Annotated in this window: 50 protein-coding genes, 1 tRNA gene and 2 pseudogenes (1 of these 53 running past the window's edge); 13 read left to right on the forward strand and 40 right to left on the reverse strand. The window is 69.9% G+C overall.

Annotated elements, in window-relative coordinates; translation table 11 throughout:
• The 3 genes and pseudogenes from ASC56_RS34270 to ASC56_RS43315 form a co-directional block, all read right to left on the reverse strand.
• A pseudogene (locus tag ASC56_RS34270) lies at positions 1 to 183 on the reverse strand (IS630 family transposase); the annotation flags it as partial.
• 382 nt (positions 184 to 565) lie between these two features.
• A complete protein-coding gene (locus ASC56_RS42915) occupies positions 566 to 697 on the reverse strand; it encodes a hypothetical protein (RefSeq protein ID WP_267887657.1) in 132 nt (43 codons plus the stop codon).
• Between the two features lie 177 nt (positions 698 to 874).
• Positions 875 to 1,045: pseudogene (locus ASC56_RS43315) on the reverse strand (nucleotidyltransferase family protein); the annotation flags it as partial.
• Between the two features lie 141 nt (positions 1,046 to 1,186).
• Between ASC56_RS43315 and ASC56_RS34280 the strand changes: the two are divergent.
• Entirely contained in the window at positions 1,187 to 1,753 is a 567-nt protein-coding gene (locus tag ASC56_RS34280) for a hypothetical protein (RefSeq protein ID WP_055495518.1), read from the forward strand.
• A gap of 593 nt (positions 1,754 to 2,346) precedes the next feature.
• Entirely contained in the window at positions 2,347 to 2,913 is a 567-nt protein-coding gene (locus ASC56_RS34285; protein WP_055495570.1) for a dihydrofolate reductase family protein, read from the forward strand.
• Between the two features lie 398 nt (positions 2,914 to 3,311).
• Here the strand turns inward: ASC56_RS34285 and ASC56_RS34290 are convergent, their stop codons facing one another.
• Positions 3,312 to 3,758, reverse strand: a complete 447-nt coding sequence (locus ASC56_RS34290) for a DUF1772 domain-containing protein (protein ID WP_055495519.1) — start codon at positions 3,756 to 3,758, stop codon at positions 3,312 to 3,314.
• A gap of 91 nt (positions 3,759 to 3,849) precedes the next feature.
• On the opposite strand from ASC56_RS34290, the gene ASC56_RS34295 reads away from it, so the two are divergent.
• A complete protein-coding gene (locus ASC56_RS34295; protein WP_055495520.1) occupies positions 3,850 to 4,428 on the forward strand; it encodes a TetR/AcrR family transcriptional regulator in 579 nt (192 codons plus the stop codon).
• 163 nt (positions 4,429 to 4,591) lie between these two features.
• Here the strand turns inward: ASC56_RS34295 and ASC56_RS34300 are convergent, their stop codons facing one another.
• Together ASC56_RS34300 and ASC56_RS34305 are read right to left on the reverse strand one after the other, a co-directional pair.
• The gene (locus ASC56_RS34300; protein WP_199836150.1) at positions 4,592 to 5,512 is read right to left on the reverse strand and encodes an IS3 family transposase; all 921 of its coding nucleotides are present in this window, start codon (positions 5,510 to 5,512) and stop codon (positions 4,592 to 4,594) included.
• Positions 5,500 to 5,829 carry a transposase gene (locus ASC56_RS34305; protein ID WP_055495522.1) on the reverse strand — a complete coding sequence of 110 codons (330 nt, stop codon included), beginning with the start codon at positions 5,827 to 5,829 and terminating at the stop codon, positions 5,500 to 5,502. The genes ASC56_RS34300 and ASC56_RS34305 overlap by 13 nt, the downstream gene beginning before the upstream one ends.
• Here ASC56_RS34305 and ASC56_RS34310 point away from each other — a divergent pair.
• Positions 5,828 to 6,313, forward strand: coding sequence for a RidA family protein (locus ASC56_RS34310; RefSeq protein ID WP_159039776.1), 486 nt, complete (start codon positions 5,828 to 5,830; stop codon positions 6,311 to 6,313). The genes ASC56_RS34305 and ASC56_RS34310 overlap by 2 nt on opposite strands.
• Positions 6,314 to 6,329: 16 nt before the next feature.
• Here ASC56_RS34310 and ASC56_RS38910 read toward each other — a convergent pair whose 3' ends face one another.
• The 3 genes from ASC56_RS38910 to ASC56_RS34325 all read right to left on the reverse strand — a co-directional run bounded on the left by ASC56_RS38910 (position 6,330) and on the right by ASC56_RS34325 (position 10,448).
• Positions 6,330 to 6,854 carry an IS5 family transposase gene (locus ASC56_RS38910; RefSeq protein ID WP_371330439.1) on the reverse strand — a complete coding sequence of 175 codons (525 nt, stop codon included), beginning with the start codon at positions 6,852 to 6,854 and terminating at the stop codon, positions 6,330 to 6,332.
• The gene (locus tag ASC56_RS43320; protein ID WP_371330411.1) at positions 6,779 to 7,051 is read right to left on the reverse strand and encodes a transposase; all 273 of its coding nucleotides are present in this window, start codon (positions 7,049 to 7,051) and stop codon (positions 6,779 to 6,781) included. Before ASC56_RS43320 ends, ASC56_RS38910 begins: the two co-directional genes overlap by 76 nt.
• Positions 7,052 to 7,265: 214 nt before the next feature.
• Positions 7,266 to 10,448 (reverse strand): NACHT domain-containing NTPase, encoded by a 3,183-nt coding sequence (locus tag ASC56_RS34325; protein ID WP_234377195.1) that lies wholly within the window; start codon positions 10,446 to 10,448, stop codon positions 7,266 to 7,268.
• Positions 10,449 to 11,115: 667 nt separating this feature from the next.
• Between ASC56_RS34325 and ASC56_RS34330 the strand changes: the two genes are divergently transcribed.
• A tRNA-Met gene (locus ASC56_RS34330) sits at positions 11,116 to 11,190 on the forward strand.
• A 234-nt stretch (positions 11,191 to 11,424) separates the two neighbouring features.
• On the opposite strand, the gene ASC56_RS34335 is transcribed toward ASC56_RS34330, so the two are convergent.
• Positions 11,425 to 14,109 carry a DEAD/DEAH box helicase gene (locus tag ASC56_RS34335; RefSeq protein WP_079102902.1) on the reverse strand — a complete coding sequence of 895 codons (2,685 nt, stop codon included), beginning with the start codon at positions 14,107 to 14,109 and terminating at the stop codon, positions 11,425 to 11,427.
• Between the two features lie 634 nt (positions 14,110 to 14,743).
• Between ASC56_RS34335 and ASC56_RS42465 the strand changes: the two genes are divergently transcribed.
• Positions 14,744 to 16,642, forward strand: coding sequence for a DUF2637 domain-containing protein (locus ASC56_RS42465; protein WP_234377196.1), 1,899 nt, complete (start codon positions 14,744 to 14,746; stop codon positions 16,640 to 16,642).
• A gap of 269 nt (positions 16,643 to 16,911) precedes the next feature.
• Here ASC56_RS42465 and ASC56_RS34345 read toward each other — a convergent pair whose 3' ends face one another.
• The 24 genes from ASC56_RS34345 to ASC56_RS34460 all read right to left on the reverse strand — a co-directional run bounded on the left by ASC56_RS34345 (position 16,912) and on the right by ASC56_RS34460 (position 45,663).
• The gene (locus ASC56_RS34345; RefSeq protein ID WP_055495526.1) at positions 16,912 to 19,572 is read right to left on the reverse strand and encodes a DEAD/DEAH box helicase family protein; all 2,661 of its coding nucleotides are present in this window, start codon (positions 19,570 to 19,572) and stop codon (positions 16,912 to 16,914) included.
• Between the two features lie 342 nt (positions 19,573 to 19,914).
• The gene (locus ASC56_RS34350; RefSeq protein WP_055495527.1) at positions 19,915 to 20,508 is read right to left on the reverse strand and encodes a hypothetical protein; all 594 of its coding nucleotides are present in this window, start codon (positions 20,506 to 20,508) and stop codon (positions 19,915 to 19,917) included.
• 144 nt (positions 20,509 to 20,652) lie between these two features.
• Positions 20,653 to 24,150, reverse strand: coding sequence for a LysM peptidoglycan-binding domain-containing protein (locus ASC56_RS34355; protein ID WP_055495528.1), 3,498 nt, complete (start codon positions 24,148 to 24,150; stop codon positions 20,653 to 20,655).
• On the reverse strand, positions 24,150 to 24,596 hold the full coding sequence (locus ASC56_RS34360) for a pilus assembly protein TadG-related protein (RefSeq protein ID WP_055495529.1): 447 nt from the start codon (positions 24,594 to 24,596) through the stop codon (positions 24,150 to 24,152). Before ASC56_RS34360 ends, ASC56_RS34355 begins: the two co-directional genes overlap by 1 nt.
• The gene (locus tag ASC56_RS34365) at positions 24,596 to 25,048 is read right to left on the reverse strand and encodes a TadE family protein (RefSeq protein WP_199836151.1); all 453 of its coding nucleotides are present in this window, start codon (positions 25,046 to 25,048) and stop codon (positions 24,596 to 24,598) included. The genes ASC56_RS34360 and ASC56_RS34365 overlap by 1 nt, the downstream gene beginning before the upstream one ends.
• Positions 25,049 to 25,053: 5 nt before the next feature.
• A complete protein-coding gene (locus ASC56_RS34370) occupies positions 25,054 to 25,479 on the reverse strand; it encodes a TadE/TadG family type IV pilus assembly protein (RefSeq protein ID WP_199836152.1) in 426 nt (141 codons plus the stop codon).
• A complete protein-coding gene (locus ASC56_RS34375; protein ID WP_055495530.1) occupies positions 25,479 to 25,694 on the reverse strand; it encodes a hypothetical protein in 216 nt (71 codons plus the stop codon). The genes ASC56_RS34370 and ASC56_RS34375 overlap by 1 nt, the downstream gene beginning before the upstream one ends.
• A 41-nt stretch (positions 25,695 to 25,735) precedes the next feature.
• Positions 25,736 to 26,620, reverse strand: a complete 885-nt coding sequence (locus ASC56_RS34380) for a type II secretion system F family protein (protein ID WP_055495531.1) — start codon at positions 26,618 to 26,620, stop codon at positions 25,736 to 25,738.
• On the reverse strand, positions 26,617 to 27,570 hold the full coding sequence (locus ASC56_RS34385; protein ID WP_055495532.1) for a type II secretion system F family protein: 954 nt from the start codon (positions 27,568 to 27,570) through the stop codon (positions 26,617 to 26,619). Before ASC56_RS34385 ends, ASC56_RS34380 begins: the two co-directional genes overlap by 4 nt.
• Positions 27,567 to 28,943, reverse strand: coding sequence for a CpaF family protein (locus ASC56_RS34390; protein WP_055495533.1), 1,377 nt, complete (start codon positions 28,941 to 28,943; stop codon positions 27,567 to 27,569). Before ASC56_RS34390 ends, ASC56_RS34385 begins: the two co-directional genes overlap by 4 nt.
• Positions 28,944 to 29,043: 100 nt before the next feature.
• Complete coding sequence (locus ASC56_RS34395) at positions 29,044 to 29,871, reverse strand: hypothetical protein (protein WP_055495534.1); 828 nt, start codon at positions 29,869 to 29,871, stop codon at positions 29,044 to 29,046.
• The gene (locus ASC56_RS34400; protein ID WP_055495535.1) at positions 29,871 to 30,515 is read right to left on the reverse strand and encodes an SAF domain-containing protein; all 645 of its coding nucleotides are present in this window, start codon (positions 30,513 to 30,515) and stop codon (positions 29,871 to 29,873) included. The genes ASC56_RS34395 and ASC56_RS34400 overlap by 1 nt, the downstream gene beginning before the upstream one ends.
• 81 nt (positions 30,516 to 30,596) lie before the next feature.
• Positions 30,597 to 31,499, reverse strand: a complete 903-nt coding sequence (locus tag ASC56_RS42470; protein WP_234377197.1) for an ATP/GTP-binding protein — start codon at positions 31,497 to 31,499, stop codon at positions 30,597 to 30,599.
• Positions 31,493 to 32,266, reverse strand: coding sequence for a hypothetical protein (locus tag ASC56_RS40895; protein ID WP_159039777.1), 774 nt, complete (start codon positions 32,264 to 32,266; stop codon positions 31,493 to 31,495). The genes ASC56_RS42470 and ASC56_RS40895 overlap by 7 nt, the downstream gene beginning before the upstream one ends.
• A 438-nt stretch (positions 32,267 to 32,704) precedes the next feature.
• Positions 32,705 to 33,625 carry a replication-relaxation family protein gene (locus ASC56_RS34415; protein ID WP_107309435.1) on the reverse strand — a complete coding sequence of 307 codons (921 nt, stop codon included), beginning with the start codon at positions 33,623 to 33,625 and terminating at the stop codon, positions 32,705 to 32,707.
• Positions 33,622 to 36,246 carry a hypothetical protein gene (locus ASC56_RS34420; RefSeq protein WP_055495538.1) on the reverse strand — a complete coding sequence of 875 codons (2,625 nt, stop codon included), beginning with the start codon at positions 36,244 to 36,246 and terminating at the stop codon, positions 33,622 to 33,624. Before ASC56_RS34420 ends, ASC56_RS34415 begins: the two co-directional genes overlap by 4 nt.
• Positions 36,222 to 36,866: a hypothetical protein gene (locus tag ASC56_RS34425; protein ID WP_055495539.1), complete on the reverse strand. Its 645-nt coding sequence runs from the start codon at positions 36,864 to 36,866 to the stop codon at positions 36,222 to 36,224. The genes ASC56_RS34420 and ASC56_RS34425 overlap by 25 nt, the downstream gene beginning before the upstream one ends.
• The gene (locus ASC56_RS34430; RefSeq protein ID WP_234377198.1) at positions 36,863 to 37,972 is read right to left on the reverse strand and encodes a C40 family peptidase; all 1,110 of its coding nucleotides are present in this window, start codon (positions 37,970 to 37,972) and stop codon (positions 36,863 to 36,865) included. The genes ASC56_RS34425 and ASC56_RS34430 overlap by 4 nt, the downstream gene beginning before the upstream one ends.
• Positions 37,973 to 38,007: 35 nt before the next feature.
• A complete protein-coding gene (locus ASC56_RS34435; RefSeq protein WP_055495540.1) occupies positions 38,008 to 40,782 on the reverse strand; it encodes a hypothetical protein in 2,775 nt (924 codons plus the stop codon).
• 1 nt (position 40,783) lies between these two features.
• Positions 40,784 to 41,137: a hypothetical protein gene (locus ASC56_RS34440; protein WP_055495541.1), complete on the reverse strand. Its 354-nt coding sequence runs from the start codon at positions 41,135 to 41,137 to the stop codon at positions 40,784 to 40,786.
• The gene (locus ASC56_RS34445; protein WP_055495542.1) at positions 41,134 to 43,821 is read right to left on the reverse strand and encodes an ATP-binding protein; all 2,688 of its coding nucleotides are present in this window, start codon (positions 43,819 to 43,821) and stop codon (positions 41,134 to 41,136) included. Before ASC56_RS34445 ends, ASC56_RS34440 begins: the two co-directional genes overlap by 4 nt.
• Positions 43,818 to 44,396: a hypothetical protein gene (locus tag ASC56_RS34450; protein ID WP_055495543.1), complete on the reverse strand. Its 579-nt coding sequence runs from the start codon at positions 44,394 to 44,396 to the stop codon at positions 43,818 to 43,820. The genes ASC56_RS34445 and ASC56_RS34450 overlap by 4 nt, the downstream gene beginning before the upstream one ends.
• The gene (locus tag ASC56_RS34455; protein WP_055495544.1) at positions 44,393 to 44,734 is read right to left on the reverse strand and encodes a hypothetical protein; all 342 of its coding nucleotides are present in this window, start codon (positions 44,732 to 44,734) and stop codon (positions 44,393 to 44,395) included. Before ASC56_RS34455 ends, ASC56_RS34450 begins: the two co-directional genes overlap by 4 nt.
• Positions 44,731 to 45,663 carry a conjugal transfer protein gene (locus tag ASC56_RS34460; protein ID WP_055495545.1) on the reverse strand — a complete coding sequence of 311 codons (933 nt, stop codon included), beginning with the start codon at positions 45,661 to 45,663 and terminating at the stop codon, positions 44,731 to 44,733. Before ASC56_RS34460 ends, ASC56_RS34455 begins: the two co-directional genes overlap by 4 nt.
• Positions 45,664 to 46,363: 700 nt before the next feature.
• Here ASC56_RS34460 and ASC56_RS34465 point away from each other — a divergent pair.
• From ASC56_RS34465 to ASC56_RS34470, 3 genes are all read left to right on the forward strand, one after another.
• The gene (locus ASC56_RS34465) at positions 46,364 to 46,705 is read left to right on the forward strand and encodes a hypothetical protein (protein ID WP_063785050.1); all 342 of its coding nucleotides are present in this window, start codon (positions 46,364 to 46,366) and stop codon (positions 46,703 to 46,705) included.
• Positions 46,702 to 46,857, forward strand: coding sequence for a hypothetical protein (locus ASC56_RS40900; RefSeq protein ID WP_159039778.1), 156 nt, complete (start codon positions 46,702 to 46,704; stop codon positions 46,855 to 46,857). Before ASC56_RS34465 ends, ASC56_RS40900 begins: the two co-directional genes overlap by 4 nt.
• A 960-nt stretch (positions 46,858 to 47,817) precedes the next feature.
• The gene (locus ASC56_RS34470) at positions 47,818 to 49,269 is read left to right on the forward strand and encodes a hypothetical protein (RefSeq protein WP_055495546.1); all 1,452 of its coding nucleotides are present in this window, start codon (positions 47,818 to 47,820) and stop codon (positions 49,267 to 49,269) included.
• A gap of 657 nt (positions 49,270 to 49,926) precedes the next feature.
• Here ASC56_RS34470 and ASC56_RS42920 read toward each other — a convergent pair.
• Positions 49,927 to 51,321, reverse strand: a complete 1,395-nt coding sequence (locus ASC56_RS42920) for a DUF11 domain-containing protein (RefSeq protein ID WP_159039779.1) — start codon at positions 51,319 to 51,321, stop codon at positions 49,927 to 49,929.
• Between the two features lie 490 nt (positions 51,322 to 51,811).
• On the opposite strand from ASC56_RS42920, the gene ASC56_RS42485 reads away from it, so the two are divergent.
• The 3 genes from ASC56_RS42485 to ASC56_RS34500 all read left to right on the forward strand — a co-directional run bounded on the left by ASC56_RS42485 (position 51,812) and on the right by ASC56_RS34500 (position 53,649).
• Entirely contained in the window at positions 51,812 to 52,489 is a 678-nt protein-coding gene (locus ASC56_RS42485; protein WP_234377200.1) for a hypothetical protein, read from the forward strand.
• Positions 52,490 to 52,612: 123 nt separating this feature from the next.
• Positions 52,613 to 53,293 carry a hypothetical protein gene (locus tag ASC56_RS42490; RefSeq protein ID WP_234377201.1) on the forward strand — a complete coding sequence of 227 codons (681 nt, stop codon included), beginning with the start codon at positions 52,613 to 52,615 and terminating at the stop codon, positions 53,291 to 53,293.
• Positions 53,284 to 53,649, forward strand: a complete 366-nt coding sequence (locus ASC56_RS34500; RefSeq protein WP_159039780.1) for a hypothetical protein — start codon at positions 53,284 to 53,286, stop codon at positions 53,647 to 53,649. Before ASC56_RS42490 ends, ASC56_RS34500 begins: the two co-directional genes overlap by 10 nt.
• 90 nt (positions 53,650 to 53,739) lie before the next feature.
• On the opposite strand, the gene ASC56_RS34505 is transcribed toward ASC56_RS34500, so the two are convergent.
• Together ASC56_RS34505 and ASC56_RS42925 are read right to left on the reverse strand one after the other, a co-directional pair.
• Positions 53,740 to 54,003 (reverse strand): DUF397 domain-containing protein, encoded by a 264-nt coding sequence (locus ASC56_RS34505; RefSeq protein WP_199836153.1) that lies wholly within the window; start codon positions 54,001 to 54,003, stop codon positions 53,740 to 53,742.
• A complete protein-coding gene (locus ASC56_RS42925; protein WP_267887658.1) occupies positions 54,004 to 54,276 on the reverse strand; it encodes a Scr1 family TA system antitoxin-like transcriptional regulator in 273 nt (90 codons plus the stop codon).
• Between the two features lie 77 nt (positions 54,277 to 54,353).
• On the opposite strand from ASC56_RS42925, the gene ASC56_RS40905 reads away from it, so the two are divergent.
• Positions 54,354 to 54,578: a hypothetical protein gene (locus ASC56_RS40905; protein WP_159039781.1), complete on the forward strand. Its 225-nt coding sequence runs from the start codon at positions 54,354 to 54,356 to the stop codon at positions 54,576 to 54,578.
• A 554-nt stretch (positions 54,579 to 55,132) separates the two neighbouring features.
• On the opposite strand, the gene ASC56_RS34510 is transcribed toward ASC56_RS40905, so the two are convergent.
• From ASC56_RS34510 to ASC56_RS34520, 3 genes are all read right to left on the reverse strand, one after another.
• A complete protein-coding gene (locus ASC56_RS34510; protein WP_055495550.1) occupies positions 55,133 to 55,420 on the reverse strand; it encodes a recombinase family protein in 288 nt (95 codons plus the stop codon).
• Positions 55,421 to 55,718: 298 nt separating this feature from the next.
• Positions 55,719 to 56,546: an ADP-ribosylglycohydrolase family protein gene (locus ASC56_RS34515; RefSeq protein ID WP_079102903.1), complete on the reverse strand. Its 828-nt coding sequence runs from the start codon at positions 56,544 to 56,546 to the stop codon at positions 55,719 to 55,721.
• A gap of 623 nt (positions 56,547 to 57,169) precedes the next feature.
• Positions 57,170 to 57,671, reverse strand: the 3' portion of a protein-coding gene (locus ASC56_RS34520; protein ID WP_055495552.1) for a hypothetical protein. Its footprint extends 191 nt past the window's final position; the window shows 502 of its 693 coding nt (coding positions 192–693); its start codon lies beyond the right edge, outside the window; it ends in the stop codon at positions 57,170 to 57,172.

The following is a 57,671-nucleotide window of genomic DNA, read 5'->3' on the forward strand; positions in this document are numbered from 1 at the left end:
AACCCGGTCCGGGCTGGTGAACGTCACCTCGGCGATCTTCGCCACGGGCATGCCCTGCGCGGATAACAGCACCATCTGGGCCCGCCGCCAGGTCACCACCGAACCGGTGCCCCTACGGACGATCCGCAGCAACCGCCTGCCCTCGTCGTCATCGATCTCCCGGACCTGCACACGTTCAGCCACGCGATCATTCTGGCCGTCCGGCGCCGCCCAGGACAGCAACAGAGCGGCGCCTCATCGCAGGGCGAACGTTGCTTGATGCGGCACTAGCTTCCCCAGCCGGCACCCGCCGCCTCGCAGCGGCCGGCCCCTGTTCTCCCGCTGCCACATCCCATCGGCGGAAGTCTGGATGACGAGGCATCAACGAGGGTTCATGTTCTTCACCCGTCCGGTCTTCCCCAGCCTGTAATCCACGGATGGAACGCGGATCCTTGGGCCTGTTCCCCGGGCTTCGCACACCGCAGTTACCCGCAGCGCACGCCGAGGCGGGGACGGTCCTTGCGCACGGGACCGGGCACTACACCTTCGACATCGGTCGAACCTCCTCCGATGAGTCCCACTCAACTCAAGCGACTTCGTGTCGCACGGCGAGCGTCCAGCAGTTGCGGGTGTCCAGCTCCATCAGCATCGCCTCGCACATCTCCCGTGCCAGCAGGCGGGGTTCACGCCGAGTGAAGCAGTCCGCCACCGCGGCCATCGCCGCCCCTATGACGTCCGTCCACGCACGCTCGGCTATCGCGGCTCCGCGGCCACCTGGTCCTTGATCGTCGTCACAATATTCATGATCACGGTGGCCGTTCCCCTGCCCGCGGCGCCCCGGCAGCCGCCCTGACCAGCACGGACAGGCCGACGATCAAGAACTACAGCTGCCGTGTCTGTCCGTGGCCACGTTCCACACGGTCTGGAACAGGCATCCCGCGGTCACATACCACCCAGGCAGACCCAACGTCGCGGTCCGCGCCAGCACCTCCGTCAACACGTCGTTACGCGATAGCACCGCACGCAGGGACTCGAGTTGCTCGTCGAGAGAGAGTCGGCTGATCACCATCCCTGCCTACCACAACTCGCCCAGGACCACGGCCGATCCACTTCGCGAAGCACCTCCTGGCCGTTTCGACGACTTCGGGAGGCCGATCTACCGAAAAACTCAGGCCACGCGAGCAGAACCAGCTGGGAAGCTGTCTTCATGATGGACAAGGCCGGCGGGGTTCAAGGTCAGACGGTTCACCCGGGAAAGTACGCGCGCATCGAGCGGGAACGGCGGTTCTTGCTGGCTGAAGCGCCGGCACCGTCAGCAGCGACGGTCACCCGGATGATCACCGACCGCTATCTGGTGGGAACGCGTCTGCGTCTGCGACGCGCCGAACGGTCAGACGGCGGCTGCGAACTCAAGCTCACCCAGAAGGTGCCGATCGCTCGGTCAGGCGCGATTCAGGGGCTGATCACGAATACGTACTTGTCGCCGGCCGAGTACGACCTGCTCGCCTCACTACCGGCTGCAGTGCTGACCAAGACGCGTTTCAGCGTGCCTCCCTTGGGCGTCGACGTCTTCGACGGCCCTCTGCAGGGTCTGGTGCTGGCGGAGGGCGAGTTCACCACTGACGAGGAGGCCCAGTCCTTTACGCCCCCACCAGGGTGCGTCGCAGAGGTGACCGACGACGCCCGCTTCACCGGAGGCCGCCTCGTCGAGACCTCTCGCCAAGACCTGCTCCAGTGGCTGGCCGAGTACGGAGTTCATCCAGTGACTTCCTAGCAGACGAAGCTTTGCGGGCCCAGGCATTCAGACAGTTCCAATACCCGACTCCACCGTTATCCCGCAGCCGCGACGGCATCCACGACCTGCTCGACATCGAAACCGCCAGAGCAACCGCCGACACCCTCGCGACCCTCGCCGCAGACCGGGCCGCCGGCGGTGGGATCTCCGGACCGGCCGCACGGCGGGCCATCCTGGCCGCCAGCCAGGCCCCCGCCTTCGAGGGCGTCGTCTTCACCGCCAGGCAGGCCCGCAAGCTCCTGACGAACCCCACTCTGGCCGTTCACGACAACCCGAACGCCTTCCTGGCCTGTGTCTATAACCCTGACAAGGCGCTCTGCCGACTCCGGGCGAGCCAGGAAACCCCCAGTCTTGAGCGTTGCGTGTCGACCTGCGCGAACATCGCCCGCACCGACCAGCACGCGGCCCAACTCGTCCTCAAGGCCGACGAACTCGACAGCAGGCCACCGGCAAACTCGTCCCCGACCCCCTGGCCGAACGGCTTCGGGACCATGCCGCGGGCCTGCGCGACCTCGCGGACAAGCACTACCGCGAACGGATCACCCCCTCGGAGGCACCCGGAAGGCTGGGCCATGCGGAAACTGATCTACGGCATGAACCTGACCCTGGACGGCTACATCGCCGCGGCCGGCGACGACATCGGCTGGAGCGGACCGCCGAGCCACGAGCTGTTCCAGTGGTGGCTCGACCACGAGCAGGCAAGTGGCCTGTCGCTGTACGGGCGCAAGCTGTGGGAGACGGTGAGCTCCTACTGGCCTACCGGCGACCAGCAGCCCAACGCCACCCCGGCGGAGATCGAGTTCGCGCGGAACTGGCGGGACACGCCGAAGGTGGTGTTCTCCTCGACGATCGACAAGGTTGACTGGAACACCCGCCTGGTCACCGGCGACGCGATCGCCGAGATCACCCGGCTCAAGGCCGAGGACGGCGGCCCAATGAACATCGGCGGCGCAACGCTCGCCGGGGCGGCCATGCGCGCCGGGCTGATCGACGAGTACGTGATCGCCGCCCATCCGGTCCTGGTGGGCGGCGGCACGCCGTTCTTCACCGCGCTGGACAGCTGGGTGAACCTGAACCTGGTGGAGACGCGGACGTTTCCCGGCGGCGTGGCCCTGACCAGGTACGAGACGAGGCGCTGAGCAGCTTCGCGCTGTCTCACGGCTTGGATGGGTGTTTCCTCTCACCGTCGCGGCGATCTCCCCCACCGCACACCCCCAAGCCCACGAGCAATGCCCCGTGAGTCCACGGTGTCAGCGGGCTCCTACCAGGGCACCAGCATCAGAGCCCAATTGTCCTGTCGCAGCGCATCTGTCGGATAGCGACCCGTTGACCTGCTGGGATGCCAGGTCGTTCGAGAAGGCGGAGGCCCGGGGTTCTCGAACGACCTGGCATTCGCGGAAGTCGCGATCTCGATGGAGGAAGAACCTACGGTAGAGGGGTCCTGGGTTCCGGGGGCGGTGTGGATCCGTGCGAATCGTCGGCTACCGCCCGCGGAGTGGAGGAGTGCGCGGCGCCTGAGCGGTCTCGGCCCGCGGGTTCAGGCGAGGGCGGCGGCCAGCAGGGCGAAGGCGACGATGATGACCGCGATGCGGATGTAGTGGAAGCGGTCCCAGCGGTTCATCTGCTCCTTCCAGTCCTCGGGCAGGTTCTCGGGGGTCCACGTCTTGCTCCGGTTGTTGATCGGTACGAGCAGCAGGATCGACATGATCACGCTCGAGATCAGCAACGCGGCGGCGGTGACGACGAGGCCGGCGCCGTGGCGGTGCCATCCGGCGATGGCCCAAACGGCGCTCAGGATGAGCGAGCCGATGTACCAGAACGGCATCACGGCGCCGAGCATCCGGGCCCCGTGGGTGCGGCCGCGCAGGCCGTTGTCGCCGGGGAGTCCGTTGAGGATCGGGTTGATGACAAAGGCGACGGAGAACTCCACCCCCACCATCACTCCGACGACCACGGTGGTGACGACCTTGAGTGCGTCGAGCATGATGACCCCTCCTGGGATCTAGCGCTGCTAGATGATGGGGCAACGCTAGTGCTGCTGCCGCTCGCTTGTCTAGCGGTGCTAGAGTCGAACCATGTCGGTACAGGAACGCAAGCAGCGCGAACGGGCGGACCGCGAGCGCCTCATCGTGGCTACGGCCCGCAAACTCGCCGAGCAGCAGGGCTGGGACGCCGTCACCACCCGCCAGCTCGCCGAGCGCATCGAATACAGCCAGCCCGTCCTCTACAGCCATTTCCGCGGCAAGCGCGAGATCATCGGCGCCGTCGCCCTCGAGGGTGCCGTCGAGATGGCCGCGGCGCTGCGGGCCGCGACCTCTGCCGCGGACGGCCCTCGCACCCGGGTCACCGCCCTCGCCCGCGCCTACCTCGACTTCGCCGAGCGCAACCCGGCGGTCTACGACGCCATGTTCCAGCTCGACGGCGGCCTGGCGTTCGCGCACGAGGACACCCCGGAGCCGCTGAAGGACGCCTTCGCCGCCCTGTTGGAAAGCCTCGGCGAGGTCGCCGGGGACGGCGTCCACCCGGCACTTTTCACCGAGGTGTTCTGGGCGGCCCTACACGGGCTGGCGACCCTGACCCGGGCGGGACGGCTGCCTGCAAGGGACGCCGACCGGAGGGTGGAGCTGCTGGTGGACCGGCTCGCCATGCTCTGACACACCGTCCGGGCGGACGGGCAGCCGAGGTCTTCCGGCCCGGCTGTCGGCCTACGGCGCCGGCGGCCAGCGCGGCCCTGCTCACCTCGACCGTCACGGCACCTGCGTAGCCGCGGCCGCGGAGATTGACAGGTTGTCAATCCCCTCGATGTGTGGAGATCTTCTAAGCGGCCAGCTCCAGGGCGGAGTTGGCCCGGTGGTCGTGTTCGTAGTCGATCGGGCTGCGGTACCCGCATACGCTGTGTAGTCGGCGGGTGTTGTAGAAACCGGTGATCCACGTGGCGATCTTCAGCCGAGCCTCGGTGCGGGTGGCGAAGGTGTGCCGGTGGGCGTATTCGACCTTGAGGATGCTGTTGAACGCCTCGCTGACGGCGTTGTCGAAACACGAGCCGACGCGTTCCATGGACTGGGTCAGGCCGAGGCGGCGGCAGGCCCGCGTGAACCGGCGGGAGACGTACTCGCTGCCCCTGTCGCTGTGAAAGATCACGCCCTTGACGTCGCCGCCGCGGGTCGCAGCGGCCATGTGCAGCGAGGCCACGACGAGTTCGGCATCATGGCGCTCGCCCATCGCGTAGCCGAGCAGGCGGCGCGAGAACAGATCAATCACCGTGGCCAAGTACAGCTTGCCCTCGCTCGTGACGATCTCGGTCATATCTCCAGCCCATACCTGGTCCGGAGCGTCGGCGCTGAAGTCCCGGCGCACGAAGTCCGCGGCCGCGGCCCGCCTGCCCGGGCGGGTGAGCCCGCGGCGTCGCCGGATCTTCCGTCCGGCCAGGCCGAGCTCGGCCATGGTCTTGGCGACGGTGTTCACCAAGACGCGCCATCCCTCCCTGACAAGCGTGATCCACACTTTCGGGGAGCCGTAGGTGCCGCCGAGGCGTCGAAGACCCGCCTGATGGCTTCGACCAGCTGTCCGCGCCGCACCTTGCGGGCGGTGACGGGCTTGTCCTTCCACCTTGTAGAACCACGACTCGCTCACGCCCAGCACGCGGCAGGACACGGTATGCGGAATGTTCTGCTCGGCCTTGCAGTCGCTGATCACCCCGGCCAGCTGGGCCGGGTCCGCCGCGGCTACTTCACCCACAAAGCCATGCAGCGTTTGAAGACATCACGTTCCATCTCCAGCTCGCGGATGCGCTTGTTCTTCTCGCTCATCTCCCGGCGCAGCCGATCCAGCTCAGCGCGTTCGCCCTCTCGTAGCCGGCCGCCCGAGCCAGCGGGCGCGGGCCGGTCGCAAGAGGCCGAGCCGTTCCTCCTCCAGCGTGAGACCCAGCTGTGCAGCGTCCCCGGATGCACACCGAGGTCCTCGGCGACTTCCGGGATCGGCTTGCCCGTCTCGATCACGATGCGTACAGCACCCTCACGGAACTCAGCGTCGTACCTCTGTGGCTTGGACCCCATGAACCTCAACTTCCCCTGGTATCACGGACTCCACGTTACGAGGGGATTTTCAGCGTGTATCGAAAGTGCCGTGATCTGGGAGCATGGTTCGATGGATCTCGTTCGGCAGATGGTCAGTTCTGGCTCACCACTTGAACCCCAAATCGGATTTTCCCGGGCAATTCGCAAAGGAGCACACGTCGCGGTTGCCGGCACTGCTCCCATCGGGGACGACGGGACGACCGTGGGGCAAGGCGACGTCTATGCCCAAACCGTGAGGTGCCTGGACATCGCAGAGGCCGCGCTGAAGGCAGCGGGGGCGTCGCCGGGAGACGTCGTGCGGACCCGCATCATGCTCAGGGACGTGAGTCGCTGGAAGGAAGCCGCGCGAGCGCACGGGGAGCGATTCGCGTCTGTCCGGCCGGCCTGCACCTTCGTTGAGGTCTCACGCTTCATCGATCCCGACTGGCTTGTCGAAGTGGAGCTTGACGCCATACTCGACTGACGTCCGGCGGTGCTGGTCACAGCCACTCATTGATGGCCGCGACCAGCACCGTCGCCTCGTAGCGGGCGGCGAGCTTGTCGTACCTCGTGGCCACCGCGCGGTGGCGCTTGAGGCGATTGATACCGCACTCCACCGCGTGGCGCTCTTTGTAATCCACGGCGTCGAACTTCGGCGGCCGACCACCGTGGGAACCGCGCTTCTTGCGGTTGGCGATCTGGTCGCGCTTCTCCGGGATCGTGCAGCCGATACCGCGCTTGCGCAGGTAGGCGCGGTTCGCGCGGGAGCCGTACGCCTTGTCGGCACGAACCCTGTCCGGCCGGGTGCGCGGACGGCCCAACCCGAGCCTGGGCACCCGGATCCGGCCCAGGACCACCTGGAACTGCGGAGAGTCACCGCGCTGCCCGGGCGTGATCAACAGCGACATCGGCTTCTGGGCATGCTCGACCGCCAGGTGGAGCTTGGTGGTCAGCCCACCCCGGGAGCGTCCGAGCCCGTGGTCGTCGGGCTCGGTGAAGACACCACCGGGCGGCTCGATCTGCAGATCCCCCTTTTACGGGCACCTGCCGCATGCTGGTGGGCGCGGGCGATGGTCGAGTCCACCGAGACGTCCCCGGTGATCAGCCCCTCGGCGTCGGCCCGGGCCTGCAGCTGCTCGAAGATGTGGTGCCAGGTGCCGTCCTGCTGCCAGCGCCGGAACAGTCCGTACACCGTCTCCCACGGACCGTACCGCTCGGGCACGTCCCGCCAGGGAGCACCAGCGCGGGTGCGCCAGTGTCCGGCATGCGTCTTTCTGATCAGGCGGGGGTGAGTGGGGCTGGGCTGATCAGTTTGTGGCTGGTTGTACTGCGGGGGAGTGGGCCGGCGTGCGGGCTGGTAGTGGGAGGGGCACCGTGTCGGGTTAGTGCTGTGAGCTCCGGCTTTATCAGGTAGTGGGCGGGTTGATCGCCTTCTTTCATGTGCACTGAGTGTTGGTCAGCTGTTGCAGGTCGGTATGTGGTTGGTGCGGCGCTTGGGGCATGGCGGCCGCCTTGGGCGGGGGCGGGCTGGTCACTCTTGGGGGTTGAGTCGTTCGGGTGGGAGGTGTTCGCGGCCTGTGGCGTCGGTGTTGTCGTTGATGTGGAGGGTGAGGTTGTCCAGGTCCGCGAGCGGGGCCAGGTCGATGGGTCCTTTGCAGTCCCACAGATGCAGGCGGGTCAGGTGGGGGAGCTGTTTGAGGGGGGGCAAGGCTGGTGCGTATCGTGCAGTCGCGCAGAGCCAGGCTGGTCAGTTGGTGGTGACGCTGCACGGTGGTGAGGTCGAGGCCTGACTGCTTTTCGATGTTGAGGGTCGCGAGGTGGAGGGGATGGCGCAGGCGGCTTAGCTGTGCGCCCTGGGCGTCGCCCACGATGATGAGCCAGCTGAGCGAGGGCCATCGCTCCAGCCCGTCGAGGGTGATGTCCTGGCTGTTCTCGGTGAACCCCAGGCTGGTGAGGCCGGGGCCGGCGGGGATGTCTCCAGCGCGGTTGACATCAGGGGAAAAGCCCAGGGTCAGATGGTCCAGGGCGGGTATGTCGGCGAGGGGTGTGAGTGACATGCCGCGTGCGAGGTCGTGGAGGTACAGCTGGTGCAGGGGCAGGCCGCGTAGGGGCTCGAGATCCTGCACCTGCGGGCAGCGGAAGATGGTGAAGATCCTGAGGCTGGGCAGTTGCACTAAGGGCGACAGGTCGCGCAGTGAACGGTCTCCGTCGAGGCACAGGTATTCCAGCCCGTCATGCTCCAGTATCTCGGGTGGGAGTCCCTGGAATCCCTTCAACCAGATGTTCGTGAACTGCGGCAGTCGTGGCAGCTCGGCAAGCTGCGCGGCGGTGCTCACCTTGAGATATGCCTTGGGCGTGATGGCGGACAGCACGTGGTCCGTGTACTGCCTGGCATCGAAGGAGGCCCAGGCGGCTGCCAGTTCCTGGGTCACCGCAAGCCGAGTGTCCGCCCGGAACTGTGCGATCAGCCTGAGCGCGGCGTCGCCTCCGATCAGCGCCGCTGTCCTCACCACCGCGCCCGCGCTGCGGCTGTCCAGTCCCTCGGGGCCGGGGAGCAGTTCCAGCACCAGCTCACCTGCCTTGGCGAGCTGTTCGGCTTCCGCAGTGGTCCGTGGTGGGACCAGTTCGGCGGCCCGGTCCTGCACTTCCTGCCGCACCGCGGGGTCGAGTTCGGGCGCATGTTCGAGGCTTGCCGCGGCGAGCAGCACCAGCCGTTGCCGGTAGCGCGGTGTTCTGTCCGCTCGGCGCAGCAATTGCCGCAGCAGCCGGCCTCTCTCCTCTACCCGTGCGTGCCCGACCGCCATGCGTACGACGTCGTCCCACTGGTCGTCGTGGGCGTTGCGGACCAGGACGCCGAAGTCGCGGGCCTCTACCGCCGCTTTCGCGCCGAGGTAGTCCTGGAAGGTTCGGTGGACGAAGTCGACGTAGCCGGGGACGGGTTCGCGCAGCAGGCCGCTGCGGATCAGCAGGTGGGAGAAGACCTGGCCGGCGTCGCCCTGTTCCCGTGCCTGCGGCATGGCGGCCAGCCACTCGTCCAGCATCGTGACGACCTCGTCCCGGGCCGCCTCGACCTGGCCGTTGCGGATGAGCCAGTACGCCAGTCGCTGGAGCAGCACCGTCTGCTCGTCCCGGGAGAGGGAGACTCCCTCCACGGAGGTGATCTCCCGTTCCGTGTCGCGGCGGACCAGCAGCATGTCCAGGGCGGCGTCGTACAACTCCTTGCGGGCCCGGGGGAGGTGCATGCGGCGGTCGTGGTTGAGCGCGCACAGCAGGGCGCACATCAGCGGGTTGGCCGCCAGCCGGCCAAGGTCGCGGCGCGTCGCCACCGCCTGGTTCAGGCTCTCCTCGTAGCGGTCCAGCGACTCGGGCTCGGCGCCCGGGGGGCACTCCCGGCGGACCGCGTCGTGCCAGTGCCGGATGAACGCCCGGATGTCGTCGCCCTCCATCGGCAGCAGCGTGTGCACGGTGAAACCCTGCGCTGCAAGCCAGTCCTGCGGCACCGCGGACGGGCGCGTGGTCACCACGTACCGTGCCCGCGGAAACGCGGCGATCAGCGATTTCAGCCAGTGCTCCGTGCGGCTGCGCAGCCGAGGTGGCACCTCGTCGACGCCGTCCACGAGCACCAGTGCCCGGCCGGTGCTGAGGAGTTCCTCGGTCCAGTCCTCAGGTGCGCGCAATGGTACGCCCGACGCGGTCAGGAAGTCCTCCGGCAGGGGCAGTCCCTCGGGGGTGTTGAAGGACCTCAGCCGCAGCACGAAGGGCACGCAGCGGTTCCAGTCGGCCAGCTCCGGGCCGAAGCTCTGCCGGGCCGCGTTCAGCGCCAGCCACTGCACCAGCGTCGACTTTCCCGACCCGGCCGATCCCCGCAGCACCAGACGGTCACAGCCGGCGAGCGCCTGCTCCGCCTTCACCGAGGTCCGCGTGGCTCCCGGGACACCGAGCCCTTCGCGGTGCGGCTCATAGGCACGCTCGTCGTCCACCGCAAGGCTGATATACGCGGTATCCAGCGGCCATTCGGCACGGTGCCGGCCGCCCAGGGTTACCCCGAACAGCTCCAGGCGGGAGTGTGTCCCGGCGACGAAGTCCGCATACCGCTGCTCGAAACCGAGCGCGCTCTCCCCGGCCGGTCCCGTCACGGGCCGTTCCCGTAACAGCGCCCCGGTCCGCCGCGTGTGCTCCACCGCCGCCCGCGCCGCGAACGTCGGATGAGCAGTGAGCTGCTCCACCAGGTGCGCACAACACAGCTGAAGCAACTCGCCATACAGGTCTCGGGCTTGTTCCGCCAGGTCGGCTACGGAGCGGCGAAGCTCGTCGGCCAGACGCCCGGGGTCGAGGTCCGCGGCGAACATCCGGTCCGCGTCGATCGGGCCCGCCGCAGCGAACGTGTCCTGGACCGCCGCCACCGCCGCCAGCCTCTCGTGCTCCGGAAGCGAGGCATACGCGGACGCGATGCGTTCCCCAAGGACACGCGCCAGTTTCTCTGGACCTGCCGGCTTCGGCAGCGGTCGTACCGGATCCGCCACCAGACCCGCCCCCGGCTTCGGCGTCAGCACCGATTTCGCCACCGTCTGGGCCACCGTCGACGCCAACCGGACGACCACCGCTTCGAGCCCGTGCATTGCCCGACCTCCCGTTGTCCCGCGGACGGCATCGTAGGCAGATGACCGGCCGCCGATGGGCGAGATCGCCAGAAGACGGGGATCGCCCTGCCGGCCGGCCGCCAGGCGCCATGGCAGTACGCTCGCGGCGCCGCAAAGACCGTCGAACGGCGGCCAGTCAGCCCCCTAGCCAGGCGGGGGCGGGAGATAGACGGTCTCTTCGCCCCTGGGAGTGAAGGAGGGCCCCTGCCCTCGATCAGCCGCCCCACGAGGTCTCGCCCTGCACCCGCGGTATCGAAGGCCACTCTTGCGTGCTGCTGAGCGTGCGTTCGGCTGCGTGTCTTCGTAGGGTTTTGAGTGCCCGGCTCGGACAGGACGGCAGGGCTTGGCGGTCCCGTGCCCGGTCGCACGTTGCATGGGACCGCCCCCGAGGAGTAACTGGCCGCGGCAGGGCAGGGTTGGATGCTCCTGTCGTCCCTTCCCGATGGCCCCGCGGCGGTCAGGCGAGCTGCTGGCGGTCAGTCCCCCGGGCCGCGCCCTGCTGCCTTTCGTCGTGAATCCCGACGCACGGCGGCCACCATCGCGCCTCCCAAGCGCTGCGCGCTGTCGCGTGCAGCGGTCGGATGGTGCGAGCGGCCCGGTAAATCCCTGCAGCTGGCGCGCGTGTGGCGTACGGTGGTGTCACCGACGCGGGGTGGAGCAGCTCGGTAGCTCGCTGGGCTCATAACCCAGAGGTCGCGTGGTTCAAATCCCGCCCCCGCTACGAGCGAAGGGTCCGGCAGCAGCCGGGCCCTTCCCGTTCAACCCACTGCGCGAGGTTGGCGCGACGCCCGACAGCATCCTGCATGACGCGCTGACTGCCCGCGCCCGAAGGGCCGGCGCCTGAGGACAGCCGAGGTGCGGAGAGGGTCCGTGTCGTCTGCGTTCGGTACGGACCCTCGCAACAACCCTCTCACGCGCCCCACGCCACCGCCCACTCCACCCTCACCGCCGTCTTCTACGCCCACTCCATGCCGAGCTCTTGCAGCGCGTTCAGTTGCTCCGCGCTGAGCTTGTCGCGGCGGGTCTTGGTGTTGGATACCCATACGCCCAGCTTGACGGTCACCGGCTCCGTCTCGCCGTGGACGGCGATCTCCTCACTGTGGCCCCTGGGTACGGGCCGGTGGGCGCCTTCTCGTTCCACCCACTGGGTGAGGGCCGCAAGTCCGCGCTGGAATGCCTGCTGCGCCTTGCTCGGGCCCTTGCCCTTGGTGGCACGCTTTGCTGTCGGGGCACCAGATGGCGCCTCAAGCGGCTTGATGCCCAGCTTGGACAGCCGTTCCTGTTGCTCGGTCGACAGCTGCGCCCAGGTGGTCGGCTGCTTTTGCCGTTGGAGCCATCGTCCGATGTCGTCGCCTTCGAACTGCACGCCGGGTGCGATGTGGGGGAGGCGGCCGTGGGGTTCGTCGGCGGCGAGGTCGGCGAGGATGCGGTAGTGGCGTTGCCAGTCGAGCGGCCAGGGGCAGTTCCAGTCCTCATCGACGGCGGTGAGCTGCGCGGACCGCACCGCGGCGCGCTCGGGGTCTTTGCCGAGGCCGCCTTTGCGGCGAAGGTTGGCCATGTGCTGGCCGACGGCCACGGTTCCGTCGCCAGCGGGATCGTCCCATACGGTGTCCTGGCGGGGGGCGAGGTGTCCGGTGGCTCGCCGGTAGGAGCGCAGCGCGGCGAGCTTGGCCTCCCAGGCTTCTTCGCCCGGCTCCCACACCATCCCGGCTTCTGGTGCGTCCAGCAGCTCCTTGCGGTGGGGATCGAGCTCCCCGGCCCGGAGTGCTTTGCGCTGTTGGTGGACCCATCGCCCAAGTGGAAAGGATTTCGTGGCGCCTACTTCGACCTCGGTGTCGTAGGGCACGGCGTGCAGGCCGGTGATCTCGTTCTCTGCTCGCCAGTGGAGCAGGGCCTGGTAGCCCTCCAACCAGACGAGGCTTTCGGGCCGGTAGACGCGGGTGCGGAGGAAGGCCGCGATGGTGGCTGCGTCCCGGGGGGAGGAGAAGTGGAGCAGGGCCGACTCGGTAGCGGCGTCGGTGCCGTCGTCCTGCTCCTGGTCCTCGCCCACCTCGCCGCCGGCGGTCCCGACGATCCGCCCGTCTTCGTCGCGCCGGAGGTGGACCTTGCGTTTCCCGCTGGTGAGGACACGGTTGGCGAGTTGCTCCACGAGGCGCTCCGAGTGGGAGCGCAGGCCTTGGAGCACGGCTACAACGGGTGCGAACGAGGCGGAGGCGATCATGTCGCGCGGGTCCTCGCCGGGCTGGAGGAAGACCGGCACAATGATCCGCGCCGTTTTCGCGGTCCCGTCCGGGTTCGGGCGGAGCGCGCGGCCGATGTTCTGGACGATCTCGACTTGGGAGGTGCGGGTGTCGGCGAAGCAGACGCCTTCCACTCCGCGGGTGCCGACGATGTCGACGCCTTCCCCGAGGACGCGGCAGCTGGAGAGGAACGCCCGGTGCACGCGGCGGCCTGCGGCGTCGATGCCGCCTGCGAACTGCCGTAGCGTCTCGCGTCGTTCGGTGACGAGGTGGTCGCCGCACAGCCATGCCGACCAGACGCGGTCCGGCGGGAGGTGGCGGCCGGCTTCCAGCTGGTAGAAGGCCGCGTCGATCGATGACTTCGGCAGCTTCTCCGCTTTCGCCAGGTCGGCGTGGGAGGCGTCGTTGACGTACAACCGCGCGGCCGTCTCTGGGAGCTTCTCCGCGAACGCGGCGGCTTCCTCCACCTTTTGGTGGAAGGTCATGACGGTGCGCAGGTTGTGGGCGGCGGCGTGTTCAAGGAGCGCGGTCTGCAGCAGGGCGAGGCGCCGGCCCCGCTGCGCCTCCTCGGATTCCCCGAGGACGGGGGAGGGGTCGCGGATCTCCAGGACGTCGATCTCGAATGCGGCGAGGATGCCCCGCTCGATCGCCGCGCTCAGCCCGAGCTCGGCCAGCCACGGCCCGTAGGTTTCCGAGTCCTGGCCCATCGACGCGATCTCCAGCTCCTGGCGGTTCGCGCCCTTCTGCGGCCGGGGTGGGGCGAGGATGCGTGGGGTGGCGGTGAGGTAGAGCCGGAAGTCGGCCGGGATGCGGGTGTTGTCGTGGATCGCCGCCCATGGCCGCCCGAGATCGCCTGCAGTTGAGTGGGCTTCGTCGACGATGGCGAGGTCGAAGCCGTCCATCCGCTGTCCGTACAGGCGCTCGCCGCCCGCCAGAGCGGCCTCCAGCGGCCCACGAACCTTCCCCTGGCCCATCGGGTCCTCGAAGTCCTCACGGTCCACGAGAGAGGCGTACGTCGCGAACACGATGACCGGCCCGTGCCCGGCCCACAAGGCGAGTTGGATCGGGTTGGTGGTGGTGCGCACCCCCAGCTCGATCAGCACGGGGTCGTTCTCCAGCGAGCACACCGCGACCATGGGGGAGTGGTGCCCTACCGCCCGCCACGCCTGGGCGGTCTGCACGAGCAGGTCCAGGGTCGGCACGATGACGAGGATCCGGCCGTCCGGGAAGCACTCCAGCGCGCACGCGGCGGCGGTGATCGTCTTGCCCGATCCGGTCGCTGACACGATCGTGCCACGGGCACCCTGAGGGGGCACAGATGACCTTGCAGGGAATCCAACCCACTTCCGGAAACTCGCCTTCTGGGCCATCTGATGTTCCCGAAGCTGAATACCCGGCATTTCCCTGATCCTTTCCTGAACCTTGTTCCGCCCGCTTCGGGAAATGACCGGGACGGCCTGGACGGCGGCACGGACACCATACTGTCGTCGTTCACCACGACTGGCTCGGCAGGCTGCGCCAGAGCCTGCGAGGCCGCAGCCCAGCCCGATCCGCTGCCGCCCGGATCAGCCGGCCGGACGCGCGGACAGCCATAGCTCCGCCTGCAGCTCATCCGCTTGCGCACATGTCCCTGCCGCCCCACAGCCATCAGATCCCTGACGTGCTGCCACTTCGCGTGCGTCACCGCCCAGATCCCCAGCCGGCCGCTTCCGGCCCACCTGGAACCAGGACGCATCCAGGGGTACTGCCGGGGCCGGGGCAGGTGGAGTGTGGGGCGCCGGGCGGATCGCGTGAGGCGGGCGGGAACGTGGATGCGGGAGCGCGTGATCATGCTGGTGGGGCCGGTCCGGTGCTTTGCGCGATGGCGTGCAAGTACATGGCGCCCGAGGAAGGCCTGCCAAATGAGACCCGGATGATCCCTTTCCGGTGGGGATTTGCATGTTGCTCCTGCAGCGCGCAACACCGGGCAGATCATGGGAGTGTGAAGACGGCTCAGTTGCGGAGTACGGGATAGAGGTTTGGGGGAGTGGGACAGTGGCTGCGGGGAACGGCAAGGCACCCCTGCTGACCGGGGTGCATCGGGTCCTCATCGGCGTCGTCGTGACAGGCGCGGTGATCATCGCCGGTATCGGCTTCGCGGGCTCGTACGCGGCGGTCCGCGAGTTGGCCGTCAAGAAGGGCTTCGGGAACTTCTCCTACGTCTTCCCGATCGGCATCGACGCCGGCATCTGCGTCCTGTTGGCCTTGGACCTCCTCCTTACCTGGATCCGCATCCCCTTCCCGCTCCTGCGCCAGTCGGCCTGGCTGTTGACGGCAGCCACCATCGCGTTCAACGGCGCGGCGGCTTGGCCGGATCCGCTGGGCGTGGGCATGCACGCGGTCATCCCGGTCCTGTTCGTGGTCGCGGTCGAGGCCGCCCGCCACGCGATCGGCCGCATCGCCGACATCACGGCCGACCAGCACATGGAGGGCGTACGCCTCACCCGCTGGCTGCTCTCGCCGCTGCCCACGTTCCTTCTGTGGCGCCGCATGAAGCTGTGGGAGCTGCGCTCCTACGACCAGGTCATCAAGCTGGAGCAGGAACGCCTCGTCTACCGGGCCAGTCTCCGTTCCCGCTTCGGCCGCGCCTGGCGTCGTAAGGCCCCGGTGGAGTCGCTGATGCCGCTGCGCCTGGCCCGCTACGGCGTCCCCCTGGCCGAGACGGCCCTGGCTGGCCTGGCCGCGGCCGGCATTGAGGAGCCGCCCATCCAGTTCACCGTTAAGCGGGCCCCTGTGCCGGGACAGCGCCAGAGTCCCGCACTCGAGGCCGTCGTCGAGCAGGAGACGGAACCTGCGCAGCTGAGGGGCGCCGAGCCTCAACCGATGAAGCAGGCGGCCTCCGCAGGTCCCGGCCGGTTGCCTGAACACGGTGTGGGAGACGAAGGCAACGGCCGGCATCTCGCCGACGCCTACCAGGCATGGCTCGCCGCCTTCGGAGCAGAGCCCACGAGCGCGCAGTTCGCTCTCTGGTTGCAGGACCGATACGGCATCGCCACCGCAGCCGGCGGGCCACTGTCTGACCATCAGCTGGAGCCCCTTGTGCAGGTCCTCAAGCAGCGCAACGCGCCGTCGGCCGGATCCGAAGACGAGCGCGGGCCTGAAGACGCGCAACGCGCGGACGACGGACTGACGTGGGGCGACTACTTCTACAACGCCTGGCATAGCTACGCCCAGGAGCACGGCTCCTATCCCGATGCTGCCGCCCTGGCCGAGCACGTGTATCAGCGCGACGGCATCACGGGCGCCACCGGTCAGCCTGTCACCGCGGCCGAGGTGCAGGCCTACGTCGCTGAATTCCATTCCCGCGAGTACGGCATCGGCGGCCCAGCCTTCGCCCCGCCTGCCGAGGACGAGGCTAAGGCTGATCCTAGCGAGCAGTCGGAGGGCGAGCCCCTGCCGGGGCCGGAGAGCGAACGGCAGACCGCGGCCGCCGGCGCCCAGGCTGCCAACAAGGAGCGCGGCCGCAGAATCGACGCCAAGGTCGACGAGCAGTCCCCGCCTCAGGACCCTGCCGAGGGAGGTGGCCTTACCGTCGTCGACCGCTACTACCTCCAGTGGATGGAGTATCAGGCTCAGTACGGCGGCGAACCTGCCCCTGACGAGCTGTCCGCCTTCCTCGCGGAAAAGGGCATGCTGGGCCGGGGAGGCAAGCCCGTCAGCCCGTCCACGCTGCGCCGCTACCCGCTCGCCTTCCGCACCTACAACGTCTGGGCGGAGCACCGCGTGCGCACCGAGGCGCCTTCTGCCGATGCCGTTGCGCAGGACTGCGCAGCCCGCGGGATCACCGCTCAGTACAACAAACCGATCACCCCGGCGCAGATCACTGAGCAGACCGCAGACTTCGAGCGGCGCTGGCATGCTCTGACCCGGTATCACGCCGAGGCTCAGCAGTAGCAAGCCTCAGGCCGAGCCTACGCCGCACGTGACGTCACGCCCGCCAGTAGCCGACCGCGGCACCTGCCCCTTAAAGTGCGTTGCGTTGTAGGGTCCGCGACTTCGTTGGCACTGGGTCCTGCGGGAAGGCCGGGATCCGGGGGTGGTGAGCAGTGAGGGGTCTTGGTGGTTGGTGAGTAATCGGTGGCTCCTCCTGGGTCGAGTCGGTGATAGCGAGTGAGGTGTCCATCGTCTTGATGATCGCCGGTTTGCCGACCGGAGTTCACCGGCTATGTGGTGAGGCGGGTGTTCTGCCCGCTCGTGGCCGGGTGGGTGGCGTGCCAGGCGTCCCAGATCTCTGCGCGGAGTCTGCCGCGCGGTGGTACGTCCATGCCTTGGTCGCGGGCCCAGGCCCGTACCTCGGCTACGTTCGGCGCCGGAGCCAGGGACCGGGGCCGCCGGGCGGTGGTGACAGGCGGGCGGGGCGGCGTGGGTGGCAGGTTCTCTGGAGTGGTGGGGGTGAAGCCGCGGCGTTCGAGGATGCGGCGGCGTTTGTGGTGCATGCGCTCCAGGAGGGGGACGTCGGCGTCGAGGTAGTCATGGGCCTCGACGTGGGATTTCCTGGCTTCGGTGTTGCGCATGATTCGGCCGACCTGCTGGATGACGCGTCCCTTGAACGAGATGGGGCTGGTCAGGAAGAGCGTGTTGAGGCGCGGTGCGTCGAAGCCCTCGCCGGCGAGCTTGTCGATCGCCAGGAGCACCAGCGGCTCATCGTGCTCCTCGGACAGGGCAGAACGGACCCGGGCGCGTTCGGCCGGCGGCATGCCGCCGTGCAGGATCAGAGGGGTGACGCCGTGCGGTTGGAGGGCTTCGGCGAGCTGGTGGAGGTGTTCGACGCGGTTGGTCAGGGCCAGGCTGCAACGTCCGCGCCTGGCGGCGTCGGCGATGTCTGTCGCGATCAGCTGATTGCGGCCCGTGGTGTTAGCGAGTTCGTTGTAGATGGCTTGGATGGACGCGCCGTCGGTGCCCGGCTCATCGGTCGTGAAGCTCGTGGGGTGCACGACGAGGTGCTTGGCGAAGTTGCTGGTGTCTTCGATCTCGTGGCGGATCGGCCCGCACTGCATGGTGATCACTGGGTCCATCTGGTCCGCGCGGTAGGGGGTCGCCGACAGACCGACCCACCGCGGCGCTTTCGCTCTGCGGATCGCGGCTTCGGCGCCTGGCGCCCCCACGGCGTGACACTCGTCCACGATGACCAGTCCGTAGCCGTCGAGTAGGTCGTCGGGGGCGTCGCGGTGGGACAGCGTCTGCAGCATGATCAGGTCGACGATGTGGCCGCGGCGGTCCTTGCCCCCGCCGAGTGAGCCGAGCTGCCCGTCGCCGAGGTCCAGGAAGCGTGCCAGGCGTTCCTGCCACTGGGCCAGCAGCTCGGCCCGGTTCACGATCACTGCGGTCGGGGTGCGGTGGTGGGCGATCAGGGCGCAGGCCATGACGGTTTTGCCGGAGCCGGGCGGCGCGACCAGGGTGCCCGCCGGGTGCTCGGTCATCGCCTCCACGGCCGCCTGCTGGGTGGCGGTCAGCTTGCCGGTGAAGTGGGCGGTGATCGGCGGGTGTTGGGGCAGGTCGCTGGCGATGGTGAGGGTGCCGCCGGCGGTGGCGATGAGCTGGGCGGCCTCGTCTGCCAGGCCACGGGGCAGCCCCAGCCAGTCGGGATCGGAGGCGTTGAAGCAGCAGACGAGGCGCGGGGTGTTGAATGTGGAGAAGCGCTGGTTCTGCTTGCGGTAGAACTCCGGGTTGTGGAACGACGCCGCGTGCTTGAGCGCGGCCAGCAGTTGCGGCGGCAGCCCGGTCGTGGAGATCGCCAGCATCGCCGAGAGCTGGGCCTGAACGCTCGCGGGCGCCTTGCCGAGGGCCTTGCGGCGGGGCCGGGCACCCAGCTGAGGGGTGGTCGGGGATGGGCCGGCCTTGACGGGCCCGAGTTTGTCGACGAGCGAGGCAACGTCGGCCGGAGACAGGCGCTCGGTGTGCGAGAGGTGGGCGAACTGGTCCGGGTACGGCTCCCAGGTGTCGGGGTCCACGAAGACGGTGGTGCCCCTGGCTCGGGAGACCCCGTGCAGCGGCAGCGCGATCAGGTTGCCGAACCGGAAGCTGGCCTTCGCCTGGGTTGGCAGGAAGTCCTGCGCAGGGAAGAGCCGGTCATAGCTGGACAGTGCCATTTGCCCGCGGGCGTCGATTGCACGGCGCAGCAGCGCCATGCCCAGCGCGCGGGCGGTGGCCGCAGCGATGGGAGCGGCGAAGAACGTCCAGGCGTGCGCCCCCTTTCCGGAGCGTGAGATCTCGAGCAGGGCGGGGACGCCCGCCTCCTGGCAGGCTGCGATGTAGGCGGTGGCGTCGGCGCGCCAGTCGCTGCCGTCCTTGCCGTCGAAGTCGCACGCCAGGAGACGGCAGGTGTCGTTGGCCAGCAGCGGATACAGCCCGATGTGCAGCTCGTTGCGCCCTTGCCGGGCCGGGTCGAGATGGAGGTAGACGGTTTCGTCGGTCAGCGGCCAGAAGACCCGGTCCTCGTCGGCCTTGTTCTTGTCGAACGGGTTGTCCTCGGCCGGGCTCCAGCCGGTCCGGCCGGACTTGGCGCTGACCCACCGCTTGGCGTAGACGTCCTCGCGGCCTGCGAACAGGGCCCTGAAGAGGGCGATCTTCGCCTCGGCGCTGGAGGAGGCATCCGCATACGGCAGGCCACCGGCCCCGGCTGGTGGCGGTGCCGGGGCGGGCTTGGGAACAGGCGGCATGCCGGCAGGTACGGTCTGGATGTCTTGGCCAAGGAGGCTGCACAGCCGGGCGTTGTCGGCTCTCAGCCGGGCGATTTCCTCGTGTAGCTCTGCGTTCTCCTCCAGCGCCACGTCGAGACGGATGCGCAACTCGTCGGGATCGAAGCAGTCGGACCAGTCCTCCACGCTCCCATGATCCAGACTGCGCGTGCGTCACGCAGCGAAAGCAGGCAGGTTTCCCTCTCCCGGCGTCTCCGGTCCAGGGTTTACTGGGATTTCGGGCGGGTCTTGTCGGCGATGTGGAGGATCTCGGTGGCCTCGCGGAGGAAGGCGTATCCGCGTGGGGTGCGGGCGAGGGGGTGGCGGAGCGGTCGATGATCTGGAATCCAGCAATCTTTTCGATCTTTGTGATGCGTTTGAGGGCGCCGTCGCGTCCGTCGTAGATGGCCCGCGCCGCGGCGGCGAGGCTGGGGTGGCCCGGGACCTGGACGATGGTTCGCAGCCGATGGAGTGCGGTTGGAGAGGAGGTCACGGCCTGGTTGGCGGGGCAGGGGGTCCAGGGCAGGTCGAGATATCCGATTCGTTGTAGCGGCGTTCGGTGCTGCGGATCGGCAGCTCCCATCCTCTGGCCAGGGTGGTCAGGTGGTAGTGGCTGACGCGTCGTTCGCGGGAGAGTTCGGCCATGGTGCGCCGCTTTTCGATGTACTCGCGGTGGAGCCATGCGCGGGTGATGTCGGGACGCGGGGGCAGGCGGTCGGGCTGCGGGCGGAGTGGGATGTTGTCGTGGATCAGCAGCGCGCGGATGGTGTCGGGGTTGCAGGATGCCATCTGGGCGATGTGCGTGAGTTCCCGTTGTTGGTTTTCGTGGAGGTCGCGGAGCTGTTCCGGGGCCAGAATGCCCTGGCGGACCTCGGCAGCCTCGGGCGTGAGCTTGTTTGAGAGGTTGCCGATCGCGCCACTGGGGGTGGTGGTGCTGATGTCCGTGAGGTCGCAGTAGAGGCGGATGTGCTCGGCGGTCAGGCCGAGGGCGTCGCCGGCTTCGTGGACAAAGGTGACCGTGCTCAGAAGGTCACGGACATCGCTGGGGGCAAGGCTTGTTGGGCTGGTGCCGGGCCATGTCACACCGGTCGCCCAGGAGTTGGGGAGTTCCCAGGCGAGGGGTTCGTTGATGCCGTGGCGGGCGAGGTTGTCTTCGGCCTGCTGGCGGAGGAACGAGCGGAGTGCTCGGGGTCTGGCTATCGACCCACCGACCCCACCCTGAAATCCTCAGTGACGAAGTCGCGGATCCTGCACGCGTACCGCCGCGCCCGAGCCGCCCAGGAGTTCGTTGATGAGCTGCTCGGTCTCCGTCTCCAGCGAGCAGTCCAACGCCCGGTTGATCTGCTGCACGCGAGTGACGGCGGCGTGCAGCCCCGAGCGGTTCCCGGCGGCGTGTTCGATGCGCATCCAGTCGCGGTAGAGGAGTTCTGCTGTGTCGTCGGCGTCGAGTCCGGTCGCGACGGCCTGGCGCGCGGCGCTGAGGTCGTGGTGGGGGCCTTGGGGGGTGCGGTAGGTGGCCACGGTGTGGGCGATGTCGATGATCCGCGTGGTCATTTCCTGCTGGTGGGGCTCGGCCCAGGGCAGCGGCCGGCCGCCGAACGGCCTTCCCCGCACCAAAGTCAGCGCCTTCTCCAGGTCGGTGAGGCCTGAGGGGCCCAGGGGCAGTGCGCGTTCGACGAGTTGGAGGAAGCGGGTCCAGTCGCAGCGCACGGTGGGGGCGAGCCGGTAGGGGTCCTCGGCCGCCTTGCGGCGCGGCACGTAGGGGTTGCCGACTGGGTCGCTGCCGAGACAGCTGCGCAGGCCTTGCATCCGGGCGTTGAGGGTGCTCGTTGACCAGGGGCTGATGGGATTCATGTCGGCGCACAGGACGTCCGCGCTGCGGCCGGGCCGGAAGTACAGCAGGGCGGCCAACTGCGCCATCCGCGGGCCGTGGCCGGTGTTGTCCACGCCCGTCACCTCAACCGGCCCCAGCACGCGGATCTCTGGGGCGTGCAGGTCGTGCGCCTCGTACTCTTCCGCCTCCGGCGCCGTGGGTTCCTCGACGGCGGCTTCCGGGTCGTCGTCTTCCGCGGGCGCTGCCGTGCCGGTGGATTCCGCAGCGGCCGGGGATGCCGGGGCTGAGCGCATCGCTGCTTTGGTGCCCGGGCCGGTTTCGGCGTCGAGGCGGGTCGACGGTGCGGCGGGGGAGGGAAGGCGGAGCCCAGAGGGATCTGTGCCGGCGGCGAGCAGGGCCGGGAAGACCTCGCCGCTGACATCCGTTGCCGCTGCGGGCGACGGGATCGAGGCCGCGGCGGAGGGCGCGGTGGACTCCTCCGGCGATGCCTGCTCGGGCTGTTGCATGCTGTCGAGCTCGTCCGGGACGTCCCGCCATGGGCCCTCGGCCGGATGGGACGGCTGGCCGGACAGCTTCAACGCGGTGGTGATCTGGAGGTAGGCGGAGTGGTCCAGGCGCTGCACTGTGATGTCGGTGCCGGCGTAGTCGAGGTGCTGGAGTTCGCTGAGGGAGGCGTTGAGGATCTGAGCGTCGGGGAAGTGCGCGGCAGCCGTGCTCGCCGGGGCGATCAGGGTGACGGGTAGCGTGTCGGCCTTGTCGATGACGTCGGCGAACTCCCATGCGGTGTCCGGGTCCAGTGAGGACGCGCATAGCAGCAGATACGGCTGATGGCGGGTTTCGGGCATCTGGTGGGCTTCCAGCATCCGTTCGCTTACGTCGCGCAGCGCGTGGCGCACCTGGCGCATGTGGGCGATCCGGGTGGTGGGCAGCAGCTGCGGCAGGTCCTGGCCGAATCCCACCGTCACGATTTCGGCGTCGGCCGCCCACGGGCTCATCCCGAGTTCCAGGGCGAGGGAGGTGCACACCTCGGTGATGTGGACCGGGTTGCCGTCCAGGAGGAGCGCGGGCAGTTGCGCGAGGTTGAGCAGCAGCAGGTCACCGCTCTGGGTGGTGCCGATCGTGACCAGCCCGGGATACGGTGGCGGCACCTCGCGTGCCGTCTCCTGGTCCAGGAGGGCGGTATCGGCGGGCAGGATCCACCAGCCGCCTTGCCCGGTGGTGAAGGGAGCGGCTGGTTCCTGGGAGAGGTCTTCGGGAAGCACCTCTACCGTACGGTTTCCGATCCGGGCGGCACGTAGCGGCGGCAGGACCGCGTCGTCCTCGTGCTGCTGGGCGACGTGGTGGGCCAGGGTGCGCAGTGCCGCGTCGAGGTGGGCGGCGCCGCCGGGTTCGGCGGCTGCCGCCAGCTGGGCCTCTGCTGCGGAGGTCTCCGAGGCGATGGCGATTTTCCCGCCGGGTTTGCGGCGGCGGCGCTGCAGCGTTCTGCGCAGGGCGAGGGCGCCGGTGATGGCGGCGGCCAGCAGTGCGCCGGCGCCGAGCACGGTGCGCAGGTTCAGCGGGCTGCTGCCGGCCGGAGCCGTCGCCGGGGTCTGGGGCGCCGGGGTGGCGGGGGAGGAGCCCGCAGAGTCTGACGTTTCCGACGCCGACGCCGACGGCGGAGAGGCGGCAGTGGGCGAGGCGCTGGCGCTGGGCTCGGGCGTCGCGGGCGCTACTGCGGACGGAGAGGACTCTTCCTGCCCGGGCTGCTCGGCAGGGCGAGTGGACGGTGCGCTGGGGGCCGACGGCGTCGGCGTGGGAGTAGTGGTCTGACGCGGGGCGGGAGTCTGCGTCTTGGCTGCGCCGTCACCGGACGGGTGCTCGCCGCCTGGCGTCTTCTGCCGGCTTTGGGGAGTGGGGTGCTGGCTGCTCGCGTCGTCGTGGCCACCGTGCCCGGGCGGCGCCTGGTCTGCGGAACCGGCGTCGGGCACGGTGACCTGCTGCCCCGCGTAGATGACATCTGGATCAAGGATCGCCGGCAGGCCATCCGGCTGCGGCTTGCCCCGGCTGGCCTTGAACAGCTGCAGCCATTCGTCGCCGTTGCCGAGCTCCTCCTGCGCGATCTTCGACAGGGAGTCGCCCGTATGGACCGTGACGACGTGCTTGCCCGTTACGGGCGCGTTCGGGCCGTCCCCGAGCTGCGTTCGGAGGCCTCCCGTTGATGCTGGTGAATCGGGCATTGCCAGTTGCCAGCCGGGCTGCAGGAAGCTGTTCGCGCGGAAGACCGTGCCGTCGGCCATGGTCCGGCCCTCGTTCAGGTCGGCGATCTCCCGCCACCGCTCGCCGTCGCCGAGTTCCTTCTCGGCGATGCCCCACAGGCTCTCCGCGGGCCGTGTCTCGCGCACGGTGTACGTGGGGGCCTCGGGCGTGCTCGCGGCGGCCGGCGGGACCTGACCGGTGCCGGAAGACTGCGGAGCCTGGGCCTGGCCTGGCGCGTGGGCCGCCGTGCTGGCAGGGGCTGCCTGGGCGTCGGAGGCCAGGGCCGAGGTTGTGGGCAGCAGGACCAGGATGCTGCCGATCAGCGCCGCCGCGGCGCGCTGCGAAGCGCCCAGCCCGCGGGGAGCATGCCAGGTCCGGCCCCGCAGCTGGGCGATCAGTTCCCGGACGGCGCAGAACGTGAACTGCGCCCACCCGATCCAGCCCACGCCGACGAGCAGCACAAGGAACGCCGCCCCGGTGTCCTGGCGGTCCAGCAGGTGCGTGACATCGTCGTGGCTGGATGCCCAGATGACCGGGGTGACCCAGGCCAGCAGCAGCGGCAGTCCGCCGACCGCGCCCGCCAGAACCAGCAGACTGATCAGGGCCTTTACGATCCGGGCCACAGCGAAGCCTGCGGCGGGGGAGTGGGTGCGCATCAGTTTCCTTCGGGAGCGGTGACGCCGTGCAGGAGGGTGGCCGTGCCGCGGCCGGCCACTGCGAGATGGCCAATGCCGACTACGGACAGGAACTTGGTGTCGTAGGAGCCGGTGACGGTGACGGTGAGTGTCTTGCCGTCGCCGGACACGCTGACGGTGCCGGTGGCGCCTGCGGAGCGCAGGTATGCCTGGGCGGAGGCCTGGGCGTCCTGTGGGTCTGCGACGATCGCCTGGCCGCTGATGGCCTTTGCGGGGTCGATGGCCTGTCCGCCTGCCCGGGCAGCCTCGCCGGCGATGTAGTCAGCGCGTTCCGTGGCCCGCATCTTGCTGCCGCCGTCGATGGCAAGGCCGATGATGCCGATCAGCGCGACCACACACACGGCGACGAACACGGTGACGCCTCCCCGGTCGTCACCGCGTGCCCGATGCATCCGATGCAGGATCATCAGTCACCCCGCTGCCGGTAAGGGTCCACCACCGAGGTCGCCGTCGAGGTGAGGGTCTTGGCTCCTGGCACGCCCGGCAGCAGCAGGTCGGACAGATTGACGGTGCAGGTCACGGTCACGGTGACCGTGCCGACCTGCCCCACCGGCACACTGAGACCGCCGGTGTTGATGTTCACGGATGTCGACGCGCACCTGATGCCCTGGTCCTTGAGGGACTCGGCAGCCGCCGACCGCGCGGCGCTCTGCGCGGCGGCGGCTGTGCGGTGGATGGACGCTTCCCTGGCCGCGTCCTCGGCCGCAGCGTCGATCTTCGCTCCGGAGGTGACGATCCGTCCGCCGGCGATGGCCAGGCAGATGAACATGATCAGCGCAGGAAGGATGACGGCCGCCTCGATCGCGGCACTGCCCTCATCGCCTCGCAGTGTGCGAGCCCATCGGGCCACGCTGCGCATGTGGTTCACCCCCCGGCCACTGTCCAGCGCTCCACGGGCCCGGACGCGGACTGCGTGACCTCAAGGCCCGGCACACCCGGGATCATCGACAGGGCCGTGCCGGACACCTGCACCCGTACCCGCTGTCCGTCGCTGCTGGCCAAGACGCTGTAGCCGCGCAGGCTGTCACCCGCGGTGCGCCCCAAAACGCTGCGTGCCTGGGCCGCGCCGTCGGCGGGGCCGGCCTGGTAGGTGCGGGCGGCGGTGACGCCCTCGCGGGCAGCGGTCAGAGCGATCTGCCGCGCGTAGTACCACATGGACGCCTGGATGACGGCCGCCGTGGCGAGCAGCACGAACGGAAAGACGATCGCCATCTGGATGGACGTGTCACCGCGGTCGTCGCGCCATCTGCGCCCCTGCCACCACTGCTTCAGCCGCTGCGGAGGTGACATCACAGACCGGCGAGCTTGCCGTTGTACTTGGAGATGACGACGGCGATGGTTCCGGCAATGAGTACGGCGCCGGTGACGGCAGCGACCCAGATGATGACGGTGGTGGTGCTGATGTCGCCGCGGTCCGGCCGGCGGGCGGCTTCTTCCAGGCTCTCCTGCACACGGGTGGTCAGCCAGTGCACCACGCGGTAGGTGCAGGCCGTGGTGGACTTCATGGTCTGTGCTCCTCACGACAGTTCGGTGAGTGGGGATCGTTTTAGACGGTGAGCATGCGGATCACGGCGGGGAACGCCATCAGCAGCATCACGAGGACGGCCAGGAGGGCGCCCGGGGCGGTCATCTTTTCGCTGGCGGCGTTCGCCTCGGCGGCCTGGTCGGCGAGCAGTTCGGCGTTGAGCGCTGCGGTACGGGCCCGAAGAGCCTTGTAGACGGCGGCGCCGTCGGTGGCGCTGCCGCGCATGATGTCGGCGATGTCGTCCAGGACGGGCAGGTCGTACTCGGCGGACAGTTCCGTGAGCGCCTGATACGGCGGGATCTTCTCCAGCCGTGCCCGACGTAGCGCGCCTCGCAGATACAGGAACGGCCAGCCCTCGCCGACCTCCGCGGCCTTCTCCAGCGCCTCGGCAGGGCCGGCGTCGGCGGCCCGCTTGAGGGCGACCAGGTCGAGGTAGGCGGACAGGGCGTGCGCGAACTCCTGCCGTGCCCGCTTGGCCTGGTCCCGCACGGCGAGATCGGGCGTGATGAACAACAGCACAGCGACGATGAGTCCGACGCCGGCGGGCACGTAGAACGGCAGGCCCACGCCCGCGATGATCCACGGAATCGTCGCGATCACCGGGCAGAGCAGCCCCAGCGCGGCGAACGCGGTCTTCTTGAGCATGAACTGGCCCGGCCCCTGCCCCAGCAGAGCCAGGTTCGTGGTGGGCACCTCCACGCCCGGGAGCCGCTCGAGGCGGGCCAGCAGCCACCGGCCCCACACCTCCTCGCGGTCCAGCTCCGGCTCGGGCATCGTGAAGGACGCCGGGGCACTGCGCTGCAGGGCCGCCCCCAACGCGGGCTGCGGCTGCAGGAGTTCCCGGATCAGCAAGGCGACGCCGGCGCCGACCGTACCGCCGGTCACAACAACGGGGAGCAGGTTCATGAGGCGGCCCCTTCCGGTTCCCGGGCGGCGATCGGCAGGTCCGGCTCCGGCACGGGCGCAGGCAGCCGGACAGTGCTGGTCGGGTCCGTGACCAGGAACCGCGGGATGCGGCGGAAATTGCCCAGCTGCCGCATCAGGGCGAGCACGCCGACGAACCCGGCCGTCAGGAAGGCGAGTACGAACTGTCCGAGGAGGGTGGAGTACGGCTTCGTATACGACGGCACGAAGAACCCGGCCACCACGACGCCCACGGTGATGATGGTCATCCACCGCACGGTGGTGCGTGGCTTGGCGCGGTCCGCCTCGATGGCACGCTTCTTGGCGACCTCCTCGCGGACGGTGCCCGACAGATCCTCCAATGCCTGAGCCAGGCCCGGGCCGCGGTCGTTGACCGACAGGATCAGCGCGGCGACCACCTTGTCCGCGGTGACATCGTCCAGCTCATCGGCGAACGCACGGAGCGCACCATCCGGCCGCCACCCCATGCGCAGCCGGTCGGACAGGTTGATGATCTGACCGGCGAGCTCATCCGGCGCCCCTTGACGGCTGGTGATCATCGCCTGCTCCAGGCCCATGCCCAGCCGCAGCAGACCAGCCAGCCGCTGCGTCCACTCGCTCAAGCCCTCCAGCTGACCGATGCGCTCCTGCGCCATCTGCGCCGGGCTGATCAGCCAGGGCACGCCGATGACGGCCGCGCCGAGCAGCGCACCCCCGACGAAGTTCCCCGAGATGAGCCACACGGCCACGAACACCACGACGGCCGCGACCATGAGGGTCCGCCGCCGCAGCCGAGCGTCCTCGCGCTGATTCTTCCCACCACGCCAGGCCGCCTGCCAGCGCTTGAGCAGCGGGGCCCGGCGCGCCGCCGTGGTGCCCACGACACCGGCCACGACACCGATCAGCCCACCCATCACGGCCATGCCGCACAGGAGCCCCAACAGCAGCGTCATCGGCCCACCCCCACCTTCAGCGGCAGCGGCGCCCGCCAGGCACCGTACGACTCCTGCAGCAGGCCTGAGTCAAAACCGACGCGGCGCAGGTCGTCGACGCAGCCCGGGTCCATCCGCGGTACCGCCCGCAGCTCCCCCCACTCACGGCCAGGGGAGAAGACCTCATTGGTGGCGGGCCGGCCGTTCTCGCCGATCCCGGTCAGCTCCAGCACGTGGGAGACGTAGCGGTGCCGACGGCCGCCGATCTGCGTCTCGTCCGTCATGTCGACGTACACGACGAAATCCAAACCGTTGGCCGTCTGCCGGTAGGCCAGCTGCTCGCTCAAGTTCTCCTGGGCGAGCGCATACAGCTCGGCAATCCGGTCAAAGATGATGTCCGGGCGACGCGCATGAATCGTGCACAAGTTGCCGCCGGACCCGTTCGTCAGCGCCTGCATCATGGCCACGACCTCGGGGCCGCGGACCTCACCGACCACGATCCGCTCCAGCGACATCCGCAGCGCCGGATGCATCAGGTCCAGCAGCGAGACCTCACCGGCACCGCGCCCGGAGACGTCCTTCTCCCCGTTGGACTCGCGCCCGACGAGGGACACGACCTGCTTGTGATAGCCGTTAGCGTGGGCGAACAGCTCGTCCTCGGTCTGGATGGTCGCAAACCGGCACTCCGGGTCGAACTCCTTGAGCATCGCCCGCATCAAGGTCGTCTTCCCGGCCTTCTGCTTCCCCGCGATCATGATGTTCTTCTCGGCGCGCACGGCGGCGCCGAGAAACTCCCGCAAGATCGGATCGATGGTGCCCAGCCGCACGAGGTCGTCGAGGTTCGCCTGGGAGATGCGGTGGCGGCGGATGACCGCGTAGGTCATCGGCCCGAGCCCGGTGATGGCCTGGAGGCGGGAGCCGTCCTGCAGGGACAGGGCAAGAGTAGGGTTCGCGGTGGAGATGGTGCGCTCGCTGTGCCCCGATCCCCGGGCCAACTCCCGCAGCAACTCCAGCAGCTCCTCTTCGGAGTCCGCGACGGGGCCGACCCGGCGGCGTTCGCCGTCGCCGTAATCGAGCCACACCTCGTGCGGGCCCTGGATGATGATGTCCTCGACCCGCTCGTCGTCCAGGTACGGCTGGAGTCGGCCAGCCCGAAAGAGCAGGTCGTACACGGCGCGCCGCAGCGCCTCATCCTCGCGCGGCGTCATCGCTTGCGCGTCCGACCACACCGCGACAGCCTCAGCGATCCAGTTCAAACAGCGCTGCTCCTCGCCGGCCCGGTCCATATCGGGCTTGGTCTTCAGGAGTTCCTCACGCTGCTTTGCGACCTGGGACGCAATGTCCCGGGCCACCCGGTAATCGACGGTGATCTGAGGAGCCGCCGCACCGAGCACCTGCGTACTCGAGGCAGCACCAGCAACTGCCGGCGTCCCGTTGGTCTGGTGCCCCCACTCCTGAGGCACCGGGGCCACCGAAGGGTCAGGGTGCAAAGGCCTAGCGTGCACGGCTCACCTCCCCGCCTGCCGCGCGCGCACCGCGTGGATCGAGCCGGGCCCGGCGCATGGCAGCCCGCTGCACCAGCAGAGCGCTGCCCGTACGGGCGGCCTTCATCAGCGGCGACCTGGTGAAGTGGCGCGGCTGTTCTGCACCGTCAGACAGAACGCGGGCGTCCTTCGGCGCATACGGCAGCGTGGCAATCACCGGCACCTGCAGAACGCGCTGCACCTCGCCCGCGGGATACGGCCCCTCGTTGACCATCAGCACGCCGACGTCACCCACGCGCTCCTCCAGCGCGCGCACCCGGCCCTCTGCTGCTTGCAGGCAGCGCAGGGTGTTGCGGACCACCACGAACGTGGCGTCGGCCTGCTCGGCCAGCACCCCGCAGGGCCCGAACGCACCGCGGCGGCCGAGGTCGATCAGGACATCGTGGCCGCTCTCGGCCTCGATGCCCCGAAACATCTGCGCGAGGACCTTCCAGACCTGGCCAAGACTCGCCGACTGGGCGGGGTCGGTGAGGCCGGGCAGCAGCAGCCGGTCGCGCGGTGACTCCTGCTGGCCTTCCTCACTGCTCAGGTCGATCAGCTGCCGCCAGAAGGCTTCGCTGAACTCGCCTCTACGGGCGGCGACCGAGAGGTTGCGCAGCCCGTACCGGTCGCCGAGCGTGCCCTGCAACAGCCCGTGCAGCACGGCTCCACCGTCCGGGTCGCACTCGGCCAGGATCATCCGCCGCCCCGCCTCCAGCGGCCACGACAGCAGCAGGGCAAGCGCGCTCGTAGTCACGCCGGGCGCGCCGCTGCACCCTGCCAGCGCGATCACCGCCATCAGCTACCGTCCGGAGCAGCGAGGACCAGACGCAGCGTGCCGGCCGCCTCCCACGCGGCGGCCGTGGGACCGTCGGCGGCGGACATGGCAACGTCCACGACCACGGTACCCGTGCCGGGGGCGGCGCCGGACGCCTTCACGACCCGGCCGTCGATGGTCTGCGGCGCAGCGTCGGGCGTCTTGCCGGTGTCCGTCGTTCCCTGAGCCGGGACGTGCACCAGCTGAACCTTCTGGCCCGGCACCAGAGCGGTGGCCGGGATCTGCTTGGGCTCCAGGCCGATCGGCACCAACTGCTCGCCGGCCCTCACCAGGTTGTCCTTCGTAACCTGCGAGGGCGCGAGCAGGGAGCCGGGCTTGAGTTCCACGGCGGCCCGCTTGCCGACCACCGACTTGAGGTCGTCGGCGCGCACCGCCGTGACGGCGGGGTCTAGGGCGACGGAGGCCTTGCCCAGGTCGCCTTCGGTGAGGACCTGGCCGACCTGGACGTCGCGGACCACGGTCACCACGTCGGTGCGGTGGCCGACCTGGAGCAGCAGGACGGCAACACCTGTGCCACCGGCGGCGATCAGAGCCAGCGACAGGGCGATGACACCTGGTCGTCGCCTGCGAGCCGACACCCGGGGCGGCGCCACCGGTCCGGCCATGCGTCCCTGCTGGGGGACTCTGTTCGGGGGCGTGTCTACACGTTCTTGGGTCTTGCTCACCGTTCTGTCCTTCCGGCGGCTCTACCTGACGACCTGCAGCTCGCCGATCGCCACCTGTGTTTGGGACTGCCGGGTCTCAACCAGCTGGCCGTTCTGGCCCCCGCCCTGCCAGTTGATCGTCCACGTCGACATCGCTGAGACCTGGTACTTGCCGCCCGTTCCACCAGCTGACGTCTTCGAGTAGACGTGGCCGCAGGTCGGGGACTGAGCCATGCCGTCGGAACCGCTGTAGGGCGTACCGGGACCCGTGCATGTCACCGCGGCGCCGTCACCCATGCGCCATTCGATCTTCGACACCTTCGCGGTTGCGGTAACGGTCATCCCGCCTGTAGAGGCCGACGCGGTGTTGGGTCCATACGTGGTGGCGCTCTGGTGCACCCACATCCACATCGGCACACCGACGGTGTACTTGCCGGCTGCCCGTGGGCTCGCAATGTCCGGGCCTTTCAAGAGCATCTTGTCTACGGCCTGCTGTGCGAGGACTGCGGGATCGATGACCCCGGTCGGCGGGTTCTTCAGGAAGACGTAGACACTTCCCGGCTTGGCGCCGTCCAGGAGACATGTCATCTCGTATGGGACAAGACCGTTCGCTTGGCCAGCAGCCTTCCGTTCTTTCTCCATCTCTGCGATGAGGGCCGGATCGGTGACCTGCTTGTAGTAACAGCCGTTGGAGAACGAGCCGAGGTCCGGGTCGTAGCACGGCAGCACCTTGCCGTTCTTGGTGCACTGGCGCGTGCCGCTCGGCGCGGAGCTCTTGGAATCCTTCTCCTTGCCGCCGCTGGTTCCTGCCTCAACGCAGACCCAGCCAGTGTCACAGTCCTTGACCCCTGACGAGGGACGCGGCTGGGGCTCAGCAGCGGAAGGGGAGGCCGACACGGCGAGGCCTCCGATGGCCGCGATCGCGGCAAACGTTAACCTCAGCACTTCTGATCCCTGTGGAAGGTGTAGTCCTGCACCATCCAGCGGTCACCGAGGTCTACCACTACGCCCGTGATCACGAAGCGCCGCACTTGTCCGCCGGTGGCGACGCCCTTACCGCTCTCTTTGAGTACCGGCTTCCAGTTCGAGGTGTCGAGACACTCCCACATCTTGACGGTGGGGCGGGACGCGTGGAGGTCGATGGAGGTGACCTTGAAGGTACTGGTCGGCGCCCCTTTGAAGACCACTCCCTGCTGCCGGTAGTTGAAAAGGGCGACCTTGGCCTTTGACATCGCCTTGTCGTAGGAGTAGTCGCTGAGGCGGGTCTTGGTGACGTACCCCGTCTGTGAAGCTTTGATCTCTTCTGTCCGCATGCCCTTCCAGGCGGTAAGAGCTGCCTGCTCCGCCCCCTGGGCCGGGCTCGCAGAGGGTGCCGCTGACGGTGAAGAAGGTGTCGAGGCCGAAGAATTTGATTTGGGAACCGTATTGCTGCACGCCGCCAATGCCAGAGCTGAGCAGCCGACGAGTGCCAGCATCACAAGTCGACGTCGGATGCGAAGGGCACCGGGTTTCACCCAGGCCCTGAACGACACGGCGCTTGCGCTTGCGTCGTCAGTCGGGGTGGGGTTGGGCTTGGACGATGTGTCCGAGTCGCTGTCGCTGCATCCGGCCAGGCCCAGCAGACTGCCGACAATGAGCAGCGCGGTTGCGTGCTTCCGGGTGCGAACAGCGGCGATCTTCTGCCGTGAAGAGCGTCGTTGCGTAGCTGTCACGTTGTCTCCCCGTACGACACGGTGCGGTCGACCGCTGCCCCCGGCCTCCGGCAAGGGGGCGAGCCAGAACCGCGGCTTGGTCCAGCTGCGGTAATGCGTCTGAGTGACTGCAAGATTACGCATGTGCCAGTCGACTTCCCAGCTCGATATCCGAGTTCACTCGCGCAACTCGTGGTGTATCCGGTCACTTTCGGAACCGGATGTCGATTTGTGGTTCTGTCCCTTTCCGGTTGCTCATTACGTTTGCTAACAACCCTGCCCTGCCTGGGTGTTGCAGCCGTCGGTCCAACGGATCAACGACGCACAGCGGCGGAGGGATGCAGGGGTTGCTCGAAGCCCACCCAAAGATGCCGAAAGAGTTCGGCCGTTTCCGACGCTGGGCGGTCTGCGCGTGGGCACCGTGGCGGTTGCGTTCCGCGGGGCTGGCAGGTGCGTGTGTCAGAGCTGTGTCCAGGAGCGGTGCTTGCCGTCGGTCAGCGGTACCCATACGTCAGAGGAGGGGCCGTGTTCTTCGAGGTCGTCCAGGACGGCCGCGCCCATCGGGACCTGTCGGGCGAGCGTGGCGACGAGGGGGTGCTCTGCGACCATGGCCTGCAGGTCGCTGATCCGGTTGTCCAGGACGTAGCGGGAGGCGCCGGTCAGTACGAACAGCACGCGGGGGAAGACGGGATACCAGCGCAGCCATACCGCCCCGAAAGCGGCGGGCTGCTGCTGGCGTGGCCGCCGCAGGGGTTGTGGCTGGTAGGACCACAGCCGTGCGTAGTCGATGAGTTTGGTGGCGAGGCGTTCGCTGCTCATGGTGGCCCGGTCGACTTCGACGAGGGCCCGCAGCTTTGTCCGCTGGTCCGCTTCGATGAGGGTGTAGTGCATGACCGCGTCGGCTACGACTCTCTCGCCGTCGCCGATCGCGTGGGCTACTTCGGGTGTCCAGTCGAGGTGGCTGTGTTCATCGCCGCGTCGGCGTGCGTCGGCGACGAAGGCGAGGTGGGTGCGGAGCACGGTCAGGGTGTGGGGGGTCTTCAGGGAGGCGGCTGTGGCGGAGGTGATGGGGTAGGGCGGCCGGCCGCGCATTTCGGGGAAGTCCCGGGTCAGTCGGGCACCCTCAGGTGTGAGGTGCCAGGCGCGTGTGCGGTGGGAGCGGGGCAGCACGGTGTGGGCGACCAGGCCTTGCTGGCGCAGCGTGTTGAGTGGGCGGGAGATGGCCTGTCGTGTCGCGTGGGGCCGCAGCAGGTCGTGGAGTTGGGTGGTGGTGGCGATGCGGTGTTGGGCGAGGGCGGCGAGGAGTTGGTGCGGCAGCGGCTCGATGGGGCTGGGGGTGTGCCCGGACGCGGCGGTCTGGGTAGCGGCGGTAGCGGTCACTGGTATCCCTTCGGTTTGTGCAGGCGTACGGCCGGTGTGGCGGGGGTGTGCCGGGCGAGGAAGCCGCTGACACGGTCGAGTTGGTCAGCGGCTCGGGCCGTGAGGTCCTGCAGTGGGGCCGTGCCGGCCGTGGCCAGAGCGAACTGCTCGAGTTCCGCTGCCCGGTGGGGGCGGGCGTGGTGGGCGAAGACGTCGTCCAGGTGCGGGCCGCTGATCTTGACGGGGCCGACGCGACGGCCGTGGACGGTCAGCGACATGTAGTGCTCGAACCGGTCCAGGGCGGCTACGACGGCTGGGCCTGGCTTCTCGCCCCACTCCGCGGTGATCGGTGCGATGGCGGACTGCGAGCCGGCGGTGGAGGCCAGCGTGGAGGCGTTCTGCACCAGCGACAGCCGCACCGGTTGGGGCAGGCGGCCCAGCAGCTGGGTCATACCGTGGACGTGCACCTTGTATTTCCGGAAGTCTTCGAACATCGAGGCGATCGTCTCCGGGGCGGCACCCGTCAGGGTGATCAGCTCGTCGAAGTACGGGCGGAACGGCACCCGCTGGTCCTCGGGAGTGTCGCGGCGGGAGCGCACGGCGCGCAGCAGGTCCCGGGCGAGCAGCGCGGTAATCAACCGGTCGGTGGGGCCGTTGCCGCCCGGGCACACCCACACGATCATCCGGTGGTCCATCGCTGCGCGAATGTTGTAGACGCCGGCCGGCTGTCCGAGGAAGGCGCGCGTGATGGGGTTGGCGGCCAGGCGGGCGATCGGGTTGAGGACGACGGCGAAGGCGTCGGGGGAAAGGGTGGGGAACACGGTCTGCCACCACGAGCGGGTCTCGTGATCGAGACGCCCCTCAACGGCTGCGAGGGCTGCGGAACGGAAGGCCGCATCCGTCAGCAGGGCCCGCACGTGGAAGATGGTTGCCTGGTCCTCGCTCTGCCCGGCCTGGCAGGCGGCTTCGTTGACGGCCGCCAGGACAGCCAGCGACGCGGTGAGGATGGTGAGTGCGCGGGGTGCGCTGGCGTCGTCCCAGCCAAGAGCTGAGGCGTATGCGTCCGTGACGGCTTCGACGACCTCGTGTGCCCTCTGCCCCTGGTGCATGCCGAGGGGGTTCCACGAGCTCACCTGCGGGTGGGGGCCGTTGGCGTTGAGGTCGATCAGCGCGATCCGCTCCATCAGGTGGTCGTGGGCGAGGAACGGCAGCGCGCGTGGCCAGGAGTCGCGGTGCGGGTCGACGAACATGAGCCCGCCGCCTGAGTGGGCCCAGCCGATCGCCTGCGCGAGGGCACGTTCGGTCTTGCCGCCGCCGGCCCTGCCCACGCCGACCTCGAACAGCGTCTCGGCGGCGTAGGTGGCGACCAGACGGCGGCGGCCGTCCGGTCCGCGGTAGATGCCCTGCAGCAGCAGCTCGGGGTCGCCGAAGGCGAAGGTCGGCAGGTCGCCTGCCAGCAGCGGCAGCCGGCAGTGGACGGTGGGGGGTTTGAGCAGGCCGGTCAGCTCCTCCAGCCGGACCCAGTTCGGCCTGGGCGGCTGGCAGTGCCCCAGATCCCAGCGGCGTTCGAAGCCGCGACGGCTGGGCCACCGGTCCGCCCCCAACCGCCACGGCCCTACCCTCCAGCCCCGCATCGCCCACCGGGAGCGCCCGCCGAACACGTCCAAGGCGGCTTGGAGCTGGGCGAGCCGGGCCTCGGCGCGGCCTTCGGTGTTCGACGCGCACATCACAAGGAGCTGCACCCTAACGAGGTGGTCGTCTTCGGCGAGCTTGCCGAGCGCTTCGTCCCGGTCCACGCGGCGCGGGAGGGCAGGCACGACCAGACGGCGCCCGCCGCCGCCCTGCTTGCCGGTGACCAGTTGCTGCAGCTGCCAGGTCAGCGAGTCCTCGACCCCGGTGGCGTCGTGGCGCGCCTCTCGGGCGGCGCGCTGGGCTTCGCGTCGCTCCGAGCGCCGCGCGGCACTCATCAGCTGCAAGCGGCGCGCCCGCAGCGCCCACTTGGGGGAGCGCTGGATGTCGAGGCGGAGCTCGGCGAGGTCCCCGAGCTCGGGGCGGAGGTCGCAGACGGCGTCGATGAGGGGCTGCAGGGGGTCGGGGTCCAGGGGCACCTCCCGCAGGGGGGAGGTGGGGGTGCCGCGCAGGATGAACTCCGCCCGCACCACGTGCCGGCGCGGCTTGTCGAGGATCGGCCGGCCCCGGTTGACGGTGACGTTCGGCCCGAACGGGGTGATGGACAAAAGGCGTTCGCCGCCGACGGGGCCTTCGATGCGGTAGCGCAGCGGGCTGGAGCCGTCCGCACGCAACCGGATCTGCACGCTCTTGGCCCGGCGCGGCGCCCACCACGGCATGCTGGTGGAGGCCCGCGCGAGCTGCACGCCGCGGCGGAAGATCTCCTCAAGACTCGGGTCGAAGTGCCGCGACGGCATGAGCTCCAGCGCCATCCGCTCGGCCGACGCCTTCCGCGCCAGCCGCCGCACCACCGCCTCGCACGCGGCCCAGACGACGACCGCGGCCAACGCCAGCACCCACCAGTAGGTGACAAGCCAGCCGAGGGTGTGGACGGTGCCGGTGAGCAGGCCGAGTACCGGGCCGGATGCCGACGCGGAGGCCTGGCCGGTCAGGTCCGGGGCTGCGGAGTCCACGTGGACGCCCCCTTCGTCGTGATGGTGCGGGTGAAATGCCAGTCGGTGATGCGGCCGTCGGTGAAGGCGCCGCCGCGGTCGGTACCGGCCCACACCAGGTGCACCACCGCCCGGCCAGCCGCGCCGTCGCGGCGGGCGATCGCCGCCTGGACCCGGAAACCGGCGGTAGCGAACGCCGGCACCAGGCCCTGCCCGGACGTGGGGAAGACGCCGGGCCAACTCGCGCGGCCGATCCCGGTGGCGTCGGCGCGCAGAAGGCTGCGTCCCGCTGACAGCAGTTCGCGTGCATCGCGGGCGGGCAGGTCTGGAGGCCAAGCAGCCTCCAACGCCCGCTGAATGGCCGTATCGCCGGCGGTGCCTTCGCCGTGCGGCGGCAGAGCGGACTCGAGGACGGCCGGTGTCGACACGGGCGGCGACGAGGGAGCCGCAGCGACGGGCGGCTTGACTGCGGCAGGCGCAAAGACCCCCGCCGTCGGTTCGGTGGCGGCGTGCGCTGTCGGTGACACCGCTGGGATAGGGGACATCTGACCGTGCGGCATGCCGAGGAGGGCGGCACCGGCGACGGCGAGCATGACGGTGCTCAGCAACAGCAGACGCGGTGAGCGTGGGGTGGTGGTCACAGCGGCCGCGCTCCCCCCGCGTAGCCGGACATGGCGTGGACCGAGTCCAGCCGGACGGCGGTGCCCGGGCGGGCGGCGTTGATCATTTGGCCGCTGCCGGCGTAGATCCCGACGTGGTAGATCGTGGAATCGCGTCCGGGGGCGTAGGCGTAGAACACGAGGTCGCCCGGCTCGAGCGCTGCGGTGCCGAGACTGGCGGGGATCCGCCGTCCTACGCCGGCCTGGGCGGCCGCGGTACGCGGCAGCCGGACGCCGGCCTGGGCGTACGCGTACAAGGTCAGCCCCGAGCAGTCGAAGCCCTTGATGCTCGTGCCGGTCTTGCCGCTGGGTGAGCAGCAGGTGCCGTACGACGGGCCGCCCGCGTTGCCGCCGCCCCACGAGTAGGGCACGCCCCGCTGGGAGAGCGCCCCCTCGATCACCGTACGAACGTTCCCGAACACGTTCTTCAGGCCCGGGTCCTTGGCGGTCGCGGTGTACTGGTCGATCCAGCCCAGCACGTCGGCCACGTACTCGCTGGAGTGGTTGTACTGCCAGATCGCGGCCTTGAGCTGGGAGCGCTGGGCCAGGTCCCGGCCCTTGCCGCACAGGTAGACGGCGGCGCCGAGCGCGGCGTCGTCGGCATTGTGCGGGTCGGCGATCCTGTCACCGTTGCCGTCCTTGCCGACCGAGCTCCAGGTGGAGGGCAGGAACTGGAAGGGGCCAACAGCCCGCTCACCGGTGGCGGTGCCGTCCCACGTGCCGCCGTCGGTGTCCGGCAAGACGGTGGCGTTGCCGCCGGCCCCGGAGCCGTTGAGGAGCACCCCGTAGATCTTCGGTCGGATGTCGCCGTTGTCGGCGATGGTGCGGCCGATGGCGTGGTTGGACTCGACCTTGGCGATCCCGGCAAGGATGGGCCAGCGCATGCCCCTACACGCGGGCACATGCTTTCCCACCTGCTGGACGGCCTTCTTGTAAGCGGCCAGCATCCGAGCGGGGATGTCCGCCACGTCGCCGCCCGCGATCCCACCGTCGTCCCGCATCCCGGATTGCAGCGCCACGAACGCGCCGATGGCGTTGGAGACGGGGACTGCGCAGCACACGGCGGTGAAGAGCAGGAGCACCGTCACACACCCCCACCGCCCCAGACGGGCCCGGGCCTGGCTCACTCGCTCTCACCGCCCTCGTCACGCCGCCGCGCTCGCTCTCGGCGCAGCCGCTCGGCTTCGGGCGCGGTCCTGCGCAGCAGCTCCTGCATCCGGGCGCGCGCCTCGTCGCGCGCCCCACCCCGTGCGCTCTGACCGCCGGGCAGGACCGGCCTGTCCGCCGTGCCGGGCGCGCCGCCTGTGCGGGGCGGGGTGTATCCGGGCCCCGGCCAGGGCCAAGGCCCCGGGTCCGCCGCAGAGGTGTGGCCGCCGACCGGGGAAGGCGGCGTGCCGGCCCTTGCCGCGGCCGTACCTGTACGGCCTGCCGGGGTGCGGGGCGCGGACGGACGTGGGGAAGTTCCCGCGCCCCGGGTGGTGGCCGGCGCTGCAGGGGCCGGGAGGCGGCGGCTGTGGAAGGGGCCCATGCCGCCGCGGTCGTCGGTGTGCTCGCGCATGACCCGGGCCACGTGCCGTCCGGTGTCCGCCCACGCCCGGCCGTCCTCGCGGACGGTGTTGCCCCACACCCGCACCTGCTGGCGGGCGTCCTGGGCGTAGCGCGAGCCGCCCGCCCGGGCGCGGCGGATGTGGGCGGGCAGGCCGACCGTCGCCCCGTACGCGGCACGGCCGCCCCGGTTGAGGATGCGGTAGCCGCGCAAGCGGACCAGCCGGTTGTGGGCGCGCGTCGATAGCAGGGTGCGGTCGGCGTACTGGTCGTGCAGGACTCGGCCGGTGGTGCGGTCGATGATCTGGCCCCCGGCGTTGCGGTAGCGGTCGGGCGGGCCGCCGGGCCTGCCCGGCCCGCCGCTGCCCGGCCCGCCCGGACCGCCGCCGGAGGGACCGCCGCTGGAGGGGCCGCCTGCCTGCGGGTCGTCGCCGTCGGCGGTGGGCTTGCGCCACTTGGCCAGATGCTCCCTGTCCGGCCGTTTGCCGATCAGCAGCCAGTGCGCGCCCTTCACACCCAGCCGCGCACTGAGTCCGCCGACGGCGGCCGCCGCGGTGAGCGGGGCGAGACCGCGTCCGGCTTCGGCGGTGGCGTCGGCAAGCATGCCGCCGGTGTCCACGGGCATGCCCGCGCCGTCGAACAGGGAGGTGAGGGCGCCCATGAGCCGGTGGCGGGTGCCGAGGAGCCCGTACCGGCCGCCACCGCCGCCGGTGAGGGCGCGCAGCCCGCCGCCGTAGCCGCCGAGTGCGGCGGGGGAGTTCATGGCGAGTGCGGCGCCGAGTTCGGAGGTGTCGCCGGGCATGTGGGTGCCGCCGACCTTGGCGTAGCGCATCCGCATCGCCATGCGCCGGCCGAAGGAGGTGATACCGGTCAGCAGGCGGCGGTGTCCGGCCGCACCGGCGATGGCCAGGACGTCGATGAGCAGGATCCGCTCCACCATCAAATCCGGCCCGTTGGTGATGGTGGCGTCCACGGCGATGCCGAAGAACGGCACGAACGCACACACCGCGACCAGGGCGAGGGCCGCGATGCCCCACAGCGACAGCCACTTCCACACCGACTGGCGTGCGGGCCCGGGCAGCATGCCGGCGACGAAGGTGACCCCTCCGGCGGCTGCGGCCGCGGCGCAGATGCCCTGGGTGCCCAGCATCACGATGGCGCTGGACAGGAGCATGCCGCAGATGAACAGCGCCGCGATCAGCAGCAGGGCGGCGCCGCCGACCCGCCACCAGGTGGGCTTTTCCGCGTAGGCGGCGCACGACTTTCCGACCGGGCCGGCCTTCTTCATGTCCTCAAGGAAGGCGGAGAACTCGCGGTCCTCGTCGGTGACGATCGCGTGGGAGGAGTCCAGCAGCTCGCCCCCGGGGGTGAACTCCGGCAGACGGTCACCGCTGCCGGGGGAGGCGTCGGCGTTGCGCTGGCAGTACTGCTTGCCCGGGCCGTGGACCAGCCTGCAGGCGTCCTTCGCCTTGTCCGAGGGGCCGCCTGCCTTGTATCCGCCGATGACCCACTTCAGATGGAGTGCGTAGGCGGTGCGGTCGGATTCCTTGGCCGGGTCCAGGATCCGCCCGTACTGCAGCAGCATGTACGGCTTGACGATCAGCGCGTTGGTGATCGAGTCCTGGATCGGGCGGGCCACCTCCTTGGCGGAGACGGGCCCTTCGCCCTCGAGTTGAAGGCACTTGAGCTCGGCGTTGCTGGCCATGCCGTCGCACGGGCCCTTGCTTGCGAGCTTGCCGCCCCAGTCGTATGAGTTGACGCTCTGCTGGGCCACCTCGGCGGCCACCTGCTGGCCCTGGCCCAGCGGCCCGTCCTGGGCGAGCAGGTAGTCGGGGCGGACGAACGCGGACGCGGCCAGCGCCCCGATGAGCAGGGTCAGGAACATCTCGCCCAGACCGCGGCCGACGCGGCCCCGCACGATCAGGAAGCCGGTGAACGTGAACGCCCACGCGAGCAGCAGCCCCTTGAGCCCGAGCGTGTCGACGACGACGTGGTCGTAGGTGTCGGCGGCCTTCTGCGCCGGGCGGGTCAGGACCTTCAGCAGCGGGAACCGGAAGGCCACCTCGATCGCCCACCCTGCCAGGCCGACCAGCAGCCGGATCACAGTGAACAGACCGGACAGCGCGAAGGCCAGTGCCTGGCTCTTGAAGGCGACGATGGAGCCGCCTGAGGCGTTCAGGTCGTACCCGTCGATCGGCACACCCTCGGACGAGTAGATGTTCAACGGGGCGAGCAGGCCTCCGCTGTCGCTGCCGGCCGCGTAGACGACCTGGGTGTTCACCAGGAGGAACACGCCGGTGAGCAGGACAAGGACGCCGGCCGAGCGCAGAGTCGCGCGGTCTGGACGGAACACGTCAGTGCCGCCTTTGCCCGGCCGAGTGCCGCAGCCGCCACACCACCAGGGCAGCCACCCCCGCACCCGCGGTCGCCAGCCTCCACGCTGCACCGGCCACGTCCGGCCGGCCGGCTGCGGTGGTCGTGGCGCTGCGCTCGCAGTACGCCTTGCCCGGGCCGACGACCAGGGCGCAGGGATCGTGGTGCGCGGTGCGGGTGCCGGCGGTGAAGACCTGTCCGGTGTGCGGCCACCACGTCTTTGGCACGCCCACCGTGAGGGCGAGGACGACCGCGCCGATGACGACGGCGGTCACGGTGAGGACACTCGCGGCCGAAGCGACGCGCCGGGAGCGGTCCCAGGACGAAGCGGTCATCGCACGTGCTCCCTCGGACGGGCCGTTACGGCCTCACCGGCGACAGGCACGGAGGGCGGGGCAGCGCTCGGGCGGCGTCCGGGCGTGGTGGTGATGGAGGCGGTGATGCGCGGGATGCGGGGGATGGAGACCTTGATACGGCCGGTGTTCTGCCGCGGACAGGTCAGCAGGAACTCGCCTTCGCGGCCCTTCTGCCCGACCGGGGACAGGCCGGTGGTCACCAGCCGCAGCAGCTCGCCGTCGTTCGGATCGAGCCCGACGAACTCCAGTCCGCGGCGGGCTCGCTCACGATCAGCCGTGCGGGCGAGTGCGCGATAGGCCATCAGCCCGCGATCCGGGCCGAGCTCTTCGGCGTCGTGGGAAGCGCCCAGCAGACCGGCACCGTGCTTGCGGCCGTCGTGGAGGATCTCGTGGACCAGGGCGGTGCCCTCGGCGGACGAGGTGAGCCAGTACAGCTCGTCCAGGACGACAGCGGTGAACCGCTCGGGGTCCTCGAACGCGGTCTGCCGGGCGATCGCGGCGATCAGGTAGAGCACCGCGCGGCCGATCAGTGCCTCCAGCGGCTGCTGGTGCAGCACTTCCGGCTTGTCGAACGCGGCTTTCGGCGGCAGCTTCAACCCGGTCGTCGTGATGACGATCATGTCGCAGGCGCTGGAGGCGTCCAGCCGCACCGGTGGCAGCGTCGGGTCGAAGACCATCCGGGCCAGAGAGTTGGTGGCGACGACCCGGATGAGGCCGGCGAGGGTGGCGGCCGCGTCCTGCCGTTTGCCCCCCTCGCGCGCGGCCATCTCGTCGAGGACCTCAAGGACGCGGTGCATGGAAGGGGCCTCGCTGAGGGCGGCCCGCTCGACGGCGTGGTGGAGGACCTCGCCATGGGTGCTCATCGGGCCGAGGCCGAGCTGCAGGGTGAGGTAGGACAGGGCGTAGTGGCGGCCCTCGGGCCCGTCGAACATCCGCAGTGGGTCGATGGACACCTCGGCCTGGGCGGCGTCGATGATCTGGACGCGCCCCTTGGCCGCGGTGCGGGCGAAGGTGGCCCACTCCCGTACGGGGGTGCGGTCGATGCAGATCGCGCAGCCCCCGCGCGCCCACACCGCCTCCGCGATCAGCTTCTGCAGCACGCTCTTGCCCGCGCCGAGATCCCCGACGATGCCCATCGAGGCCGATGCGTCGACCTTGGGCGCATCCGCCACATTGATCATGACGGGTCGGGTGGTGCCGCAGTCCAGGTCGATGCCGAGGAACATCCCGCTCGGGTCGCCGACCTCTGCGGCGGTGAAGGCCCCGCAGAGCGCCCAGTCCTCGCTGATCTGGTGCTGGGTGAACTCCCGAACGACGCCGGGCCGCACGGTGCCGGGCAGGCCCAGGGTGAACAGGGCCTCCTGCAGGCCGGCCGGGCGCACGGCGCGGTAGTCGGCGCCGCCGAGCAGGGCGGCCAGGGCGCGGGCCCTGGCGTCGCAGACGGCGGCGGTCGGCCCCCACACCGTCAGCACGGTCACCGACTGCACCTCGACCTCCACGCTGGTACGGGACAGGCGGGCGTCCAGCTCCCCCAGGTCGCGGGCGGCCTCGGTCAGCGAGGCGGGCATGCCGGTGGGGCGGGCGTCGTACTGGTCGGCCTGGTCGATCAACTCGTTCTTCTTGCGCCGCACCTGATCCCGAGCCTTCTCCGCCGGCACGAGCGTGAGGTCGACGGTGTAGTCGACGGGGAAGTCGAGCGTCTCCAGCTGGGCGAACAGGTCTGCGGCGTCCTGGCTGACGGCGGGCGGGCACTCGGCCAGCGCCAACTGCGCCTGGTAGCCCACCCCGGCGTCCGTTTCGACCTGCAGCCAGCGCCGCCCGAGGGGAGAGCCAGTGCTCAGCCGCCACCAGGCCTGGCGGCCCGACCGCGTGATCCAGCCCGCGCTCGTGAGCTCCTCGACCTCGTCCAGGTCGGGGTCGATGCCGCCTTCCTGCAGACGGACCTGGCCGAGGTCGGCGTAGCTCGGGGAGCGCAGCACCCCCTCACGCAGGTGCCCGCCATACAGCTCGCTGGTCTCGGCCTCGGCCAGCAGCGGTTCGGCGAGGCCGCGGTGCAGGGCGTGCTGGATCATCCACACGATTTCCGCCGGGCGGGCGGGGCGCACAGCGATGCCGCCGGCGAGCGCGGCCTCCACCCGGCCGGCCTGTTCGCGGTAGGCGCTCACCTCCCGCCGCGCCACCGGCGCCGGGCGCATGCCGAGCATCGGCGCGATCTCGGCCCAGGCCGCGCCGAGGGACGCCGACACCTGCAGGCCGCCTGTCTCGGTCTGCAGGGGCACGGCCAGCCACAGGGTGCGGCGGTGCATCTCCTGGTCGTCCAGCAGATCCAGGGTGGCCTCGACGTTCTCCACCCACGGGTGCCGACCCTCACCCGGGGCCTGCCCGGCCGGCTCGAGGCCCTCGATCATCCTGAGGGCGATCTCACCGGGATCAACCTGCGCGCACAGACCGAACAGCCGCGGTGCCCCGGACAAAGAGCGGATCAGGTGGGTGGTCTTGGCGAGTTGTTCGTCGCGGACCGCGGCGGGCACATAGGTGCCCTGGACGGTCTCCTCCCGCTGTCCCTGCGGGTCCGGGCCCGGGTGCAGCCGGTAGAGGGCCCACACGCTGCCCTGCGTCGACCACACCAGGTGCCCGGCGATGTGACGGATCGGAACCCTCACCGCGCACCCCCGCTCTGCTGGGCGAGCGCGAGCAGCTGCTGCACACCCGACGCCGGCCCCACCGGCACTTGGGGAGCCGCCAGTTGCGTGCGGGGCACGGACGAACGACCGGTGGCCGGCCGCGGAAGCGGCGCCCGAGGGGCACGCGGGCGAGCCGCACGGGACGGTGAGGCCTTGATAGCGGGGTCCGGCGCGGGCGCGTCCTCGATGGTGAAGCCGCCGAGCAGCGGCCGGGCCGCCCGGTCGCGGGCGGCCCGCCCGCCGATCCGCCCTCCCCTCGGCTGCCAGCCGAGCAGCACCCAGCCCAACGCAGCCTGCAGCGGCGCACGGCCCCGGATCTTCGGCCGGCGCACCGCCCAGATGGCCAACAGCCACGCGACGATGGGGATCGGACCCATCCACGACCACCAGCTGACGGCCTTGATCAGGAGGAAGCCGCCACCGACCGCGACCGCGATCTGCGCGGGGGTGTAGGGGCCGAGGGGGATCTTCCAGTCGGCGACCTTGCCCAGCACCCAGGGGTGGCGGCGGGCAGTGGTGTAGAAGCGGCCCACCCGCGCCGCGGCCGCGGTCACAGCCACCCTCCGGCACCCGGCGAGTGGTCACGGGAGGCTGGGAGCTCGGTCTGGACGATGCCGGGGACGGCGGGTGCGCCTTTGGACGGGTTCTTCACCTCGTCGGTGAACATGTTCGCGAGGCTGTCGCGCGCGTTGTACAGGCCCAGCGCGATCACCATCAGCAGCAGGGCGCCGATCCCCGCCTTCAGCGAGAACTTCTGGATCATGATGACGACGACGAGAGTGAGCAGACCGGTCTGCAGGCCCTTGGTCGCCCAGTTCTTGAACATGGTGATCCAGCTGTTGCCTAGATCGTCCAGTTGCCCGGCGAGCATCAGGCTGTGCATCGTGTTCACCGCGCACCCCCGCCCTGGGCGGTCCCGGACTCAAGTGCGGCGACTTCCCACCGGCCGGAGCGGGCCTTGAGCGTGAGCTCGTACGCCAGCGGCCACCGGCCGCCGGCATCCCGGGCCTCCACCGATACGCGGACGCGGACCGTGGTGCCGTCGGCCGGGACCTGTCCGGCGGCCGCGGCCTGTTCGACGGCGGACACCTGCTGAACGGAGACCGCCTGGTACGGGGCGGGGGAGACGGCGGTGAGGTTCACGCCGGGCGAGAGGTAGCGGTCGACCTCGCCGGCTTCGGTCAGGTAGGCGGAGAGGAACTCTCCGACGGCGGAGGACAGCGCACCGTCGGGGACGCTCACGCCGTACGGCGACGTCGGCACCTCGGCCCGCGCCGGGCCGGCGACCACGGCGGGCGCGCCGGTCACCGTGAACGAGGCGCCCCTACGGTCGGTGGCCACCGGGACGGCGTAGTAGCGCAACCGCCCGTCGGCGTACTGCGCAGCCACCGTCACCGACCACGCGCCGACCTCAAGCTGCGCCCTGCGCACGGCCGTCACGGACTGGAGGGCAGCATGCGCAGCGGCGGCCGGACCGGGCAGGTCGACGTCCGGCGCCATCGACTGCGCAAGCCGCGCCTGCGCACTCTCGGCGTCGCCGGCGTTGCTGCGCAGCCATGCGCCGACGAACAGTTGCGCATAGCCCGCCGGGTCGGGCCCGACCGCCGCAGTGGTTACGGCGGTGGGTTTCGTGGAAGGGGCGGCCGCCACGGTGGCCGGACCGGACAGCACCGCGATGCCCAGCGCGACCGGGCCGGCCGCGATCGCGGCGCACAGAGCCAGTCGGGAGAGGCGGACGCGCCTGCGCATCCTCTCCAGCCGGGCGCCCGCGGCCGTCGGTGCGCCGGCCTCGCCCTCCGCAGCCTGCTTGCCAGGAGACATGGTCAAACTCCCAGGTCAGAACGTGTACTTGCTGACCTTGAGAAAACCCGTCGCCCCCGACCTGACCACCGACCACGAGATGCCGACCACGATCACGAAGAGGACACAAAAACCGTGGTCGGGGTCATGGCCGGCCCGACCACGACCCCGACCACATCCCGGGCAGGGCCCGAGCGACGTCGCCATCCGCCGTGAAGGCGGCGGGACAGGGGAGCCGTCCAGGGCGATCAGCGCGGTGCGGAGACAGCGGTCGCGGAGCCAATTGCTCACGAAGAGGACACAAAGACCGTGGTCGGGGTCGTGGTCGGCCCGACCACAGGCCCGACCACGGGCTGGCCATGAGATGAGGACAGGAGACATCGCGTCCGGCCCGCGGCTCCCGAGCCAGGCGACCGCTGCGTGGGCCGACCGCCCCGGACGGGCCAGCGCGTGCGGCACAAGCTCAACCGGATCCGTGACGAGGTCCAGCGCAGGCGCGGCGCCTCCCCGAAGCCGGAGACCGATCCCATCCTTGAGAAGAAGACGCGCCCACGACAGGGCATCCCGGCCGCTGCGGCTGGAAGATGGGAGTGCGGGTGCCGTGCCGGGTTTCCCCCGAGCCGGCACGGCACCCGCATGCCGTAGGGGTCGGGCAGACGTCCGGGCGACGCGGTCGTCGCACGACGCGTGCACGCCCTCTGAGGTACGCCATACTGGTGGAGTGACCGCGCATGGCTCCGCAACCTCCACCCGCTGGGCTCACCTGGCCGAACGCCTCCCGGCGAGCCTCGAGGAGCTCTCCGGCCCCGACAGCGGGAGTGTGGAGCTGCCTTTGCACCTGGCCTGGTCCGGGCTGACCCGCTTCGACCTCGACGACGAACAGCTCCTTGTGGGCCTGTACCGCATCGTGCTCACCAACGGCCTGCGCGAAGACCTCACCCGCTACCTCAACGCAGACCTTCTCCTGCGCCACTGGCCACGGCTGCGCATCGCCCTCGGCCGGCCCGTGCGTACCTGCTGGGAGCAGCGCTTCCCACAGCTGGTGACCGCTGCCGCAGCGTGAAACTTCCCGACCTGCACCGCCGCCTGCTGAGCGACGTCCTCGCCTGCGGCACCACCTACGGCCTCGTGCCGGCCGGCGGATACGCCATCCAGGCCCACGACCTCGTCTCCCGCCTCAGGCAAGACCTCGACCGACTTCACCTCCGACCGTGAGTACGCCGCCTACGGGATGAGCCCCCACCAGATCACCGAGCTGCGGATGTGGGTCCAGCAGTGGCTGGACGACCTCGGACTGCGGCTCGCAGAGCCGTACGACGACAGCGACTGAGACCCCGTGCGGGGTCTGAAGCCCGCCCTCTCCGCTCCGCCTGATCTCGTCGGCCTTCGCCCGGTCCACCAGCCAGGCGGTCAACTGGCCGTCCAGAGCACCCGAGTCCGGCTTGGCTGACGTGACTTCCTCCACGGCGTCAGCAGACGCGGTCACACCTGTCATCAGTTTCCTGTTCGAAGTTCCACTGCAAAGCTGCGGTGCATGCCTTGAATGCCGTGGCTGCGCAATCGGGCTACGCCGTTGAGCTGAGGTGTTGCATCGACCACCAGAACCCAGATGGTTGACCACGGGCCTGGACCAGGGCCGGGCACGACAGAGCCGGCAACGGCCGTGAAGGCGGCGGCGATGAGGAGCTCGCTAAAGAGATCCGGGGACAGCGCAGTGGGACAGGCCGCCCACGAACCGGGCGACCGCCGTCTCCAGGAATCAGCCTTCGGAGACCGATTGCGCACGCTCTGCCGTGCGCAACCCCAAGGCCGATGTGCCTCCGGCGGTGTGCGCAGTCGGCTGCACGTGCCGGCTGCGCAGGACTGCTGGATTCGTTGCGCAGCCCGATGCGCAGCACAGGCCGACCCCGTTGCGCGGCCGCGATTGCGCAGGCCTCCAAGGCCCCGTGGTGGGGTTCGTGGTCGGCCCGACCATGAGCCCCACCACGGCAGACCGGTGCGCATGTCGCCGGATCGTGACCGATGGTCGGGGCTGATGGCCGCCGGCGTGGTCGGGGGCGCTGGATGGGCTGACGGCATGGATCTCGCGCACCTCTACTCACCCGGCAACCCCGCTCCCGTCGAGCCCGCGGACGCGCCCCATGGCGTCAGCGGCCTGGCGCGGGGTGGATGGCGATGAGCCGCTTCGGGGCGGGGATCCGCCGTGGGGTGATGGCAGGGGACCAGTTCACCCAGATCGCCAACGGGCTCTTCCGCGACTCCCGGCTCTCGTTCAAGGCGAAAGGGATCTTCGGCTGCATCAGCTCCCATCGGACCGGCTGGCAGGTGACGGTCGCCGACCTCGTGAGAGCGGGGCCTGACGGGCGGGACGCCGTACGCGCCGGCCTGAGCGAACTGCAGAAGTACGGCTACCTCGTTCGCGAACAGCTGAGGCACGACAACGGGACGCTCGGCGAGATCGTCTACTCGATCACGGACCGACCGGGGGCCACGGACGCCGACTCTATGCAGGCGGCCGGTATAGCGTTCGCCTCCGTCCCGGCCGGCGAGGCGGGGCGCAGCCTGAGGGCGGGGATCCGGCGCGGGGTCATGGCGGCGGATAAGTTCACCCAGATCGCCAACGGCCTGTTGCGCGACGGCAGGCTGTCCTTCAAGGCGAAGGGCTTGTTCGGACTGATCAGCACGCACCGGGACGGCTGGCGGATGACCGTCACCGACCTGGCGCGCCGCGGCTGCGACGGCGAGGCGGCCGTGAAGAGCGGGCTCAGGGAGCTGGAGAAGCACGGCTTCCTGCTGAGGGAACGCGAGCGCAACCCGGATGGCACCCTCGGCGCGGCCGCGTACGTCATCACCGACCTGCCCGGCCTGCATCACAGCAGGCCGGAACCGATGTCGGGTTTTCCACCGGTGGATAGCCCGACGTCGGTTCATCGGCCCCCTAAGAACACCAACCCGAAGAAGACCAACCCCCAGAACACCAGAGCCCTCCGTCCGTGCGGCCGCGGCGACGTCGCGCGGACGCTCGCAGCAACGGAGCAGCCGCAGACACCAGCGCCCTCGTCGGCGGACGAGTTGCATCCGGGGATCCGGCTGCTGCTCGAGATCGGAGCGAGCCGTCCCGAACTGCTGCTGACCGAGCAGGCGCTGACTGATCAGGGCCGCGTGGCCACCGCGATGATGGAGGCCGGCTGGAGCCCGGAGCAGCTGCACCACGTCATCACCGACCGGCCCTTGCCCCACCCGGTGCGTACCTCGGTCGGGGCGATCATCGCCGCCCGCCTGCGCGCCGCCCAGGCCTACCCGCCACCCGACACCTTCGTCGGCCATCACCGCGCAGCGCCCCCCAAGGACGAGCCGCCCGCGGGGCCGGTGACCTCGCACTCGTCCACCACGTCTGCCGCCCGCACGGTGACCGAGGCCCTGACCCACCGGGCACTCGCCGAGTGCGCCGACTGCGGTGCTCCCCACACCGCCCCCGGCCAAGGCCTCTGCCCGGCCTGCCTCGGCTGGCCGCTGTGCCGCACCTGCCCCGGACCAACACCCCGGCGCACCCGCCCCGACGGCGACGGCCGCTGCACCACCTGCGCCACCGCATCGACCAGCCCTGTGGAAGGGATCACCCCATGACCGACCGCACACCATCAGCGCCTTGGATCGCTCGGCGGCTGAGCCCCTTCGGGCAGCAGCCGCAGCGCTGGGAGAGAGAACGCTCCCGCGCTGTGCGCGGCGGGCACGTCCGCTCCGAGGCGCCGTGCACCACGGGCTGCGAACCTGCCCTGATCCGGGAACGAACCGGGTGGTCGGGCAGCTGCGGCTGGTCGCCTGAACGGAGCCTATACGGGTGAGGTCGAGGAAGTCCGCGACGGGTCGGGCTGTGCGGCGGCAGAGCTGTCCGCGCAGATCGGCCAGGGTGCTGGTGCCCAGAGCGGAGTTCTCGGCGACGGCCATGCCGGTTATGGCGTTCACGAAGCTCAGCGGAAAGCAGGTGGGCCCGGCTTCCGGCAGTCTTCGGGACACGCTCTGTTCGAAACGGTGGATGCCGGGCGGGACTTCGGGGCGTATGGCGGGTTCGACGACCGGGCCCGTGCCCGCGGCGTCCAGGAGCTGGCCGCGCAGGCTCTCGCCGCATTCGCCGACCGGGCGCTGTGGGCGGCCGGACGGGCGGGAGGGGGTTTGCCCGGCTCTGGTGCCAGGTTCGCGTCCGATGTCACTGGTCGGCAGCGCGTGTCAGCGGCGGGGCATGTCCTCATGGACGGGCCCCGCCGTTGACACGGGTCGGTTGGGTTATGAGTGGTCGTGGTGCTCGCAGCGCTCGTCGTGCTCGTGGTTCTTGATCGTGGTGGGGTCGGTGGCGGTGCGGGTGGCGGTGTCGCCGCCCCCGGTGACCGTCGCGGTGTTGGTGACCCGGCGGGGGGCGGTGCAGGAGACGTCGACCTGCAGGGTGATGGGGGGGTAGCTGCTCCCGGCGGGGAGGACGTCGCTGCGGGTGCAGGTGAGGGTGTTCAGGGTGCAGTTCCATCCCGTGCCGCGGATGCTGTCGGCGCTGAGCCCGACAGGGAGGGTGTCCTGCACGGTGACCGGGCTGCCGTTGGTCGGGGCGGCACCGGGGGCGTTGCCGACGGTGATGGTGTAGGTGCCGTCCCGTCCCTGGGTGAAGTGCCTGGTGTGGGTCTTGGCGATGGTCAAGGACGGGACGACGTAGGAGATGGTCACCTGGCCGTTGTGGTTCGCCGTCCCGATCGTCGACAGCGCATAGCTCGTGCCGGTACCCGTGGGGGTGGCGAAGCTGCTGCCCCCGCCACCGCCGCCGCCACCCGCCGAGGTGCCGTTGACGTTGACGGCGGCGCTGCCGCCGCCCCCGCCGCCGAAGTAGCCGCCCCCGCCGCCGCCACCGCCGGCGATGGCAGTGGCGGCGCAGCCGCCGTCGAAGCTGCCCCCGGCGCCGCCGGTGCCGACCGTGGCACCGGAGAACCCGCCCCCCGGCGCGCCGTTCGTGACCGCACAGAGTGGAACGACGCCGGAGACCCCGTCGGCCCCTCCGGTGCTGGTGCTGGTGCTGCCTCCGCCCCCGCCCTGCCCGGGCGCGGCCCCGGGGCCGGTGGCACTGCCCGCGGTACCGCTGGTGGCATCCGCTGTCCCGCCGTTGCCTCCGTTGCCTCCCGTGGAGCCCGCTCCGGTGCCGCCGGAGGCGCCGCCGCCCCCGGCGACCACCAGCAAGGAGCCGCCCGTGCTGATGCTGGAGGCCCCGCCCCCGCCCGGACCTTCGAACTGGAAACCACTGAGCGGGTAGCTCCCGCCTGGGGCGCCGCCGTTGAACCCGCCGGCACCGGCCGTGCCGGTGCCGTTGCAGCCTTTGCCGCCGGTGCCGCCGACGTTGACGGTGAAGGTCGTCGGGGCGGTGGTCTGCGGGAGGGTGGTGACCACCCGCGCCCCCGTCCCACCGGTCCCCGTGACGGGACAGGGGGTGCCGGTGTTGTCGGCGCCGCCCGCGCCGTCCGCGGTGATCGTGACCACCGCCCCCGCCGGAACCGTCAAGGTCTGCGGAGCGCCGGTGAAGGTGAAGGTCTGCGACGGATCAGCCTTCTGCGCCCGCACTGGCACGGCTCCCACCGGCGCGGCGGCTACGGGTGGAGCCGTGGCCGCCAGCAGCGCCATACCGGACAGCAAAGCGCTCCCCACCGATACCACCCCCGCACCGCGCTCCCCACGCCGTCCACCCGAGCCGACCGGACCGGACGCACCGACGGCACCAACCGGGACCGTCCCAGCACCCAGGGCCCGAAACGCGGCCACGGGCCATTGAGGGCCGACCCGAGACCACGACAGATCGCCCTGTCTACGCGCACGAGCGCTCATCCGCGAGTTCACCTTTCCTCACAGCAAAGCGCCCCGCGCCCGCCACACGACAAGACAGCAGCGCCACGGGACACCTGACGAAGAATCATGACAAACCGTATTAGACAGCCCGAGTCGATCACTTCGAGGTAGCGAGGCAATGAGAACCCCTGTGTCGCGGCTGTGCCGCAGTAACTCCGGATTTACTGCGGCACAGCCGCTACCCTCCGATCACGCATCCGGCGATGGCCTCGCATGTTCGATCACGGTCCAAGATCACGCCCAGGGGCGAGGTGTACGCATTCACTGCGGCAGCGCCGGGAGGGGCACCACCGTGGCACTCGAACAGACAGCCGTCACAGGCCCCGAGGGCGCGACGTGGCTGCCGCGCGCCCGCATCGTGCCCCTATCGCCCTCCCCGGGCTCCTACACCACCTCGGTCGAGCGCTACCTCACCGCAGCGGGCATCGCGAAGTCCTCCGCCCGCATCTACCGGATCTCACTCACCACCTGGGGGTGGATGTTCGCCGGCCAGACCGCGCCGACCGGACCTGCCCGCCGCGTAGCGAAGCCGCCCGCCTTCGACCTCACCACGCTCGACGACCCAGGCCTGCCGCCCCTCCTCGCCGAACTCGCCGCCGCCCGCGCCGACGAACTGGACGCCGACACCGTCAACCGCGAACTGTCCATCGCCCGCAAGGCGATCGGCTGGTGGCGATCCCAGGGCTGGATCGAGGCCGACCCCACCCACGGCATCGAGCGCCGCCCCGCCCCGCCCGACCGCAGCAAGGCCCTGTCCCTGAGTCAGATCACCGCCCTGTGGCAGCTCGACGCCACGGTGCGTGTCGGCGTTCACGTGAAGGTGCTCCACTCGGTACACGGTTATGTGCTCCATCGCCGTGACCCACAGAGCCGGGGCCGCCCGATAGCCAGCAGACTCAAGGCGCCCGGGGCGCAGTCCAGGGTGGCCCGCAGGGCTATCGCGGCAGCGACGCCCGAAGGGCGCCCTTGACGGCGCCCCGCGCGCCGGACACTCGGAGATCGGGTGGCCCCGGCTCCTCACCAGCACAAATGAACCTGCCAGTGGAGCACTTTGGGCTGTACCGGTTGGCGCACATAGCGGTGTACGCCGACAGTGCGGGAGAAGACTTTCTGGAAGCTCCTCTACGAAAGCGCCGCTCGGGCAGACGAAGTGCTCTGCCTGAACGTGGAGGACCTGCTGCCCGCCGACAAGCGCGGCCGGGTCGGCGCCAAGGGCGGCGCCACCGAGTGGATTCACTGGCAGTCCGGCACCGCCCAGCTCCTGCCCCGCCTCATCGCCGGCCGCCGAGAAGGCCCCCTCTTCCTCACCGACCGCAAGGCCCCCGCCCGCACCCTGGCCGCGGACATCTGCCCGGAGACCGGACGGGCCCGCCTGTCCTACCGGCGCGCCGAAGAGATCTTCGAGACCAGCACCCGACTGCTGGCCAACCCGCTCGCCACCGAGAAGGATCTGCGGGAGCTCGGTCTCGGCTACGCGGTCGGGGTGTCTCACACGTACACGGTCACGGATGGAGCAGGCCGCAGGTGGAAGGCCCGTCAGATGATCAACAAAGTGCTGCCGCACCAGTGGATGCGCATGCGGACGGGACACGGAACGAAGGGCACCCGCGAGTACGACTGGGCCTGGCTCGATGTCCGCGCGGACGACACCCCCAACGGACACGGAGATGACGGCACCAGCGTCCTGGTCGCCCGCCGACACCGGTACACCGGCTCTCCTTCTTCCGCTGCTGGTCGCCCGCACCTGTCACCCTCGCCCAGCTGGTGGAAGTGATCTGCCGACGGTGGCGGATCGAAGAGACTTTCCAACTCGGCAAGACCTTCACCGGCCTGGACGAAGGGCAGGTGACCTGCTGGAACTCCTGGATGCGCTGCTCGCTGTTCTCTCTTGTCGCATCCGCCGTCCTCGCCCTGACCGCCGCCGCCACGACCATGACCGGCCCCGCCGGACCGGCCCGTCTCGTCCCGTTGACCTGCCCCGAACTCGTCCGACTCCTCCGGGCGTTCGTCCTTACACCACCAATCCGGGACGCGGAACACACCCTGCGCTGGATGGCCTGGCGCCGCCACCATCAAGCCGTCGCAGGAGCCTGCCACCAGCGCCGACACGCTCTTCAGGACCAGCCATGACCAGAACTACAGCTGCCGTGACTGTTGCCCAGGTCTGCGAAGATGGCGAAGGTGGCCGACCTCACTAACGCTGAGGTCGGCCGCTGCCTTCTACGGCCATGTCACGTTACGGCCGCTGTCGGCTGAGGCCAGATGGTCGAAGGCGCCCGCCTTCACTCCGGCCAGGAGAGCCCGGATCTCGCCCCGGGTGTAGACGAGCGGGGTCTGCTCGGGACGCTTGGAGTCCCGTACGGCGACCAGGTCGCCGATCACGCCGAACTCGACGCAGTTGTCGTTGCCCCCGCTGAACGGGCTCTTCTCCCAGGTGACGCGAGAGAAGTCCATTTCGGCGGGGTTGGGCTTGGTGTTGCTCACTTACAGCTCCTTGAGCATGCTCTTGATACGGCTGCGGGTCTCGGGAGGGCCGAGGGCCGTGGCCCGCAGATGGTCAAAGACCTCGGTGTAGCGCCCCACATCGTCCGATCCCTCGAAGTACACCGAGTTGGTCAGATTCTCCACCCAGACCACATTCGGGTTGGGCTCGGGGATGCGGGCGGCCTTCCCACCCGGAGGGCATAAGGATGACCACGCCGTCGACGCGGCCGCGGACCCGTCCCTTGCCGCGCTCGAGCAGGCCGCGGACGCCATCGCTGCCCAAAGTTCTCACCAACCCTCGTCCTCTGATTGCCGGGAAGCCGCAGTGCAGCCGCCCGTACGATGATCAGGTGACAGTCCGCCGTAACCTTGGCGCCGGTCCTCAGGCACCCGCGCACATCCGCGCCGCCCAGGCCGACCTACTCGACGCCCTCCCCGGAGTCCGCCTCCCCGACCTGGACGAGCTGCGGGCCCGCGGAGTGCTCGGAATCCACCCGACAACGTCCCTGGCTCCGCGCCGAACCCTCGGAGCCGGCGGCAGCGCGGACAGCGATTCGCCGACCCTTCCCGCCTGACGTCTCCCCAACACGGTCCGGCGAGAGCCCACCGGTCATAGAAGGCGAGGACTGGTTGCCGTACGATGCAGGGGACTCACCGCAACACAACCGTGGCCACCCAGGACGTTCGTCCCCGGGGAAGCCACGAGGGGCCCGAAGCCGGCGGCAACCGGCGACAGACCCCCCGCGGCGAGTACTGCAGTCACCGGGCCCGGCCGTCTAGACATCGGCCGGGCTCACTGCTGACCACGGGCCTTACGGCGGGATTCCGGTTCTCTGGTTCAGGACCAGAGGGACCGCAGTACGCTGATGGCCGCGACGATCACGGGCGCCCAGTCAATGAACGCCTGACGCCAGGTCAGGACATGTTCATAGCAGGCGCAGTGTTCGTGCTGGTCCATCGGCGCCTCCCCTCACTCAGCCCCAAGTAGCCCTTTGGGAAGGGCCCCTGTCCCGAAGGGACAGAGCACGTGAGGGGCTCGTGCGGCGAAGCATTTGCAAGCATAGCCAGTTGGCAGTCGACCCGGACCCGGGGGGACCACAACTTCTGGGCCACTGTCGTAATCCAACCACTACATGTAGCGACCAGCTCGCACATTTGGCGGCGACACGCCCTCCAGGGGCGGAATGGCACATGTCACAGGTCCGCGCTGGAGCTTGGCTACGGTCATGCCACGGTCCAGCTGGGCGAAGACACCCATCATCCGGCGCATGGCGGTGCGCATCGGGGCCTCGGGGTCGTCGGGCAGGATCTCGCCCTGGTCGGCCATGAAAGCGCGGCCGCCGTGCTTCCAGCACTGGACCAGTGCTGCCTCCTGTACGACCAGCTCGTGGGCCAGGCGGTCGAGATTGGGCGCCACACGGAGAAGAGGGGCCGGTACACGGCGGACGGGGTACCGGATGACAGACAGGCACCTGTCACGGCGGCCCACAAGGCCTTCGCCCCGGCGGTGAAGAGACTTTCGGGTTTCTCTGCCTCTTACAGCCCGGTGACCTGCGCCTTCAGCCCCGGGGGACCTCCAGGACCCACGAATTACGTCGGACCCGGGCTGGTGGAACCACAGGTCCTGGAGGAGCACATCACCCACGGCCGCTCGTGATCGAAAGTGATCCAGAACCACGGTTGGTTCTGGCACGACTTCCGTGAAGCGGTCACGATTAGTGATCAGTGGGGGTTTCGAGTGCTTGGAGGATCTGTCGCACTTCCTGGCGCCACTGGTCGGCGTCGGGGCTGTCCACCCAGCCGGTTGCCATTTTTGATCCGTCTTGGAGAACCCGGTCCAGTGCGAGTCTCGCCGACGCGCGGAGCGAAGCTGGCAGTTTGGGCAGCGGTTTCCTGGGGCCGTTATCGAGGTCAATCACGATGAGGCTGTCCGGGAGGGCGCTGGCGACGAGAGCGCCGGCGGCAACGGCTTCGGCCCCGTCTCCGCCATCGACGCGTTCTCCCGAGTCGGTGACGCGCTGGAATGCCCGCCCCAGCACGTCGATAACCTGCTGGTGGGTGAGTCCCTCAAGTTCATCGACGAAGTCTGCGGCGAGGTCGCTGTCGAACGGGCTCAGTATCGATGGTCTGGCCTGGCGTCCGTTGCCGAGGTGATGGGCGGCGAGTTCGACGTGAGGCTGGTCCAGGAGTGTACGGGCCTCGACGATGCCGTCGCGTACCCGGCTGGGCGGTGCAAGGTCCAAAACGATGGCGAGCAGGTCTGTGCCGGTCTCGGGTTCGGTGCGGTGGTGCGCGGCGCGGCTGGCGGCGACGGCGACCGCGACGGCCCCGGCGACGGCCTCGGGGTGGGTGTGGGTCACTTCAGCGGACAAAGCAGCCTGCCGGGCTGCGTGTTCCAGGTCGCCTGGGTAGCGGGCGCCGAGAGGGGCGACGCGCATCGCTGCCCCGTTGCCCCCGGAGGAGCCCTGCCCGTCGAACAGTCCGGCCGCGAGTTCGCGCCAGTTGCCGCCCTCGCGGACCCAGGGCGGCGTCGTTCGGGGGATCTGCCCGGTTTGGTCGGAGAGCGTGCTGAGCGATGGTAGGCCCTGTCGTGTGGGGCCTCACACCGCCCTGCCGTAGAAGGGGCTGCCAGTGCGGCCACCACCATCGGACCCGATCAGGTGGTGGCTCGACCATCCGAGAGCACCCCCCGAACGCGGCCTTCCGCTGGAGCGCGAGCACGCCCGTCGGGCCCAACTCTTCTAGCCTGACGGTGTCTCGCAGTCGCTGCCTCCCACAACGGAGGACCCGAACGACCAGTAGCAGCACGGGTCAGCCAATGCTCGGGGCCGTTGCGCGGCCATCATGGCTCGGCTGGTGGGGCGACACCGCAAGATTCCAGTTGTCCGGTCGTCCTGTTTGATGCAGCACCGATGCCACGCGACTGCGCGACGGCTGCCGCCGCGCGCAGCTCGGCAGGGGTCGCCGGCGAACCAGACAGAGGGCGGCTCCGCGAGAAGTTCGGCGATGGCCGGTCCGCAGCAGCCGGCGGCTGCTGCGGGGCGTGGTGGCGAGCCACGCCATGCCGGCCATCGTGCGGCATTCCGGTCCGCAGGGGATCAACAACCCATAACCGGATGCCGCGTCTATGGGGGCGGTGGGACGAGGCGGCCATCTGGCGGTTGTGTCACTTGGCTTTGCGCTGCGCGGCTTGTTCAAGGATGCGCCGGCGGGTCCACCGGCGGCGTCCGCCCTTCTCGGAGAGGGTGTCCACAGTCTTCAGCAGGGGCAGGTTGCCCTGGCCCAGACTGCTGCTGAAGGAGTTCACGCTTTTGAATCCGAGCAGGGCTGCTGCCTGCGATGCGCCCAGCAGCTCATCTGGGTCACCATCGACGGGTACGTCGGGCAGGGCGGGTGCTGCGCGTTTGACGCTGCGCTTTCCGCTGCCCGGGCGGGTGTCTTTCCAGTCCAGGAGCGTCTGCACGCGCCACTTCGGCCGGCGGTAGGGCCGCTCCGCGGTGCCCAGTTCCTCGACGACGTCGGGCTCGGGGAAGTAGCCGGGGTGGTCCCGCACATAAGTGTTGACCTGCTGAGGGTTCTTGTAGCCGAGGAACCTGGAGGCCTGTGCTCCGGTGAGCAGTTCGTCAGGGTCGAGTTTCGGCGGCTTGTACTGATGCAGGCGGGGCGGC

Source organism: Streptomyces sp. TP-A0356 (assembly GCF_001417775.1).
In the GTDB taxonomy this organism is placed as follows: domain Bacteria; phylum Actinomycetota; class Actinomycetes; order Streptomycetales; family Streptomycetaceae; genus Streptomyces.

Excerpts from the sequence above, each read along its gene's own strand:
- ASC56_RS42915 (WP_267887657.1), bottom strand. The coding sequence starts at position 697 with ATGGCCGCGGTGGCGGACTGCTTCACTCGGCGTGAACCCCGCCTGCTG.
- ASC56_RS34280 (WP_055495518.1), top strand. The coding sequence starts at position 1,187 with ATGATGGACAAGGCCGGCGGGGTTCAAGGTCAGACGGTTCACCCGGGA.
- ASC56_RS34285 (WP_055495570.1), top strand. The coding sequence starts at position 2,347 with ATGCGGAAACTGATCTACGGCATGAACCTGACCCTGGACGGCTACATC.
- ASC56_RS34290 (WP_055495519.1), bottom strand. The coding sequence starts at position 3,758 with ATGCTCGACGCACTCAAGGTCGTCACCACCGTGGTCGTCGGAGTGATG.
- ASC56_RS34295 (WP_055495520.1), top strand. The coding sequence starts at position 3,850 with ATGTCGGTACAGGAACGCAAGCAGCGCGAACGGGCGGACCGCGAGCGC.
- ASC56_RS34310 (WP_159039776.1), top strand. The coding sequence starts at position 5,828 with ATGAACCTCAACTTCCCCTGGTATCACGGACTCCACGTTACGAGGGGA.
- ASC56_RS34305 (WP_055495522.1), bottom strand. The coding sequence starts at position 5,829 with ATGGGGTCCAAGCCACAGAGGTACGACGCTGAGTTCCGTGAGGGTGCT.
- ASC56_RS34325 (WP_234377195.1), bottom strand. The coding sequence starts at position 10,448 with ATGCACGGGCTCGAAGCGGTGGTCGTCCGGTTGGCGTCGACGGTGGCC.
- ASC56_RS34335 (WP_079102902.1), bottom strand. The coding sequence starts at position 14,109 with ATGCCGGGTATTCAGCTTCGGGAACATCAGATGGCCCAGAAGGCGAGT.
- ASC56_RS34355 (WP_055495528.1), bottom strand. The coding sequence starts at position 24,150 with ATGCGCACCCACTCCCCCGCCGCAGGCTTCGCTGTGGCCCGGATCGTA.
- ASC56_RS34360 (WP_055495529.1), bottom strand. The coding sequence starts at position 24,596 with ATGATCCTGCATCGGATGCATCGGGCACGCGGTGACGACCGGGGAGGC.
- ASC56_RS34365 (WP_199836151.1), bottom strand. The coding sequence starts at position 25,048 with ATGCGCAGCGTGGCCCGATGGGCTCGCACACTGCGAGGCGATGAGGGC.
- ASC56_RS34370 (WP_199836152.1), bottom strand. The coding sequence starts at position 25,479 with ATGTCACCTCCGCAGCGGCTGAAGCAGTGGTGGCAGGGGCGCAGATGG.
- ASC56_RS34375 (WP_055495530.1), bottom strand. The coding sequence starts at position 25,694 with ATGAAGTCCACCACGGCCTGCACCTACCGCGTGGTGCACTGGCTGACC.
- ASC56_RS34380 (WP_055495531.1), bottom strand. The coding sequence starts at position 26,620 with ATGAACCTGCTCCCCGTTGTTGTGACCGGCGGTACGGTCGGCGCCGGC.
- ASC56_RS34385 (WP_055495532.1), bottom strand. The coding sequence starts at position 27,570 with ATGACGCTGCTGTTGGGGCTCCTGTGCGGCATGGCCGTGATGGGTGGG.
- ASC56_RS34395 (WP_055495534.1), bottom strand. The coding sequence starts at position 29,871 with ATGGCGGTGATCGCGCTGGCAGGGTGCAGCGGCGCGCCCGGCGTGACT.
- ASC56_RS34400 (WP_055495535.1), bottom strand. The coding sequence starts at position 30,515 with ATGGCCGGACCGGTGGCGCCGCCCCGGGTGTCGGCTCGCAGGCGACGA.
- ASC56_RS34440 (WP_055495541.1), bottom strand. The coding sequence starts at position 41,137 with ATGACCGCTTCGTCCTGGGACCGCTCCCGGCGCGTCGCTTCGGCCGCG.
- ASC56_RS34460 (WP_055495545.1), bottom strand. The coding sequence starts at position 45,663 with ATGTCTCCTGGCAAGCAGGCTGCGGAGGGCGAGGCCGGCGCACCGACG.
- ASC56_RS34470 (WP_055495546.1), top strand. The coding sequence starts at position 47,818 with ATGAGCCGCTTCGGGGCGGGGATCCGCCGTGGGGTGATGGCAGGGGAC.
- ASC56_RS42925 (WP_267887658.1), bottom strand. The coding sequence starts at position 54,276 with ATGGCGTCCGCGGCCTGCTCGAGCGCGGCAAGGGACGGGTCCGCGGCC.